A 49,568-nucleotide genomic window follows, 5' to 3' on the forward strand; every position below is an offset into this window, starting at 1 on the left:
GAGGCCGAGCTCGGGCTGTGACGCACCGAGCGCCTGGGGTTTTTCTCACCACCGGCCGGGTACGCCTCCCGGCGTGGCAGTAGACCGCATCGCCGACCCCTGGGGAACGCGGACGCCGTACGAGCCGGGCACCCGGTGGCCCGAGCGGGTCGACACCTACCTGGCCGACGGGATCACCCCGGACTCGGTGGACCGGTGGGTGCAGTCGGCGGCGGTGTTGCACTCCAACGGCGACGGCCTGGACATCGCCGTCAAGGACGGGCGGATCGTGGGGGTCCGGGGGCGGGCCGTCGACCGGGTCAACCACGGCCGGCTCGACCCCAAGGATCTGTTCGGGTGGCAGGCCAACGCATCCCCGGACCGGCTGACGACCCCGCTGGTCCGCGTGGGAGGCGAACTGCGGCCGTGCGACTGGGACACCGCCATGGACCGCATCGTGTCGCATAGCCGACGGCTGCTCGACGACTTCGGCCCCAGCTCGATCGGCTTCTACACCTCCGGTCAGCTTTTCCTCGAGGAGTACTACACGCAGGGTGCCATCGCGCACGGGGCGATCGGCACCGACCACGTGGACGGCAACACCCGGCTCTGCACCGCCACCGCGGCCGAGGCGCTGAAGGAATCGTTCGGCTGCGACGGGCAGCCGGGGTCCTACACCGACGTCGACCACGCCGACGTCATCGCCTTGTTCGGCCACAACGTCGCCGAGACGCAGACGGTGCTGTGGACGAGGATGCTGGACCGGCTGGCCGGTAGCGCGCCGCCCGCGATCGTGTGCGTCGACCCCCGGCTCACCCCGGTGGCCAGCCATGCCACCGTGCACCTGGCGCCGCTGCCGGGAACCAACGTGGCGCTGATGAACGGCCTGCTGCACGAGATCATCGCCCACGACTGGATCGACCACGACTACATCGACGCGCACACGGTCGGTTTCGACGAGCTGCGCCGCCGGGTCGAGGAGTTTGTGCCCGAGCGGGTCGCCGAGATCTGCGGCGTCGCCGCCGAGGACGTCCGGCACGCGGCGCGGCTGCTGGGTACCGCGGAGCGGTTGCTTTCGACCGTGCTGCAGGGCTTCTATCAGTCGCACCAGGCCACCGCGGCGGCAGTGCAGGTCAACAACGTTCACCTGCTGCGCGGGATGCTGGGCAAGCCCGGCTGCGGTGTGCTGCAGATGAACGGCCAGCCGACCGCCCAGAACACCCGCGAGTGCGGCGCCGACGGCGACCTGGCCGGGTTCCGTAATTGGGCCAACGACGCCCACATCACCGAGCTCGCGAAGCTGTGGAACCTTGAGCCCCTGCAGATTCCGCACTACGCACCGCCCACCCACGCGATGCAGATGTTCCGCTTCGCCGAGGAGGGCACGCTGCGGATGCTGTGGGTGACCGCCACCAATCCCGCGGTGTCCCTGCCGGAGTTGCCGCGGATCCGCGAGATCCTGTCCCAGGACCGGCTGTTTTTGGTCGTGCAGGACATCTTCATGACCGAGACCGCCGCGCTGGCCGACGTGGTGTTGCCCGCCGCGGCGTGGGGTGAGAAGACCGGCGCGTTCACCAACGCCGATCGCACGGTGCACCTGTCCGAAAAGGCGGTGGAGCCACCGGGTTCCGCGCGTTCGGATCTCGAGATCTTCCTCGACTATGCGCGGCGGATGGACTTCCACGACAAGGACGGACACCCGTTTCCACCGTGGACCGATCCCGAGTCGGCGTTCGAGGCGTGGAAACAGTGCAGCGCGGGCCGCCCGTGCGATTACACCGGTTTGACGTACGCGAAGCTGCGCGGCGGCAGCGGCGTCCAATGGCCCTGCAACGCAGAGCATCCCGACGGGACCGAGCGCCTCTACGCCGATGCGAAGTTCTGGGCGGCGCCGGACTACTGCGAGGCCTACGGCAAGGACCTGATCACCGGCGCCCCGCTGGAGCCGACCGAATACCGCGCGATGAACCCCTACGGCAAGGCCGTCATCAAGGCCGCCGAATACGTTCCCGCGCACGAGCGGCCCGACGTCGAGTATCCCTTCGCGTTGATCACCGGCCGCACTGTGTACCACTTCCACACGCGCACGAAAACTGCCCGCGCACCACAACTTCAGCGAGCCGCACCCGAGGTGTGGGTGGAGGTCTCGCCGGGCGACGCCCAGCGTCTCCGCATCGAACAGGGCGACATCGTCGAGGTGAGCACGCCGCGCGGGTGCGTCCGGTGTGTAGCGCGGATCTGCGGCATCCGCGACGGGGTGCTGTTCGTTCCGTTCCACTACGGCTACTGGGACACCGACGGCCCGCACGGCCATCACCGCGCGGGCAACGAGCTCACGCTGACCGACTGGGATCCGGTGTCCAAGCAGCCAATCTATAAAACGGCGGCCGCCCGGCTGCGCAAAGCCCCGGCGCGGCAGGCCGACGGAAACGGCGCCACGCGCGCGGCCGATGCCCTACCGGCGGGGGCGTGGCGATGAAGCTCAAACTGGCCATCCGCGAGCTGCACCGCTCCGAACGCAAGCTGGCCCACGCCCTCAACGTGGTGGCCGCGCGGCACCGCAGCGATCAGGACATCTATCACCTGGCCCACGACATGGCCGGCTGGTCGGCGCAGCACCTCAGCGCGCTGGCCGAGCACGGCCGCCACTACGGCCTGCGCCTGTCCGCCGAGCCGCGCACCGGCGCGATCCTGGGTCCCATCCAGTCGCGGGTGAGCGGGCTGCTGCGGCGCCGGCCCGAACCCGGGCTGCTGCTCCTCGCCGACCTGCGGCGGGTCCACCGGCTGGCGGCGGGAACGTCGCTGGACTGGGAGCTGTTGGCCCAGGGCGCGCAGGCCGCCAAGGATTCCGAACTGGTGGGCCTGACGTCGCGCTGTCATCCCGAGACGCTGCGCCAGATGCGCTGGGCCAACGCCATGCTCAAAGAACTCTCACCGCAGGTGCTGATGAGCTGAGAGCGCGAACGCGGTGGCCGGGAAAGACCTGGCCACCGCGTTGCTCGCCTCCTCGCGGCCAGTGTGGCACGGACGCCACGCGCCGTCACTTCACCCTTCCGCCGAGACCCACTGGTAGGGCAGGAACTTCCCGTCGAACGTCACCACGACCCGGTCGCCCGACGAATGCGGCTTCTTTTCCACGTCGACGCTGAAGTTGATCGCGCTCATGATGCCGTCGCCGAACTGCTCGTGGATCACTTCCTTGATCGCGCCGCCGTACACCTGCAGCGCTTCGTAGAAGCGGTAGATGGTCGGGTCGGTCGGAACGGCGGTGGGCAGTCCGCCGCGCATCGGCGGCGCGGCCAGCACGGGCACCGCCGACTCGTCGAGGCCGAGCAGCTCCACCAGAACCTTGCCGAGCTCGGCGGGTATCGGGTGCTGGCCCAGTAGGGCCGACGTGGTCCACACCACCGGTCTGCCGATCGCGTCGGCCAGCTCCCCCCAGGTCAGCCCCTTCGCCAGCCGCGCGACGACGATCTGTTCGGTGAGTTCGTTTCTCGTCATGCGTATCAGCATTGCACCGCGCGACGGTGGGCGCTCGGCGTGCGCGTCACCCCGGTTTCGTCGCGGTGACCAGGCGCGTCGAAAACCACGGACCGCCGTACCACATGCGCCATCCGACGTTGCGGCGCTGCACCTTTCGCCAACCCAACTCCCGCAGGCGCGCGGCATGCCGGCGGGTCTCCCAGAGGTCGGCGATGGCGAGCCGACCACCCGGCCGCAACACGCGAACCGCTTCGTCCAGCGCCTGCCGCCGGCCGGCGCGTGTCGGGATGTTGTGGATCGCCAAGTTGCTCACGACGACGTCCACGCTGTCGTCGGGCAGCGGCAGGGCCGTCAGGTCGGCGGTGCGCACCTCGACGCGGTCGGTGACGCCCTCCAGAGCCGCATTGGCCAGCGTGGCCTCCCGCGAGTTGTCGGTCTGGTCCGCATGCCAGAGGTCGACGCCCGTCGCTCGACCGCGCGGCAGCCGCTTGGCCACCGCGAGCAACACCGCGCCGCGCCCACAGCCGAGGTCGAGCACCGTTTCGTCGCCGCGCAGCCGCAGCCCGTCGAGCACCCGGTCCCACACCACGAACTTGCCCGAGCGCGTCGCGTAGACGTACGACGCCATCGCCGCGAGCAGCGCGACGGCCCAGCCCCCGACCAGCGCCGCCGTCCCCCGCCGGCCGCGCGCCCAGCTGATGCCGGCCCACACCGCCAGGCCTGCGGCCTGGGCGACGACGCCTATCGCCTGCCCGCGGGCCGAGATCGTCTTGAACGAGCCGTCGATTCCGTAGTCGCCGCGGTGGTCATGCACCCCTCACCACCGCCCGCGATGCACGACCTCGGAAAACGGCCGGCGATCCGGCTTGCGGATCGGGGCGAGCGGACGGTCGGCGGGATAGCCGATGCCCAGCAGGAACGCCACCTGGTGATCCTCGGGCACCCCGAGGATGGCGCGCGCCTTGTCCTGGTCCCCCACCGACGAATGACCCGTCCCGACGCCCAGGTCGGTCGCCGCGATCATCATCGCCATCGTGGCCTGCCCGACGTCGTAGTTGTCGGTGACGAGCCGGCGCTCATCCGGCGGCACCGGCACCACGATCGCGATCGCGGCCGCGGCGCCGGCGATGTGGCCGGCGCCCCGCCAGACCGTGGCCAACTCCTGCAGCTGGGCCGGATCGGTGACGATCACGAAATCCCACGGCTGCCGGTTTTTCGCCGACGGCGCCCGCCAGCCGGCCTCGGCGATGCGGTCCAGGTCGGCCTCCGACACCGGCTCCGACTTGTATTGCCGCACATTGCGCCGCGCGCAGATCGCGTCCCAAGCTTCCATCTCGCGTCCTTCCAGTCCTTGCCCATGCTGCCACCACCGACGAACGGCATGTCGCCGCGCAATCATCCCCGGACGTCGGTGCGGCGTTCTATGGTGGCAGCGCAATGGCCCTCCATCTCCACCGTGCCGAACGCACCGACTCACTCGCCGACGGTCTGGGCGCCCTGTTGGCCGTCCCGCCGGCTGACCCGTTCGCCGAGGAGCTGGTGCTGGTCCCGGCGCGCGGCGTGGAACGCTGGCTCAGCCAGCGGCTCTCGCACGCGCTGGGGTGTCGGCCCGGCGCCGGCGACGGGGTGTGCGCCGGGGTCGCGTTCCGCAGCCCGGCCTCGTTGATCGCTGAGATCACCGGCACGGCCGACGACGATCCCTGGTCACCCGAGGCCATGACGTGGCCGCTGCTGGAGGCCATCGACTGCAGCCTGGACGAGCCGTGGTGTGCAACCCTCGCAACGCATTTGGGCCACTTCGACACGGGCGAGGAGGCGGAGCTGCGCCGGGCCCGCCGCTATGCGACCGCGCGCCGGCTGGCGGGGCTGTTCGCCTCCTACGCGCGGCAGCGCCCGCAACTGCTCAGCGACTGGTTGGACGGCGACGCGGGGCAACTCGACTCCGACCTGCGCTGGCAGCCGGAGCTGTGGCGGGCGCTGGTCGAGCGCGTCGACGCCGACCCCCCGCACGTCCGGCACCACAAGACGGTCGCCCGGCTGCGGGAGGGGCCCAGCGACCTGCCGGCGCGGCTGTCGCTGTTCGGGCATACCCGGCTGGCCTCCACCGACGTTCAGCTGCTCGATGCGCTGGCCACCCACCACGATCTGCACCTGTGGCTGCCGCACCCCAGCGACGATCTGTGGCGGGCGCTGGCCGGCGGCCACGGCGCCATCCCCCGCCGCACCGACGTCAGCCACCGGGACGTCTTGCACCCGTTGCTGGCGACGCTGGGGCGGGACCTTCGCGAGCTAGAGCGAAGCCTCCCCGCGGATCCGCTAACCGACGAATACCTTCCCGGCCGGCCGCGCCCCGACACGCTGCTCGGCTGGCTGCAGTCCGACATCGCCGCGAATGCCGTTCGGCCGCAGGGGCGCGAGCTCGCCGCGAAGGACCGCTCCGTCCAGATACACAGTTGTCACGGCCCGGCCCGGCAGGTCGACGTGCTGCGCGAGGTGCTGCTCGGCCTCCTGCAGGACGACCCGACCCTGGAGCCGCGCGACATCCTGGTGATGTGTCCCGACATCGAGACCTACGCGCCGCTGATCGTCGCGGACTTCGGGCTCGGCGACGTGGTGCACGGTGCGCATCCCGCCCACCGCTTGCGGGTGCGGCTCGCGGACCGCTCGCCGACCCAGACCAATCCCCTGCTCGGCCTGGCCGCGCAGTTGCTGGCGCTGGCCGGCAGCAGGGTCACCGCCAGCGAGGTGCTCAACTTCGCCGAGGCGGCGCCGGTGCGCGCCTGCTTCGGCTTCACCGATGACGACCTGGAGGCCGTCACCCGCTGGGTCCGGCAGGCGAACATCCGCTGGGGTTTCGACCAGGAGCATCGGCGCCCGTACCACGTCGACTTCGTGCACAACACTTGGCGTTTCGGCATCGACCGCGTGCTGGCCGGCGTCGCGATGTCCGGCGATTCGCATGCCTGGATCGATTCCACCCTGCCCCTCGACGATGTCAGCAGCAACCGCGTCCAATTGGCGGGCCGGTTCGCCGAATTCGTCGACCGCTTGCGGCGCGTGATCGACTCCCTCAGCGGGGCGCGGCCGCTACGGGAGTGGCTGGCGGCCCTGACCGACGGCCTCGCGCTGCTGGCGCGCATCGACGATTCGGACCTGTGGCAAACCAGCCAGCTGCACCGTGAATTCGCGCGGGTGCTGACCGACGCCGGCCCGCGGGCCGACACCACCCTGCAGCTGCCCGACGTCCGGGCGCTGCTTGACCGGCAGCTCGCCGGGCGCCCGACGAGGGCCAACTTCCGCACCGGCACCCTGACGGTGTGCACCATGGTGCCGATGCGCTCGGTGCCGCATCGGGTGGTCTGCCTCGTCGGGCTGGACGACGGCGTGTTTCCCCGCCTCGGTGTCATCGACGGTGACGACGTGCTGGCCCGCGATCCGATGACCGGCGAACGCGATATCCGTTCGGAGGACCGGCAATTGCTGTTGGACGCGATCGGCGCGGCCACCGAGCACCTGGTGATCACCTACACCGGCGCCAACGAGTATTCCGGCCAGCCGCGCCCGCCGGCGGTGCCGCTGGCCGAGCTGCTGGACACCCTGGACATGACCGTGCCGGACGACCAGCCGGACCAGATCCGCCGGCGCGTGGTCGTTCAGCATCCGTTGCAGCCGTTCGACATTCGCAACGTCATCCCCGGCAGGCTGGTACCCGAGGTTCCGTTCAGCTTCGACACGACGGTGCTGCGTGCCGCGCGGGCCGCAGCGGGGGAACGCGGCGAACCGCCCCCGTTCATCTCCGGCCCGCTGCCGCCCCCGCCCGCCGACGACGTGATCCTCGCCGACCTCGTCGCCTTCTTCAAGGACCCGGTGAAGGGCTTCTTCCGCGCGCTGGACTTCACGCTGCCGCGCGACGTAGACGGCGTGCAAGACGCCATGCCAGTCGACATCAACAGCCTCGAGGAGTGGACGGTCGGTGACCGCATGCTCGGCGACATCCTGCTCGGGATGACGCCGGATGACGCTCGTCAGGCCGAGTGGCGCCGGGGCACGCTGCCGCCGGGCCAACTGGGTTGGCGCAAGGCGGCGGAGGTTCGCGACCAGGCCGCGCTGCTGGCGGGCGCCGCGCAACAGCATCGCCGAGCGGGCGCACGGGCGTATGACGTCGACATCGACCTCGGCTCCGGGCGACGGCTCACCGGTACGGTGTCGCCGGTGTACGGGGAGCGGCTCGTGTCGGTGACCTATTCCAAGCTCGACGGCAAGCACCTGCTCGAGTCGTGGATTCCGTTGCTGGCGTTGATCGCTCATGATTCTTCCCGCGACTGGTCGGCGGTGTGCATCGGCCGTCGCAAGAGGGGGGTCGGCCCGCGGGTGGAGGGCCTGGGTCGGCCAAACGACGACGCCGCCGGGATACTTCGCGATCTGGTGGCGATCTACGACGCGGGGCGCCGGGAGCCGATTCCGTTGCCCATCAAGACGTCCTACGCCTACGCGGCCGCACGCCACTGCGGCGACGACCCGGTGCGCGAGGCGGAATATCGGTGGAAGTACGAGGACGAGGAGCCGGCGCACCTGCGGGCCTGGGGCAAGAAGGTGCGGCTGGCCGACCTCATGCAGCCGCTGCGACCCGGCGAGGAATGCGGCGGCGAGGACAACCGGCTCGGCGCCTACGCCGCCCGCCTGTGGCTGCCGATGCTGCGCGCGGAGCGGAAGCCTTAGATGGACAAGGCGACGGAGCGCTTTGACCTGCTCGGCCCACTGCCGGCCCGGCGTTCCACCACCGTGCTGGAGGCCAGCGCCGGCACGGGCAAGACGTTCGCACTGGCCGGCCTGGTGACCCGCTACCTCGCCGAGGGCGAGGCGACCCTGGACCAGATGCTGCTCATCACCTTCGGGCGGGCCGCCAGCCAGGAGCTGCGCGAGCGCGTCCGCTGCCAAATCGTCGAAGCCGTAGCCGCTTTCGGTGACCCATCGAGCGCCGGCGACAACGAGTTGATCACACATCTGCTCGACGGCAGCGACACGCAGCGCGCGGAACGCAGGCAGCGGCTTCGCGACGCGCTGGCCGGCTTCGACGCGGCAACGATCGCCACCACGCACCAGTTCTGCCAACTGGTGTTGCGCTCGCTGGGCGTGGCCGGCGACACGGCGGGCAGTGTGACACTCCTGGAGAGCCTCGACGAGCTGGTCGTCGAGATCGTCGACGATCTGTACCTCGCCCACTTCGGGCAGGAGCGCGAAGACCCGGTGTTGCAGTACCGCGATGCGCTGCGGCTGGCGCGCGAGGTGGCCAACAACCCGTCCACGCAGCTGCGCCCCCGCGACCCCGAACCCGGCTCGCGGGCCGCCGTCTGCGTCGGCTTCGCGGAACAGGTTCTCGCCGAGCTGAACACGCGGAAGCGCCGGCTGGGCGTCCTGGGCTACGACGACCTGCTGATCCGACTCGCCGACGCGCTGGCCACCGATGACTCCCCCGCCCGGATCCGCATGCACCAGCGCTGGCCCATCGTCATGGTCGACGAGTTCCAGGACACCGACCCGGTGCAATGGAAGGTCATCGACCGCGCGTTCGGCGGGCGCTCCACCGTCGTCCTGATCGGCGATCCCAAGCAGGCGATCTACGCGTTCCGCGGCGGCGACATCGTGACGTACCTGCAGGCGGCCGAGGCGGCAGGGAAGAAGAAGACGTTGGGCATCAACTGGCGCAGCGATTCCGCGCTCGTCGAGCGGCTGCAGGTGGTCTTGCGCGGCGCCCAACTCGGTGACCCCACGATCGTGGTCAACGACGTCGAGGCGTACCACCGGGGCCATCGGCTGGCCGGGGCGCCGCGCAACGATCCCTTCCGGTTACGCGTGGTGCCCCGAAAGTCCTTGGGGCGCAGGGGCCTGGCGAACATGCCGATCGATGAGTTGCGCGAGCATATCGGCGCCGACCTCGCCGCGGACATCCGCGCCCTGTTGGCCGGCGGCGCGACGTTCGGCGGCGAGCCGCTGCGGGCCCGCGACATCGCGGTCATCGTGGAGCGGCACGAGGACGCAAGCGCTTGCTTCAGGGCACTGTGCGCGGCCGGCGTTCCGGCGGTGTACACCGGCAACACCGACGTGTTCGCGTCGGACGCCGCGGCGGATTGGCTGTGTCTGTTGGAGGCATTCGACCAGCCCCATCGTCCCGGCATGGTGCGCGCCGCGGCGGCGACGATGTTCTTCGGCGAGACGGCGGCATCGCTGGCCGCCGGCGGCGATGCGCTGACCGACCGGGTCGCGGAAACGTTGCGGGAATGGGCGGGCCACGCGCGGGAACGCGGGGTCGCCGCCATTTTCGAGGCAGCGCAATTGCGGGGTATGGGTGACCGCCTGCTCTCCGCCCTGGGCGGCGAGCGCCACATGACGGACCTGGCGCACGTCACGCAGCTGCTGCAGGACGTCGCGCACCGCGACCGCTACAGTTTGCCGGCACTTCGCGACTGGCTGCGCAGGCAGCGCGACGAGCGCAGCGGCGCACCCGAACGCAACCGGAGGCTGGACAGCGACGCGGCCGCGGTGCAGATCATGACGGTCTATGTGAGTAAGGGCCTGCAGTACCCGATCGTGTACCTGCCGTTCGCATTCAACCGCAGCGTCGCAAAGCGCGACATCGTGTTGTTCCATGACGGGCAGGCGCGCTGCCTACATGTCGGCGGGAAGGACAGCCCCGACTTCGCCAGAGTTGAAGCGCTGGGCCGCAAGGAGGATGCCGGCGATGCCAGCCGGTTGACGTACGTCGCGCTGACCAGGGCGCAGACGCAGGTGGTGGCGTGGTGGTCGCCGGCCTACTACGAACCCAATGGCGGCCTGTCCCGGCTGCTGCGCGGCCGCGGGCCCGGCGAGTCCGTGGTGCCCGACGAATGCGAACCGGCGAAGATCTCCGACGACGACGCGATGGCCCGGTTCCGCGAGTGGGAGGCCGCGGGCGGTCCGGTGATCGAGGAGTCGGTGGTGGTCGAGGCCCCGGCGCTGACGCCGGCACCGGTGCCGTCGGACATCGACAGCCGACACTTTCACCGCGGCATCGACACCGGCTGGCGGCGCACCTCCTACTCCGGCCTCGTCCGGGAGGCGGAGACCTCCGAGGCCGCCGGGGTGACCAGCGAGCCCGAAGTCACCGAACTGGACGACGAGGCCGGCGATATCGCGTTGAGCCAGGCCGCATCCGGGCCCGACGTACCCTCCCCGATGGCGGACCTGCCCATGGGTGCGAAGTTCGGCACGCTGGTACACGCCGTGCTGGAGACCACCGACCCGTTCGCCCCCGACCTGGCCGGCGAGCTTGCGGCGCAGATTCGGCAGCACTCGGTGTGGTGGCCCGTCGCCGTGGATCCGGAGGTGCTCGCCGCCGCGATGGTGCCGATGCACGACACCCCGCTGGGGCCGCTGGCCGGCGGCCTGACGCTGCGACAGATCGGGCTGCCGGATCGGCTGCGGGAACTCGACTTTGAGTTTCCGCTGGCCGGCGGCGACCTTCGCTCGGCCGCGCCCGAGCTCCGCCTTGCGGACGTGGGGGCGCTGCTGCGCCGGCACCTGCCGGCCGATGACGCGCTGGCGTCGTACGCCGACCGGCTGGCGGGACGCGCGCTCGGCGGGCAACCGTTGCGCGGATACCTCACCGGCTCGGTCGACGCCGTCCTGCGCGTCCCCGACGGTGCGGGACACCGCTACGTGGTGGTGGACTACAAGACCAACTGGCTCGGCGATCACGACCGGGCACTGACGTCCGCCGACTACGATCGGGCGCGGCTGGTCGAGGCGATGCTGCACTCGGACTATCCCCTGCAGGCCCTGTTGTACAGCGTTGTGCTGCACCGGTTCTTGCGGTGGCGTGTGCCCGGCTACGATCCCGCCCGCCAGCTCGGCGGTGTCCTCTACCTGTTCGTGCGCGGGATGTGCGGCGCCGACACACCGGTGATCGACGGGCACCCGTCGGGGGTGTTCAGCTGGCGGCCGCCCGCGTCGCTGGTGGCGGCGTTGTCGGACCTGCTCGACGACGGGAGGGCCGTCGCGTGACGGTCGAGGCGATCGGCGCCGCCGGGAGGCTGCGGGCGTTCAGCGAAGCGGGCGTGTTCGAGGCCGCGGATATTCATGTGGCGCAGCGACTTACGGCACTCGCCGGCGAGCCAGATGAGCGGGTGGCGCTGGCGATCGCCTTGGTGGTGCGCGCGCTGCGCGGCGGTTCGGTGTGCGTGGACCTGCGGGTGGTGCAGGCCCAGATCGGCATCGCCGAGCTGCCGTGGCCCGAGGCCGACGGATGGCTGGCGGCCGTGCGGGCGAGCCGCTTGCTCGGGTCGCCGCCGGTGCTGCGGCTGTTCGGTGACCTGTTGTACCTGGACCGCTATTGGCTCGAGGAAGAACAGGTGTGCGCGGACCTGCTCGCGCTGTCCGTGCCGGGGGCGACGGGCCAGACGCCGCCATTGGAGCGACTTTTCCCTCCCGGCTATGAGGAACAACGCGCCGCCGCCGAAATCGCGCTGTCGCAAGCCGTTACGGTGCTCACCGGTGGACCGGGCACCGGAAAGACCACGACCGTGGCGCGGCTGCTGGGGCTGCTGGCCGAGCGGGCGGAGCTCACCGGCGCTCCGCGGCCGCGAATCGCCCTGGCCGCACCGACCGGCAAGGCCGCGGCGCGGCTGGCCGAGGCGGTCGCCGCCGAGGTCGAGAACCTGGACGCGGTGGACCGGGCGCGGCTGGCCGGCCTGCGAGCGACGACGCTGCACCGGCTGCTGGGCTCGAGGCCGGATACCTCCGTGCGGTTCCGGCACAATCGCGGCAACCGGCTGCCGCACGACGTCATCGTCGTCGACGAGACGTCGATGGTGTCGCTGACGATGATGGCGCGGCTGCTGGAAGCGGTGCGCCCGGACACCCGGCTGATCCTGGTGGGCGATCCCGACCAGCTGGCCTCGGTGGAGGCCGGCGCCGTGCTGGCGGACTTGGTGGAGGGGTTGACCGCTCGTCGCGACGTGCGGGTGGCCGCCCTGCGCACGCCGCATCGGTTCGGCGAATCGATTGGGGCACTGGCGGAAGCGATCCGGATCGGCGACGCCGACCGCGTGGTGGCCTTGCTGCGCGCCGGCGGCGAGCATATCGAGTGGTTGGACTCGGACGGCCCCACCGACCGGCTGCGTGCGGTATTGGTCGGTCACGCGTTGCGGGTGCGGGAGGCCGCGGTGCTCGGCGCCGCCGAGGCGGCCCTGGCGACCCTCGACGAGCACCGCCTGCTGTGCGCGCACCGGCGGGGACCGTACGGGGTGGCGCAGTGGAACCGGCAGGTGGAGCGCTGGCTCTCCGAGGAGACGGGCCAGCCGGTGTTCTCGGATTGGTACGTCGGCCGGCCGTTGTTGGTGACGGCCAACGACTATGGGCTCAAGGTCTACAACGGTGACACCGGGGTGGTCATCGCAGGCGACGAAGGTTTGCGGGCTGTCATCGCCGGTGCTGCAGGGCCGCTGGACTTTTCGACGAGCCGGCTGTCCGACGTCGAGACGATGCACGCGATGACGATCCACAAGAGCCAGGGCAGTCAGGCGACCGAGGTGACGGTCCTCATGCCGCCGGAGGATTCCCGGTTGCTGACCCGCGAGCTGTTCTACACCGCGGTGACCCGGGCCAAGGTGAAGGTGCGGGTGGTCGGCGCGGAGGCGTCGGTGCGGGCCGCGATCGAGCGGCGGGCGGTGCGGGCGAGCGGGCTGCGGCAGCGGTTGCAGACTGCGGCGCCTGTCGCGTGAGTGGCCCGGGGCGCGCCGTCAACTCCGCGTTGGGATGAGAACCCACGTCGCCAACTGATCGCCGTGGCCTCACGAACAATGCGATGAGCACATTCGCGTCGAGCGCCGTGACTACTGATCCTCAATTGAGCGCACGTCCTCGGAGGTCGCGACTCTCCCGATGCTAACCAGCGGCAGCCCAGTGTCGAGATCCTTGGAAATCACCGCGGTACCGGCGGATCCCAAACCGCGGCGGATGAGATCGGCAACGGTCTGACTCAGTGTGCATGGGTGTCTCGAGCAATTGCCAGTGCCCGTCTGTGCAGGTCGTCGGGTGGATCAATGGTGGTTCGCCCAACTAATTCTGGCATAAATGCGTCACGATGCGGCGGTACGGAAGCGCAGGCCGATTCGGCCAGGTTCGGTATACGGAAGAATCGCGGTCACCATGACCGACAACGACGGCTCTGCACCGATCTCCCGGCGGCGCCACATCGCGCGGCTCGCGGTCTTCGCCGCGTTCCTGGCCGTGATGTTCTACCTGGTGGCCGTGGCGCGGGTCATCGACATCGACGCGATACGGCGCGCGGTCTCCGCGACCGGGCCGGCGGCGCCGCTGACCTACGTCGCGGTGTCGGCCGTCCTGGGCACGCTGTTCGTCCCGGGCTCGATCCTGGCCGCCGGCAGCGGGATGCTGTTCGGTCCGCTGCTGGGCGTGTTCGTGACGCTGGGCGCGACGGTCGGCACCGCGATGGTTGCCAGCCGCATCGGGCGCCGGGCCGGCCGGGACAGCGCGCGGGCCCTGCTGGGGTCCCAGCGCGCCGACCGCATCGACGGGCTGATCGAACGGCGCGGACTGTGGGCCGTCGTGGGTCAGCGGTTCGTCCCCGGCATCTCCGATGCGCTGGCCTCCTATGCGTTTGGGGCGTTCGGAGTCCCGTTGTGGCAGATGGCGATTGGTTCTCTCATCGGTTCGGCGCCGCGCGCGTTCGCCTACACCGCGCTGGGCGCCTCGATCAGGCAGCTGTCGTCGCCGTTGGCGTATGCCGCGATCGCGGTGTGGTGCGTGAGCGCCGTCGTCGGCGCGTTCGCGGCGCGGCGCGGCTACCGGAACTGGCGCGAGCACGCCCGCGGCCAGCGCTGACGATTCACCCCGCCGGCGCCAGCATCCCCTTCCACCCCTCGTCGCCGGTGTTCGTCGAATTCGCAACGGAATACACCACACCGTCGGGCCCCACGACCTTGCCGCTCCGGACGTCGTAGAGCGCGGTCGGCAGCGCGCTGGGGGTGTAGACGCACGGGTTGGGCTGCTGCCCGTTGCACTGGACGGTGCCCGACCCCGGCCGCTGCAGCGGATCGCTGAGCGGCGGCGGTGTGCCCGCCAGCCGATCGGCGGGCGCCGGGTTGAGGCCGTTGTCGACCGTCGGCGCCGGGATCACCTGACCCGGCTTCACCGGTTGGTCGCAACGGGCGCCCGGCGCCGGGCAGGTGAGCAGCTGATCCGGGGCGCCGTACCACGGGTTGGTTCCCAGCGGCACGTAGGGCTCGGTGCTACGGCACTCCCGGGGGGTGGCGGCCCGCTTGCCGGGCACGTCGACGCACGGGTAATTGCGGGCTCCCCGAACCACATTCGTGGCGTCCATGGGGATCTTGCAATAGGTGCCGGCCGGCAGCGGCGCGGGGCCGGTGTCGGCCGGGGCGCGCCACTCCGATGCCGACAGGAAGCCGGTCAGGCACGGCGGCGGTTGGTTGAGCGCCAAGGCGCCGACGCCGAGCGCCGCCTGGCCGGGCGAATTCGCGGTCACCGACTGGGCGATCGCGGCCGACTGTGGGATGAAGACCAGTGCCTGCTCGACGCCGCTGTGATAGCGCTTGAGCATGTCGATGACGACCTCGAGGTTGGCCAGCGCCTGCGGCAGCGCCTCGCGCACGTCGCCGAAGGTGGCGTTGATCTGCTCGGCGGTGGGGGCCCCGTTGGCCAGGATGCTGCGCACCGCCTGATCGCGTTCGGCGGCCTGCGCGGCCAAACTGTTCAGGTTGGCGGCCCAAAGCCGGATCCTGTCACCGGAATTCGCCTGGCTGTCGATGATGGGCGCCGCGCGCGCGATGATGTCGTCGACGTCGTCGATGCTGCCGCGGAAATCGTGGGCGATGGCCTGGGTGGAATCGACCAGGCGCTGCAGCGCCGGCCCGAGGCCGCCCAGGGCCTGTGACGCCTCGTATAGCAGCGAGCCGACCTTGTCTTTCGGCAGCACCGCCAATCCCCGGTTGGCGGCGTCCAGGGCCGGGCCGATCTGGCTGGGGACCGTGCTTTTGCTGATCGTCTGGCCGTTGTGCAGGTATGGGCCGCGGTTGACGGTCGAGACGAGGTCGATGTACTGCTCGCCGACCGCGGAGACCGAATGCACGTTCGCCGACGCGTCGGCCGGTATCTGGTAGCGGTTGTCGATGCTCATCGTCGCGCGTGCGCCACGCTCGGTGGGCTGCACGGCGGTGACCTTGCCGATGGTGATGCCCCGGTACGCGACGTTGGCCGTGCGATACAGGCCACCGGATTGCGGCAGTTCGGCGTAGAGCGTGTAGCGACCGACGCCGGCCAGGCTGGGCAGCCGCAGGTAATACCAGCCGAGGACCACCACCGCGGCCACCGCCACCCCGGCCAACAAGACCAGCTGGGTTTTGATCAGGCGGGTCAACATCTTTCACTCGCCCCTTTCCACCAGCGGCCCTCCCGGGGCGTCGTTGGGGTTGGGCGTGTAGCGGACGTCCGGGATCATGGTGCGCGGGTCCCGGCCCCACGACTGCTCGAGGGCCCGCAACGCCCCGGAGAATCCGGTTCCGCTGAGCATCGCGTTGTCGAGGCTGGACAGGGTCAGGTCGAGGACTGGAGACAGGTTGACGTAGTCGCCGCGGATCACCTGATTGACGTCGTCGATGTTGAACGGCGCCGTGAGGCCCAACTTCAGCGCACCGACCACGTACGGGGCGGCGAGGCCGAGTTGGCCCAACGGTCGCTGCAGCGACTGCAGGCTGCGCTGCAGGTTGGGCCGGGTGTCCGCCAGCGCCCCGTTGGCGACGTCGCTGAACCGTCCCAGGGCCTCGGTGGCGTCGGCGAACAGGGTGCGGGTGTCGGCGAAATGCTGGATCAACGGCGGTAGGTCGGTGAGCAGGCGGTCCAGCGTGTCGTTGTGATTGGCGACGACGGTCAGCAGCCGGTTGGTCGAATCGATCGCGCGGGTGAGGTCGTCGCGTTGGCGGTTCAGCTCGGCGGTGAATGTGTCGAGGCGCCTGAGGAATTCGCGGATCTGGTCGGCGTGGCCGTCGAGGATGTTGACGACCTCGGTCTGGATTGCGTCCAGGTTCGCGATGCCGCCGCCGTTGAGGATCACCGCGACGCTGGCCAGCGTCCGCTCCACGGTCGGATAGGCCGACGAGTTCCGCAGGCCGATGGTGTCGCCGCTCCGCAACACCTGCGGCGACGGGTCTTTCGGCGCGGCGAGCTCGACGTGCTGGGTGCCCAGCAGGCTGGTCTGGCCGATCTTGGCGGTCGCATTCGCCGGTAGTCGCACGCCCGGATCGAGGTCCAGTGTCAGCGTGGCGATCCAGTTCTTCAGGGCGATGGCCCGTACCGTGCCGACCCACACGTCGGCGACGCGCACCCGGCTGTTGGTGTTGAGCGCCAGCGTGTCCGGCATCTGCACGTAGATCGTCAGGTGGTCGGCACCAGTGCCGTGGCCCACGGGGAGCGGTACGTTGGCGATGCCCCGCCAACCGCACGACGTGAGCATCGTCGCGGTCAACGCGGCGGCCAGGCCGCGCCTCACGCGCCTCACTGGGCCGGCCCCGGGCGCGCCGGCTGCGGATACCACGGCGGCGGAAGCGGATTCGACTCGTCATAGGAGTCCGGAGACCCCGGCAGGTTGGTCGCCGGCGGCGGTGGCGCGATGTCCGGCCCACCCATCAGCTCGGCCAGCGAGTCCGGGGTCAGCATGTTGGCCGTGAACGCCTGGACTTCGGTGCCCTGCATCCCCGGCGCGACGACCCAGCCCGGCTCGTGGTTGCCGTGCGAAAAGGGTGTGTCGCGCGAAAAGATCCCCGGGACGGTGGTGTCCTTGTATCCCGGCGGCGGGCGCAGCCGCTCCTCGGAGTAGGCCACCTCCTTGGGCAGGGCGGCCGCCGAGTTGAACGGGTTCAGGCCCGCCGGAATGTAATTGAACTTGATGGCGTCCAGTACCGGCGCCAGGTACTGCGCGCACAGCTCGGCCGAGTCCTGATAGCCCAGCCTGCTGCCGGCCTGGATCGCGCTGCAGATGAAATGCATGGGGTTGGCGAAGTTCGGGAACGCGAACAAGCCCACCAGCGAGCTGTGCAGGGGGTGGTACAGGTTGTTGAAGTTGCCCGCGAAGGTGGGCAGCACGTGCAGCGCGGTTTCCAGGCCGTCCCGCGTCTCGGGTTGCAGGAGCGTGGTGGTCGCGTCGGCGAGGTTGCCCACGTCGTGGGTCAGCGCGGACCGGTTGTCCTCGAGGAACTTTCGGGCCGTCGCGAGCACGTCGTCGAGGCGGGTGACCGTGTCGGCCACGTCATGGTCGGACCTGGTGAACCAGCCGGTGAACTCGGCCAGGTTGTCGTTGAGCGCGACGAACTGCTGATCGTTCTGATAGAGCGCGCTGACGAACTGGGCCAGGCTTCGCGTGATCGCGACGAAGTCGCCGCGGCCCTCGTTGAGCGCGGTCAGCGCTTTGGACAGGTTGGTCAGGGTTTCGTTGACCTGCTTGCCTTTTCCGGCCAGGTTGTCCGCGGCCGATTCGATGACGTCGCCGAACGGCCCCCTCGGCTGCTGGGGTGTCGGGCCGAGCTGGCGCAGGATCCCGTTGATGGAGTCGCGCAGCTGGTCCCATTCGACGGGCACCTGGGTGCGCTCGATCGGGATGACCGCGCCGTCGCTCAGCACCGGCCCGCCGGTGTAGGGCGGTGACAGCTGGATCGTGCGCGAGGCCACCAGGCTGGGGTTGAGAATGGACGCGGTCGCCGTGGCGGGTACTTTGTAGGAGTTGTTGTAGTGCAAAGTGACTCGCATCTTGTCGCCCGCCGGCTCGATCTTGTCGATCGAGCCGACGCGTACGCCCATGATCTGAACTTTGTCCCCCGGGTACAGCGCCAGGGTCTCGGAGAAATAGGCGACGACGGTCGTGGTGGTCAGCTTGCGGTACAGCTGCGCCCCGGCGGCAAGGCCGGTGAGGACGAACACCGCCGACAGCGCCGCGACGAGCACCGCCCTGCCGGACACTTTCGGCAGCCGGAGGTTGCGGATGTCGAAGATCGTGCTCATCGGGTGCTCCCGCCTGTCCCGTCGGGCGTGACGAATGGGGCCGGCAGTTGCGGACCGGGTCCCGGTGGCGCCGCCGGCCCGGCGGGCAGACCCGGCGCCAACGTCGACGGTGGCGGGGTCGGGCCGGCCGGCTGCAGGTTCTCGGTGCGCGCGCCGGGCGGCGCGTGCGCCGGCAACGGCACCGGGGTGCCGGGAAGGCTCGGCGGCGCCTCGCCGGGCCGGCCCGCGCTCGGCACCCCCGGTGTCGGCGGCGGCCCCTGGGGATTGGGTGGCGACGTCTGCACGTCGAGGGGCGCGGGGAAGCCACCGGGCACCGGGCCGAACGGTCCCTGCCCGGAAAGCGCGCACGGCAACGGATTCGCGGGCCGCGGCGGGCTGTCCGCGGCGGGGGTGTAGGAGCACGGCGTTCCCGGCGGCACGGCCGGCTGCGGGTGATCGGGGGTGCCCTCCCGCACCGGCGGCGCCGGCGGCGGCGCGCCGTTGGGAAGCCGGGTGCCGTTGGGGTCGGGCCACCGGAACGCCGGCAAGCCCGCGCTGCGCCAGAAGTTCTCCGGGTCGATGCCGCGCTTCTTGAACGCGGCGTCGACCCACGGCTGGAGCATCTGGGGCGGCAGGAGATTCGCGACCATCGCCTTGAAGTACGGCCCGGAGGCGACGGCCTCGGTCAGCGACGCGGTGTACCGGCTGAGCAGGACCAGCACATCGGCCAGTTCCTTTTTGCGCTTGACCAATTCGTCGCTGACCGTGCCTAACTGCTGCAGCACATGGTGGGCGTTGGGGTTTTCCTTGATCAGGGCGGACACCTCAGCGGACACCGAGGACACGTTGCTCAGCAGCACGCTCAGCGCCTGGCTGCGCTGCCGGAACGCGCCCAGCAGCGTGTTGGCATTGACCAGCAACCCGTCGACCTGTTCGCTGCGGTCGCCCAGCACCCGGGCGACCTTGTCCGCGTTGGCCAGTAGCTGCTTGATCTGGTCGTCGCGATGGCCGATGGTCTGGGAGAATTTGGCGACCCCGTCGAGGGCGGCGCTCAGGTGCGGGGCGGTCTGATCGAACGTCTCGGACAAGACGTTCAGCGACCGCTTGACGACATCGATGTTCCAGTCCGTCGCCGCCTTCGTGACGTCGACGAACGCGTCGTAGATCTGGTAGGGCGTGGTGGTCTGGCCGGACGGGAGAATGCCGTTGGGCCGCAGGGCATCCGCGCCACGGTTGTCGATCGCCATGTTCTTGCGGCCGAGGAAGGTGTCGGTGCGGATCGCCGCGCGGCTGGCCGTCCCGATCGTCCGACCGGGCAGCGAGAAGCCGATCAGGACCTTGTCGCCGCGGATGGCCAGCGAACGGACCAGGCCGATGTTCACCCCCGCGATCTCCACCTTGTCGCCCGCGCTGATGCCGCCGGAGTCGGTGAATTGCGCGTAGTAGGTGGGCGTGGCGAACAGCATCGGCACGCTGGTGAAGCTCTGCCCCACGCCGACCGCGAGCGTGGTGACCAGCGCGCCCATCAGGCCGACGCGGGTGCGGTTGAACTCGGTCAGCGTTCTCATTGCGGCGTGCACCTTCCGGTCGGCTGCCCGAGGAGCTTGATGGTGCGCACCGGGCCGCCGGGCTGTAGTCCGTCGACCTTGATGGAGATGTCGCACAGGTAGAAGTTGTAGAAGTCGCCGTAGATGCCACCGGCGCGGCCGATGACGCGGAACGCGCCCGGCAGTTTGGCCAGCACGTCGTCGAGCGTCGGCAGGTCGTCGATGAGCGACTGCGAGATGACCTCGAGGTGCCCAAAGGTGGTGTGCAGCAACGGCCGGTCCTCGGCCAGCAGGTCGGCCAGGGTGCCGGCGGCGTCGCTGATGTGTGCCGCCGCCGCGGCCAGCGGATCGGCCCGGTTCTTCAGCCCGGTGATCAGCAGCTCCAGGTTGTCGACCGTCCGGTCGAACTCCTTCTGGTGCTTGGCGGTCGTCGCCAGCACGGTGTTCAGGTTGGTGATCACCTCGCCGATCGCCCGGTCGCGGTCGGCCAGCGAGGCGGTCAGGGCCGCGGTCTGGTCGAGGATGTCGTTGATCGTGGCGCCCTGCCCCTGGAAGACGGTGATGATCGACTGGGCGATGCTGTTGACCTTGTCCGGATCCAGCGCCTTGAAAAGGGGCCGGAATCCGCCGATCAGGGCGTCGAGATCGAGCGCCGGCCGGGTGTGCTCGAGCGGAATCATGCCACCGGGCGCCAGCCGCTGGCCGCTGTCGCCGCGGGTGAGCTCCAGGTAGCGGTCGCCGATCAGGTTCAGGTAACGGATCGACGCGGTCGTCGCCCGGTCCAATGGGAGCGAGCGATCCACGTTGAAGTCGACCAACACTCGCGCGTCACCGTCGATCAGCGTCACCTTGGCGACCTTGCCGACCTCCACGCCCGACGCGCGGACGAACTGGCCCGCCCGCAGCCCGCTCACATCGGTGAACACCGCGGAGTACCCGGTGGTGCGTTCGAATCGCACCTGGCCGAACACGACGATGATCATCACGGTGAACGTGGCCAGCACCAACCAGAAGATGCCGAGTTTGATGGCGGTGCCGGTGGTTCTCATGGGTTGATCGTGTTCTCCCCGTATTGGCGCCCCCAGACGTATTCGACCGCCAGCGGCTGGCCGAGTTCCAGGTGGTTGTACGGCGCGAGGCTGGCACCGGTGTCCATCACCAGATACGGCGCCGGCCACAAGTCGTGGGTGATCTTCTGCCAGCAGCCCGGCCGCCCGCCGGGGCCGCCGCGCGCGTTCACCCGCGGCAGGTTGTCGGGATAGACGTAGGGATTGGGCGCCCCGATGAGCGATCCGGCGGCCGACAGCGAATAGCCGTTGCCGCCGGCCGCTTTCGCGACTTCCGGCGCGGCGTCGTGAAAGTTGCGGATCGTGCAGAGAATCTCGGGGCTATAGGTGTCGAGCAGTTCGGCGGTGGGCACCAGATCGGCTGCACCGCGCGCCAGGTACGGCCCGCCCCTGGCGAAGACGTCTTCGCCGGTGCGGGCCACACTCACCGCCGCCAACAGCGCGGCGTCCAGGTCGCGCTGTTGGCGGGTCAGCGTGCGCGCGACGGTCAGCGCGTTGCGCAGAAAGTCCCACAGATCGGGCGAGGCGCCGGTGTATACGTCGGCCAGGTCCGCCAGGCGTCGCACGTCGTACCGGATCTGCGGCATCCGCGGATTCAACCGCGCCAGAATCTCGTTGCCGTTGACGATCGACTGACCGAACTTGCCCCCGAGCCCGTTCAGCGCCTGCGCCAGCGCCGACAACGTCGAGTTGAGCTCGATCGGATCCACCTTCTCGGAGATCGAGGTGACGGTCTCGAAAAGCGTGTTGAACTCGGTGGTCACCGAGCGCACGTCGATCACGTCGTGCGGCGAGATGCGCCGCGGCGCTGGATTTTCCGGCGAGACCAGCGAAACGTACTTGTTGCCGAATAGGGTGGCCGCCTCGATGTTGGCCACCACGTTGGCCGGAATCAGGCTCAGGTAGCTCGGATTCACGTCCAGCGTCAGCCTGGCCGCCGGCCTGCCGTCGCGCTCCATCTCCGAGATGCCGGCGACCCGGCCGATCACCACCCCGTTGAAGGTGACCTTCGAACCGGGCTCCATCACCAGCCCCGCCCGCGACGCCACCATGGTCAGCTCCGTCTTCGGCGTGAAGTCGCCCCGAAACTGCTTGTACACCAGCACCAGCACCAGCCCGCAGACCAACAGCAGTGCGGCGCCCTCGACGTACACCCACGCGCGTCGGTTCTTCCGGGTCGCCATGGCCGTTACACCGTGAGGTTGAAGTTGGGGTCCACGCCGTAGAGCGCCAACTGGGCCAGCAGGACGACGACGACCACCGAAACCAGCGAGAAGCGCATCGATCGACCGACCGCCTGGCCGACGCCGACCGGGCCGCCGCTGGCGGTGTAGCCGTAGTAGCAATGCGTGATCATCACCACGACCGCGATGATGACGACCTCGACCACCGACCAGCCCACGTCCTCGGGGCGCAGGAAGGTGCGGAAGTAGTGCTCGTACGTGCCGTTGGACTGCCCGTAGAACACCGTCGTGACGACCTGGCCCGACGTGAATGCCATGTCGAGCGCCAGCGCGTACAGCGGCACGATCACCGCCAGCCCGCCGAGGATCCGAGTGGAGACCAGAAACGAGATCGACTTGATGCCCATGACTTCCAGCGCGTCGATCTCCTCGCTGATCCGCATGGCGCCCAGCTGGGCGGTCGCGCCGGCGCCGACCGTGGCGGCGAGCGTGACGCCGGCGACGATCGGCGCGGCGACGCGCGTGTTGGCCAGCGCGGCAAAGAATCCCGTGAACGCCTCGACACCGATGTTGCCCAGCGACGCGAAGCCCTGGATCGCGATCAGCGAGCCGCCGGACAGCGTCACAAAGCCGATGATCGCGACCGTGCCGCCGACGACGGCCATCGCGCCGGTGCCCATGCCGATCTCGGCGATGAGCCGCAGCGTCTCCCGCCGGTACCGGCGCAACGCCCACCCGATCTCCCCGATGCTGAGCCGGGTGAACCTGGCGAAAACCCCGACCTGCCAGAGCCTTCGGGCGGTGCCGCCGCCGTAGCGGGTGAGGCCGGCGACCGTTCGCGGGTAGCGGGCGCGCAGGATGGTTCCCGTCGACATGTCAGCGGCCCGTCCCGAACCGCACGCCGATCGTGGTCAGCACCACGTTGACGGCGAACAGCGCGATCACGCACAACACCAGCGTCTCGTTGACGGCGATGCCCACACCCTTGGGACCGCCCTTGGTGGTCAGCCCGCGGTAGCAGCCGACCAGGCCGGCGATCGTTCCGAACGTGGCCGACTTGACCACCGAGATGATCACCTCGGGCAGGCCGGTGACCAGGGTCAGGGTGCTGACGTAGGCGCCGGCCGAAATGTGTTGGATGTAAACGCCGAAAACGAACCCGCCGACCAGCCCGATGGTGATCACCGCGCCGTTGAGCAGGGTGGCGACGATGGTCGCCGCGACGACGCGGGGCACCACCAGCCGGTGGATCGGGTCGATGCCGAGCACCTCCAGCGCGTCGATCTCCTCGCGGATCGTGCGGGCGCCCAGGTCGGCGCAGATCGCGGTGGATCCGGCCCCGGCGATCACCAGCACGGTGGTCAGCGGCCCCAACTGGGTGACCGCGCCCAGCGCCGCGCCCGCGCCGGAGATGTCGGCGGCGCCGAACTCGGCCAGCAGGATGTTGAGCGTGAAGATGATGAGCACGGTCAGCGGGATCGCGACCGCGAGCGTGGGCAACAACGAGACGTTCGTGATGAACCAGCCCTGCTCGATCGTCTCGCGCCACTGGAAGGGGCTCCGGAACAACGCCTTTCCGGTCAGCACGCAGGTGCGGAAGAACCCGCCGATCGCGTCGATCCCGGGCTGGACCTGGCCGCGCAGATAGTTGGTGATCACGGTGTGGGCGCTCATCGCCGGCCGCCCCGGCGGTCGAGGGCGGCGGCAAGCACGGTGTTGGTGGCTTCGAGCACGTCGTGGGCGGCCTTCCTCGCCCGGGCGGGATCGCCGGCGCGGATCGCCTCGGCCAATTTGCGGTACGCACCCGGCCGCCTGCCCTCGGCGGTGATGGCCGCACCCAGCGCGGCCAATGCGGGCTCGTACGCGGCCCGAAACGCGTTGTACATCAACCTGAATACGATCGAGCCGGCGCCGTCGACCACCTGCTCCCAGAAGGCGAGCGTCTCGCGTTGCCATTGCAGCGGGTCATCCTCGGTCTCGAGGATGCGCAGAGAATCCTCGAGCGATGCCGCCAGCTCGGGCCCTTGGCGTTCGGCCGCCAGCTCCGCGACCTTCGGCCCGATGCGCAGCCGGGCTTCGAGGATGCTGCGGAAGACGGCGGGGTCGAGCTCACCGCTGGCGAACAGCAAGTGCGGCAGCAGATCAAGGCCGGCGTGGCGCCGGAAATCACGCACGGTGGTGACGCCGCCCTGGCGCACGTCGACCAGGCTGACCGCCGACAGCCTTTTGAGCGCCTCGCGGACCGCGGGCCGCGACACCCCGAACACCTCCGCCAGCCGGCGCTCGCTGGGGAGCGCCTCACCGGGCTGCATCTCACCGCTCAGCACGCCCGTGGCGATCTGCTCGAAGACCTCTTCGGGCACAGATCGGCGGATGACCGGCTGCAGCGCCATGCGGTGAGTGTGATTGGCCTGAGGTCTGACGTCAAGTGGTCAGACCAGCGTGTCGTGCCGCCGAGCGTGAAACTGTTGCGAGTTTCCGGCCGACTTTTCGCAGCAGCTGCACGCTCGGCGAAGCGGCGGCTAGCTTCCGCTCCGCTGCGCGGCCACGAAGAGATTCCCCGGGACCTGGTCCGCGACCTCTTTCGGGGCCTTGCGACCGTAGCCGGCCATCAGCTCGTCGGACGGCGTCACCGTCACGTCCCAGCCGTGGCGGCGGAACCAGGCACCGACGTCCTCGCGCTCCTCGAAGTACCACAGCTCGTCGGTGCGCGGGATCTCGCGGCCCGGGTCCACCTCGGCCATCAGCGCGCGGATCCGCTCCATCCGCTCGCGGCGCCTGGCGCGAAACTCGGGGTCGAGGAACTTCGGACCCAGCGCCTCCACCGCGACCCGGCTGCCAGCGGCGGTGAGCTGCTGGATGCGCTCGAACAGCAACTCCTGGGCCGCGGCGGGCAGGTAGGGCATCAGCCCCTCCGCCGACCAGACGCTGGGCGCGGACGGGTCAAATCCCGCCTGCCGCAACGCCTCCGGCCAGTCTTGGCGCAGATCGACCGCGACGGCGACCCGGTTGCAGGCGGGCCGGGCGCCGTGTTCGGTCAGCGTCGCCAGCTTGAACTCGAGCACCCTGGGCTGGTCGAGCTCGTACACCGTGGTGCCGTCGGGCCAGGGCAGCCGCCAGGAGCGCGCGTCCAGCCCCGCCGCCAGGATCACCGCCTGGCGGATGCCGGCCTGGGTCGCGTCGAGGAAGAACTGGTCGAAAAACGCCGTCCGCGAAGCCATGTAGCCGACCATCGATTGCATCTGCAGCGCCACCGTGGGTTCGGCCTCGATGAGCTCGGCAGGCAACTCGGGGGCGGAGTGCCAATTCCACACCCCGTCGCCGACCGCGTCGAGGAAGACCTGGGCGAACGGGTCGGAGATCAACGGGTTCTCGCTGCGGGTTTCGGCCGCCCGCGCCGAGGCGACGCCCAACGCCGTCGCGCCCACGCTTTCGGTGATCTCCCAGGTGTCGTCGTCGGTGCGAGCCACGGTCACTCCTTCTCGGCGGCCACGAAAAGCGTCTTGGGAGCGGCGTCCTCGACGCCCTGCGGGGGCCTGCGATCGTAGCCGGCCATCAGCTCCTCGGCGGGCGTCACCGTCGCCGCCCACCCGTGCCGGCGCAACCAGTGCCCGACGTCCTCGCGCTCCTCGAAGTACCACAGGTCGTGGACGTCGGGGATGTCGCGTTCCGGCTGGAGCTTGGCCATCAGGTCGCGCACCCGCTGCATGTCCGCGCGCCGCTTCTCGATGGCGGCCTCGTCGAGGAAGTCGGGGCCGGGGGCCTCCACCGCGATCCGGCTGCCCGCGACCCCGAGCGCATCGACGCGCTCGAACAGCAACTCCTGGGCGGCCGCCGGCAGGAACGGCAGCAGGCCCTCGGCCGACCAGGCGCTCGGCAGCGAGGCGTCAAAACCGGCCTGGCGCAGCGCGGCCGGCCAGTCGTGGCGCAGGTCGACCGGGACGTGCACCAGGTTGCACGTCGGCAACGCGCCGTTTTCGCGCAGCGTCGAGGACTTGAATTCCAGCACCCGCGGCTGGTCGAGTTCGTACACCGTCGTGCCGTCGGGCCAGGGCAGCCGCCACGCCCGCGAGTCCAGGCCGGCCGCGAGGATCACCACCTGCGGCACGCCCGCGCGCGTCGCGTCGAGAAAGAACCGATCGAAAAACGACGTCCGGGCGGCCATGTAGTTGACCATCGACTGCATCCGCGGCTTCAGGTCGGGTTCGGCCTCGGCGATCTCGGCGGGCAGGTCCGGCGCCGCGAACCAGTTCCACATGCCCTCGCCCGCGGCGTCGAGGAAGATCCGCGCGAAAGGATCTCTGATCAGCGGATTTTCGCTCTCGGTCTCCGCCGCGCGGGCCGCCGCGACGCCCAGCGCCGTGGCGCCCACACTCTCGGTGATCTCCCAGGTGTCGTTGTCGGTTCTGGCCACCTCGTGTCCTCCAATTCGCTAGCACGACTACCTACCCGACCGTACGCGCGCCGCATGTGAACGGCCTGTCCGTCAAGTTCATCCACCCTGGCCCGGAGGTATCCGGTTAAGGTCTCGACATGCGGGTTGACGGGCGCGACATCAGCGTTTCGGGCAACTTGCTGCAACCGCTGACCCGCCGTACCAACGACATCCTGCGGCTCGCCGCGTCGGTGGTCTTCTTCGCGATCGTGATCGCCGGTTCGCTGATCACCCGGCCGCAATGGCTCGCGCTGGAGCGATCGATCTCGGAGATCGTCGGGGTGCTGACCCCCACCCAGTCGGATCTCGTGTACCTGGCCTACGGTATCGCGATCCTGGCGCTGCCGTTCGCCATCCTCATCGGTCTGGTCGCGGGGCGGCAATGGAAGCTGCTCGGCGCCTACGCGGCCGCCGGACTCATCGCGGTCCTTTCGCTCTCGATCGGCGGCAACGGCATCTCGGCACCCCGCTGGCATTTCGACCTGTCGGACCGGCCGCAGACCGCGCTGGCCCAGATCCTCGACGACCCACGGTGGATCGCGATGCTCGCCGCGGTCCTGACCGTGTCGGGCCCCTGGCTGCCCGCGCGGTGGCGGCACTGGTGGTGGACGCTGCTGCTGGCCTTCGTGCCGATCCACCTGTTCGTCAGCGCGATCGTCCCGGCCCGCTCCTTGCTCGGGCTGGCGGTCGGCTGGTTCGTCGGCGCGCTGGTGGTCCTGGTGGTCGGCACTCCCGCCCTCGAGGTGCCGCTGGAGGGCACGGTGCGCGCCCTGGCCAAGCGCGGATGCGTGGTCTCGCGGCTGCAAGTGGTGCGGCCCGCCGGACCCGGCCCGCTGGTCCTGTCGGCGACGTGTGAGGACTCCGGTGCGGCCCTGATCGAGTTGTACGGCCCGCATCAGCGCAGCGGGGGCGCCTTACTTCAGCTTTGGCGGAAGCTGCGGCTACGGGCCAGGGAAACCGCGCCGCTGGTGGCATCGATGCGCCGCGTGGTCGAGCACCGCGCGCTGCTGGCCATCGCCGTCGGCGAGGTGGGCCTCGCCAACACGTCGACGATCGCGGTCGCCAGCCTCGACCGGGGCTGGATGCTGTACGCGCACAGGCCCGTTCGAGGCATTCCGCTCGACCAATGCGCGAAGACGACTCCCGTCGACCGCGCGTGGAAGTCGCTGCGAGAGCTCAACGACCACCAGATTTCCCATGGCGACCTGCGCGCCCGGGAGATCACGGTCGACGACGGCACGGTGCTGTTCGGCGGGTTCGGCAGCGCCGAGTACGGGGCCACGGAGACCCAGCTCCAGTCCGACATCGCCCAACTGCTGGTAACGACGTCGGCGCTGTACGACGCGAAGTCGGCGGTGGCCGCGGCCATCGATGCGTTCGGCGAGGACACCGTCCTGAGCGCGTCGCGACGGCTCACCAAATCCGCCGTGCCCAAATCCATCCGGCGGTCGGTCGCCGATGCCGGGGCCGTGATCTCCGGCGCCCGTGCGGAGGTGAAGCGGCAAACCGGTGCGGACCAGATCAAGAGCGAAACGATCACGCGGTTCACCCGGCGGCAGGTCATTCAGTTGGTGCTGCTCGTCGCGCTGGTCTATGTCGCCTACCCGTTCATCAGCACCATGCCGACGTTCGTTTCCCAGGTGAGCAAGGCGAACTGGTGGTGGGCGCTGCTGGGCTTGCTGATCTCGGCGCTGACGTATGTGGGCGCCGCCGCCGCGCTGTGGGCGAGCGCCGACGAATCCGTGGTCTTCTGGAAGCTGTCAATCGCTCAGGTGGCCAACACCTTTGCCGCAACCACGACGCCGGCCGGTGTCGGAGGGCTCGCGCTCAGCACGCGCTACCTGCAGAAGGGCGGCGGGCTGTCGGCGGTGCGCGCCACGACCGCGGTGGCGCTGCAGCAAGCGGTGCAGGTGATCATGCACCTCGTGCTGCTGATCTTGTTCAGCCTGGTGGCGGGTGCGTCGATGGACCTTTCGCACTACGTTCCGAGCGCCACGGTGCTGTACCTGATCGCGGGTGTGGCGCTGGGCATCGTCGGCACCTTCCTGCTGGTGCCGAGGCTGCGCCGGTGGCTGGCGACGGATCTGCGCCCCAGGCTGAAGGAGGTGACCGGCGACCTGGTCGAGGTTGCCCGGGAACCGAAACGACTGGGTCTGATCGTACTGGGTTGCGCCGGAACGACTCTCGGTGCCGCACTCGCGCTGTGGACCAGCGTGGAAGCATTCGGCGGCGGCGCGACATTCGTCACGTGCACCGTGGTGACGATGGTCGGCGGGACGCTGGCGTCGGCGGCCCCGACGCCCGGCGGTGTCGGCGCCGTGGAGGCGGCGCTGATCGGTGGCCTGGCCGCGTTCGGCATACCCGCGGCCACCGGCGTGCCGTCGGTACTGCTCTATCGCGTGCTCACCTGCTGGCTGCCCGTCTTCGTCGGCTGGCCGGTGATGCGGTGGTTGACCGACAACGAGATGATCTGACAACGGTCAGGGTTCGTCGGGCTCGGGCGCAGCGACGACGAAAACGATTGACTTGCGCGCGGTTTCGCCGACCGTCGTGGTGAGGAACACCACGTAATACTCCCCGGGCACCGACTGTGTCGCGGTGATCGCGACGTCGACCGAGGCCGATCCGTCGGCGCCGAACTGCCCGGAGGCCGGCGCGACGGTGATCCCGGGATCAGAGGAGGTGCCGGTGATCCTGTAATCCCCTGCGCCGTCGATCATCCGTTGCAGGTCGACCTTCACGATGCCGGTGCGCCCCGGCCGGATCCGGAGGATGGGTTGCGGCGCGTTGACGGTCACCGCCGAGGCGCCCGCGGCGAACGACAGCGGCGCGGACGACTCGGCGGTGCCCCAGCTCTTGTTGGGATAGGCGGCGAGGGAGAACGCGACGTCGCCGCCGGTGCGGATGATCGGCTCCGGCAGCCAGGTGCGATCGGTGGTCCGGCCGTCGACGCTCAGGCCGTCGATGAACTTCAGGTGATGGGGCCCCGACGCGCCCGGGGCGGAGATCCGAATGGATTTTCCTGCGGGAAGCGCGATGACGATCCGGTCGAACAGCGGCGCCGCCACCGTCAGGATCGGCGTTCCCGGCGTGCTCGGGTACAGGCCGAGGGCGGCCCAGACGTACCAGCTGGACATCGCCCCGAGGTCGTCGTTGCCGGGCGCGCCGTCGGGCTTCGGCCCGAACAGGCCGCGCACCCGATCGACGGCGAGCTGTGTCTTCCACGGTTGTCCGATGTAGTTGTACAGCCATGGCACCCCGAACCCCGGCTCGTTGCCGGCCCACAGGTAGGGAGCGTTGGGGCCGACGTTGAGCTTCGTGGTGAACCGGTCGAGCCGGTCGGCCACCGCCGCGCGGCCGCCGAGCGCGGTCACCAGGCCGGCGACGTTGTGCGGCACCCACCAGACGTACTGCTCGGCATTGCCCTCGTCGTACCCGTCCTGGCCGAAAGCCCTGGGGGAATCGACGTAGCCGGGGCCCTGTTGGAAAAATCCCATCGTGCCGCGGGGCGAGACGTATCGGGTGCTGGGATTGAACAGGTTCTGCCAATACTGCGCCCGCACCTGGAATTTGGCCGCGGTCGCGGCGTCGCCGAGCGCGTCGGCGAATCGGGAAATCGCGAAGTCGTCGACCGACCACTCCAGCGTGATCGACGCATCGGCGATCCATCCGCCGTTGCCGAACTCGACGGTGTGCGGCGCGTAGCCCAACCCCAGGTAGGTGGCGATGCCCGGCCGCTCCACGTAGCCGCCGAGGCCGGCCCCGCCCTTGGTAGCCCCGTCGACCATGTAGCGCAGCGCGGTCTGGACGTCAAAGTCCTTGCCCCCGTAGGCGTAGAGGTTCACGATGAGCGGGACCACGCTGTCGCCGCTCATCTCGCCGGTCGCCGAATTCGCCAAAGCCCAACGGGGCAACGAACCGCTCTGCTCGGCATCGTTCACCAGCGATTGCGCCATGTCGCCGGCCCGCTTGGGAAAGAGCAGTCCCTGCAGGGCGGCCAGGCTCCGGTAGGTGTCCCAGTCCGAGAAGTTCGCGTACTGGGTCCGCCCGTTTTGCACCCTGTGGATCGCGCCGTCGAATCCGATGTAACGCCCGTCGACGTCGTTGAAGGTGTTGGGGTGCAGCAGCGAGTGGTACAGCGACGTGTAGAAGGTGTCGACGTTGCCGGCGTTGCGGCCCGCCACCGAGATACGCGACAGCGTGGCATTCCACTCGGATACCGCGGCTTCGCGCACGGCGTCGAAGCTCATCCCGCCCTCGGCCTCCAGGTTGGCCCGCGCGCCGTCGATGCCGACGTAGGAGATCGCGGTGCGCACCTCGAGCGCCGAGCCGGCCGGGAACTCTACGTACCCCCCGCTGTAGCGCGACGCCGCGCCGCGGGCACCGGGGTACACGGCATAGCCGTCCCACGACCCGTAGGCGGTGAACGGCCGGCTGAACTTCATCGCGAAGTACACCGTGTAGGTGTTCGGCTTGTCGCAAAACCCCCCGCTGGTCGCCCATCCGGTGATCGTGGTGTTGTCCTCGCCGATCTGGATGGCCGCGCGCGAATTGCCCGCCAGCGACGCGCCGGAACGGACGTGCAGCAGGGCGGGCCGACCGTTGTGCGGGTAGTGGAACCGGCCGACACCGGTGCGGGTGGTGGCGGTGAGTTCGGCGGTCACGCCGGTGCGCGGGAAGCGCACGGTGTAATAGCCCGGCGCGCCCTGCTCGCTGTCGTCGTGCGCGATCCCTTCCCAGGCGTTCCACGGCTGCGCGCCGATCGGCGTGGTGGTCGGCAGCATCGAGATGTCGCCGAACGCGGCGCAGCCGACCGAGGCGTGGGTCATGCTGAACCCGGTGGAGCGCGGGTTGTCGTAGTTGTAGCCGGCGTAGTTGCCGACGGTGTCCGGCGAGTACTGCACCATCCCGAACGGCACGGTGGCGCCGGGGAAGTTGTTGATCTCCCCCACCGTCTCGCCGCCCGTCCCGGTCCCGATGAGGGTGTCGACGTGGTCGACGGGATTGGTCACCAGCTGCGGCTCGCCGTCGTAGGCGATCGGCGGTGCCGCGGCGATGAAGGTCAGCAAGACGGCGGTCGCAGCGAGCAACGCGATGAGGGCCCTGCGAAACCCACGTGACCGCATGACTGTCTCTTACTGCATCACCGCCTCGTTGCGGTGCGTTTCGCGCGCGCCGGCAGGCCCCAATTTTTCCTAGCAACTTTTTCCGCCCAGTTCGGCTAGTCTCATTCCGCGTGGCTGGCGCTGGTACCGGCCCAAAATTCGGGAGATTTGATCGATGAAACAGTTGACCGCAGCAACCATTGCCGTGGCGCTGAGTGTGGCGCTCGTGGCATGCGGCTCTAGCAACAAGTCATCGCCGTCGACGTCGACATCGACGTCGACATCCACGTCGACCTCGACCACAACTTCGAAAACCTCCGCGACGGCGAGCGCGCAGGGCGGCCCGACGATCGCCGACTACGTCCGCGACAACCACATCACCGAAACCCCCATCCACCACGGCGATCCCGGCCCTAACGTCGATCTGCCGGTGCCCGCCGGTTGGCAGATCACCCAGAACACCGGTACGTCCTATGGCGGCATAGTCCAGTTGCAGCCGGCGAACCCAGCCGATCCACCCACCGTCTCGGCGCTGTACTCGAAGCTCACCGGTGATGTCGACCCCGCGAAGATCCTCCAGTACGCCCCCAATGAGCTGCTCGGCCTCCCCGGCTACCAGGGCGGCAGCGGCAACGGCAAGGCGTCCACGCTGGCCGGATTCCAGGCCTGGCAGCTGGGCGGCACCTACCAGCGGGACGGCAAGACGCGCGCCGTCGCCCAGAAGACGGTGGTGATTCCCAGCCAGGGAGCGGTGTACGTGCTGCAACTCAACGCCGATGCGCTCGAAAGCGACCAGGGACCGTTGATGGACGCCACCAACATCATCGACGAGCAGACGACCATCACCCCCTGACCACCGACCGCCCTTCGGGACGCCGCGGCCGGAAATCCCTACGCCGCGGCGTCCCGTTGGCTTTACGGTGTTGGCATGACAGAACAGTCGCATGCGATAGACGTCGGGCACCCACCGTCGGCACTACTGCGTCTCGTCAACCCCGTCCTGGGTTTCCTGCTGCGCACCCCGCTTGCCGGGCCCGCGCGCAAGCAGCTGATGGTGTTGAGCTTCACCGGCCGAAAGACGGGGCGGCCGTACACGATTCCCCTGAGCGCCCACGTGATCGATCACGAGCTCTACGCGCTGACCGGCGCCCCGTGGAAGCAGAACTTCCGCAACGGCGCGCCCGCGCAGGTCGTCTACGACGGCAAGACGACGGCCATGCGCGGCGAGCTCATCCGCGACCGCGAAATCGTGTCCGACCTGTACCACCGCTGCGCCGAGTCCTATGGGCTGCGACGCGCACAGCGGATGATCGGACTGAAATTCCGCGACCCGCGCATCCCGACCCGCGAGGAGTTCGCGGAGGCCGTCGACCGGATGCACCTGGCGGCGGTCCGGTTGACTCCGGCCGGCTAGCGCTCCGGCGCGCGTGTGTGTGCGGTGAGCAAGCGCTGATCGAACCGTGAGCGCGAGGTGATCGCCTCCCCGCCCAACGCGGCGAAGTCCCTGGCGATCTGCTGGGCGAGCGGCCATAGCTTCATATTGCGCACTTGGGACAGCGATTTGAGCATGTTGAAGGCGGCGTCCTCGTCGACGCCGTACACCAGCATCAACATGCCTTTCGCCTGGTCGATCACGCCGCGACGCTGCGCGATTGCGGCGACTCTCGCCGTGATCGCGTCCTCGGAATTGCCGGTGGCCGCCGGCGTGACGTCGATGTAGAAGCCGTGGGTGCCGATCACCTCGTCGTTGTCGTCGCAGAATTGGTCGCCCACCACGACCACATGGTGGATGTCGCCATTGGGGTCGACGATGCGATGCCGCGTGCTGAAAGCCCCACGACGTTCGACCATGTCGTTGATGGTCGCGGCCACCTGGCCGCGATCGTCGGGATGCTTGTGGGACAACACGAGCTCGGTGGTCGGTGTCACCGTCCCCGGCTCGTAGCCGTGCAGGCGCTGGACTTCCTCGGACCATTCCCAGCGTTGGTCTTCGAAATAGAAACGGAACCAGCCCGCGCGCTGCGGGGTGCCGCCCGCGAGCGCCCGCTCGACGGCTTCCGTCTGGCCGTCTAATTCCCAAGCCACGGTGCGCGCCTCCGCAGGATCGCGTCGCTTTCCCGCAGCCGACGCTCCGAATCGCGACACAGTTCACGGGACCGATCGACCTGCTCCCGCGCGCGCTGCACGGACGTCGCGACGGAAAGCCGCAGCGCGGTCGCCTCGGCGGAATCGGCCGGAGCGGGTCCGAAGCCTCGCCTGAGGGACTCGCGGAGCACGGCCGTCCGCTGAGCGGTCCGGGCCCGATGGGCCTTCTGGCGGCATGCCGGCGAGCAGTAAATCGCGTCCGACCGGGCCGAGAAGTTGGCGCCGCACATCAAGCACATGGTGGTGGCCATACCCGTTACGTTACAGCTATACACAATCGTTACGGCTAACCTCGGCAAACGGCGTCGCTACCTCACCCGCCGGGGCCGGCGCCGGCGGCGGCGGCGGTTCGGGTGACGACCGGCCGCGGATGACCCGCGCTGAGCAAGGTCCGTCGCAGCGTCTGCGCGACGGCGTCCGCCCGGGTGCTCGGCACCAGCGCGATGACGCAGCCGCCGAAGCCGCCGCCGGTCATCCGGGCGCCGAAAGCCCCCGCCCGTACCGCGGTGTCGGCGATCAGATCGATGTGTTCGGTGGTGATGGCGAAGTCGTCGCGCATCGAGACGTGCGAGGCCGTCATGATCCGGCCGGCTTCGACGAAGTCCGAATCCCCCGCTGCCGCAACGAAATCCAATACTCTGCCGTTCTCGTTGAGAACATGGCGGGCGCGGCGGGCGTCGATCGGGTTGTTGATCGCGTCCAACTCCGCCCGCCCGCGATCCCAGACCTCCCGCAACGACGACGCCCCCAGCGCGGCGGCCGCCCGCTCGCACGACGCGCGCCGGGCCGCATACTCGCCGCCGACGTGACGGTGGCGCGCCCGGGAGTCGATCAGCAGCAACACCACACCGTGCGGGTCGGGATCGAAGGCCACCGGCGCGACCGTGACGTCGCGGAAGTCGATCAGCAGGGCGGTCGACGCCTCGCCGAAAAGCGAGGCCAGCTGGTCAAGCAATCCCGTTGGCGCGCCGACATACTCGTTCTCGGCGCGCTGGGCCAGCCGCGCCTGCTCGATGCGGTCGATATCGATGCCGGCGGCCGACGCGATCGCGCCCAGCACCGCGCATTCCAGCGCCGCCGAGGACGACAGCCCGGACCCCATCTCCACGTCGCTGGTGATCCACATCGAGCCGCCCGGCACCGGGTGACCCGCCTGGCGCAGCGCCCACACCACCCCGGCCACATAGGCGGCCCAGTCGGTCACCTGACCGGGAGCGGTGGCCAGTGGAAAGCGCACCGCGCCGTCCGCGCGCTGGCTGCCCACGGTGATGGCGTCGCCGCCGTCCGGGGTGAACGTCACCACCGTGCGCTGCGGCAGCGCGATCGGGAGGGCGAACCCGAGGTTGTAGTCGGTGTGCTCACCGATCAGGTTGACCCGCCCGGGGGCGGCGTAGCGGACCGTCATGCCAGTTCCCGCAACCGCCGCGCCACGGCTTCGGGTGTGACGTCGCTGATGAACGCGTCCATCGCCGATTCGGAGGCCGCCAGGTACTTGAGCTTGGTTGCGCTGCGCCGGATCGACATCAACTCGATGTGGAAGTAGCCGTCGTCCTGGGCTTGCGTGTCGGCGAACTGGTGCAGCGCGGAAATGTAGGGCAGCGGAGCCGAATACATCCGGTCGAAACGCCCCAGCACGTCGAGGTAGACGCACGCCAACCCGTCCAGCTCGTCGTCGTCGAGTTCAACCAGGTTGTGCACGAACCTGTTCGGGTAGATGTGCACCTCGACCGGCCAGCGCGCCGCGAACGGCACGAACGCCGTGAACAGCTCGGTGCGCGCGACGATCCGAGCGCCGTCGGCGACCTCGGCCGCCAGCAGATCGGCAAACAGGTTGCCGCCGTGGCGTATTCGGTGTTCGCGAGCCTGGGCCAGCATGGCGGCGGCGCGCGGCGTCAGGAAGGGATAGCCGTAGATCTGACCGTGCGGATGGGTCAACGTCACCCCGATCTCCTCGCCGCGGTTCTCGAAGCAGAACACCTGCTCGACGCCCGGGGTGGCCATCAGGTCGGCGGTGCGGTGCCGCCAGGCCTCGACGACCAGCCGGGCATGCGCCGGTTGCAGCGCCGCGAACGACCCGGCGTGGTCGCTGGAGAAACAGATCACCTCGCAGCGGCCGTGTCCGGGCGCGGTGACGAACCCGGCGTCGGCGGGCACCGACACCGGCCGACCCGCACCCGCCAGGCTCGGGAAGCGGTTCTCGAACACGACGACGTCGTAGTCCGCGGCCGGCACCTCGCTGGTCAGACCGGTCGGGCCCGGGCACAGCGGGCACTGATCGGCGGGGGGCTTGTAGGTGCGGTCCTGGCGCAGCGCCGCGACGATCACCCACTGCCCCGTCGAGAAGTCGAAACGCAATTGCGACTGGTCCGGGTCACGCCGCGGCAGCGGCCTGCGATCTTCGACCGGCGCCGGGCGGTGGCCCGGCAGCGCGAAAAACAGGAGGTCACGGCCGTCGGCCAGCTTTGCCCGCGTCGGCGTCGTCACGAGGTCGAAGACTAGCTTGGCCCGCGCGGCGCGGTTCGGGTAACCATGGGGTGTCCCCCGAGAGGTCAGGAGATCACCGTTCTCTACGAAAGAGCCCGAAATTGGTGGATCGGGTCGGATCCCGGCCTGCTGCGGCTGCGGATGGCGACGCGAACGACGGCCGCGCTGGGCTGTTCGCTGCTGATCATGTACCTGGTGACGACGGCGACGGGACAGCCCCTGACGGTCGCCCTGCTCGGCGTCGTCATCACGATGGTCGCGTCGCGATCCGTCAACGAGCCGGACCTTCGCCGGCAGCGCATCACCATGGCAATGCTGCCGTTGCCCGCCGCAGCGTCCATCACCGCCGCCGCGCTGCTGGCTCCCTACACCATCGCCAGCGACGCCGTCTTCGTCGCCGTCGTCTTCACCGCCGTCTACATCCGCCGCTTCGGCGCGCGCGGCAGGGCGCTGGGCATGGTCGCGTTCATGTCCTATTTCTTCACTTTGTATCTGCGCGCGAGGATTTCGGAGTTGCCCTGGCTGATCGGGGCGGTGGTGGTCGGAACGCTGTGCACGTTCGTCATGAGCACCTACGTCCTGCCCGACCGGCCGGAACGCGTGCTGCGCGCTACCGTCCGGGCGTTGCGGGCCCGGATGGCCATCGTCGTCGACACCACCGCCGAGGCGGTGTCCACCGGCCGCCTCGACGAGCGACGTCGGCGCCGCATGCGCGCCCGCACCATCCGGCTCAACGAGACCGCCCTGATGGTGCAGGGTCAGATCGAGGACAAGGCCGATCCGGCCATGCTGTGGCCCGGCGTCAGCAGCGAACAGCTGGCCCCCTGGCTGTTCGACGCCGAGTTGGCCATCGAATGGGTCGCCACCGCGGGCCGGCGAGCGGCCGCGCTGTCCGCCGGCTTGCCGCCGGCCACCCGCGCCGAACTGGTCGCGGCGCTCAACCAGCTGGCGCGGGCGATCCGCACGGCGCAGGCCGGCGGCCTCAGCCGAGCCGCCGAACGCGCGCAACGGATCCTGGACCGGCAGGCTCCCACGGCCGCACCGGACGACGATCCCGGGGAGGCCGCCGTGCGCCGCCTTTCCCTGGCGATCATCAACGCGGCGACGGCGACCGCGGAGGTCCGCGCGATCGTCGAGGGCGCGGCCGCCGGCAAAGCCGGTGCCCTGCGGCCCGACGAGGGCGCGCCGCCGCCCGCGCCGGAAGCTGCGGCCACGGACGAGCCCGCCGACGAAGGCCTGCGGCCCACCACCCGACAGGCAATCCAGGTGACCGTCGCCGCGTCGCTGGCCATCGTCACCGGTGAGTTGGTGTCGCCGGCGCGCTGGTATTGGGCGGTGATCGCGGCGTTCGTGATCTTCGCGGGCACCAACTCCTGGGGCGAAACCCTGACCAAGGGGTGGCAGCGGCTGCTGGGCACCATTCTGGGCGTGCCCTGCGGCGTGCTGGTGGCCACGCTGTTCGCCGGGGACACCCGCGCCGCGCTGGTCGCGATCTTCGTGTGCCTGTTCTGCGCCTTCTATTTCATGACCGTCACCTACAGCCTGATGACCTTCTGGATCACCACGATGCTGGCGCTGCTGTACGGCCTGCTGGGCCAATTCTCGTTCGGTGTGCTGATGCTGCGGATCGAAGAAACCGCGATCGGTGCCGTCATCGGCGTGGCCGTGGCAATCCTGGTGTTGCCCACCAACACTCGGACCACCATCCGCAACGACACCCGCGCCTTCCTGACGGCCTTGTCGGCGCTGATCGAGATCTCCACGGCCACCATGTTCGGCACCGAGCAGACGGGGAGCCCGACCGAACAGGCTCGCGAGCTCGACCGGGCGCTGCAGCAGTTCCGGATCAGCGCCAAGCCGCTGTTGGCCGGGGTGGCCGGGCTCGCCGGCCGGCGAAACATCCGGCGCGGTCTGCGAATATTCGCGGCCTGCGATCGTTACGGACGAAGCTTGGCCCGCAGCGCCGAGCAATACCGGGGCGCCGCCGGCTGCTCGCCGGCGCTGGCCGACGCGTTCACGTCGGCCGCCGCGCAGACGCAGCGGAACATCGAGGCGCTGAAGGCGGCCATCGGCGGCGCCCACGCACCGACGATCGTGTCGGTGACCGACGACCTCGACTCCGCCGAAACCCTGGCCCGACAGCAGGACGGCCAAGACGGACCGCGCCCCGACACCCGACGGTTCCTCACCGCGGTGCACTCGCTTCGCCAGATCGAGCGGGCCATCACCACGGCCGCCACCAACCTCGGTGCCCGCGACAGCCCGAGGGTGCCCAGCCCGGTCGCGAGCTGAATCTCACGCATCGCCGACGTGCCCCTGGCCCAGCGCCCGGCGAGCCGAGTCTCGAGTGCGCTCGGCGTTGGCCAGCACCCGGTCCCGCGCTCGTGGCCACCACCAGATTTCGACGGCAAAGAGCGCGACGATCACCCACGACACGGCGGCGACCCGGGACGTCGCAACGAAGCTGTCAAGCACGGCAAGTACCAGCGCGGCCACTGCGCCTATCAGCACAATCCGCTGATAGCGGCGAGAAAGGGCCGCGGCGTCCCGCAGCGCGCCGGCGTACTCGATGGCGGCCGGCGCGAGTCGGACCTCGGCGACAGCGTGGCCCCGGCGGGCCGCGGAACTTACCGCGACACGCTCGTCGGCGCTGAGATCGGTTGCTGCGGGCCACGCCTTGCCCATCCGCCGCGCCATCATGACTCCGTTGAAGAGGCTGATGACCACGAATACCACCGGTGCGCTCAGCGGCACTCCCGACTCCGCAAATGCCAAGGCCGCCAGGAGAACACCGGCCGGGACCCCCAGGCACACCGCACGGAACACGGGACCACCGCGCCACACCCATGCCGGGATCAGAAGCACGTTGCGATTATCGCGCCACTTCCGGGGTGCTCACGACGCCGCCCGCATTTTCCCGAGGATGTCGGCCAACCGGATAACGGCCAGCATCAGCATCCCTTGCACCTCGGGCTTTTGGTCGGGCGGAAGGTTGTTGACGTCGTTTTGGACGGTGGTGGCCTGCTGCTGCAGGGCCGCTAGCCGCCGATTGCGCTCCGCCGGGGCGAGACCGTTCCATTGGTCGTCCAGCTCGGAGGTCTGCCGCAGCAATTCCTGTACCTGCGACCGGGCGTCGGTGGGCGGGGCCGGCGGTGGCTGCAGCGGATGGAACTGGCTCGGCGCGGATCGGACCGTCACCTCGGCGTGGGCGGGAATCCCGATCAGGACCGCGGCGCCCAACAGGGCTGCCTCGATAATGGCCGTGATTCTTGTTGGGCCGAATCGCATTTGGTCTTCTCCGTGCTAGGGCGCGAACGCGCAGATGAACCCGAGCGCTCGCTCGCATTCCTCCCGCGTCCGGAAGATGGGCGGTGGTGGCGGCGGCGGAGGTCCCTCGACGATGTTGTCGGGGCAACCGCCGTAATACCCGGGCGGGCACTGCTCGTGGTAGACGTGGCACACATTCAGGTCCCACCCCGTCGCCCTCAACCCGGGCCACACGTAATCGCCGGGGCACCAGCGCATTCCGGGGCCGTGGTAGCACCCCGTCCGCGACGAGCAGTGGTCGTCGTCGGCGCGGGCGGTCGCAGCGGCCGGCCCCGCGCCAACCGCCGCGACCCCGCCCGCGAGCACGGCGCTCGCGACCACCCACTTCAGGGCGTCGGTGGCGTACATGCCCCCAGGGTGACGCAGACCGCTTGCCGGATCTTCGCCGAATCCTTGCGAAATTCTTGCGTTCGTCGGATCACCGCGACATCGGCGCGTGCGCGGCTACCATCTGCCCATGGGCATCCCGAACCTCCCGCCGGGGTTCGACTTCACCGACCCCGACATCTACGCCCACCGGCTGCCGGTGCGGGAGCTGGCCGAGCTGCGCGCGACGGCCCCGATCTGGTGGAACGAGCAGCCCCCCGGCCAGGGCGGGTTCGGCGACGGCGGCTACTGGGTGGTGAGCAAGCACCGCGACGTCCGCGAGGTGTCGCTGCGCAGCGATGTCTTCTCGTCGGCCAAGAAGTCCATCGTGCCGCGCTATCGGGAAGACGTGGCCGCCGGGCAGATCGAGGCGGGCCGCGCGTCGATGATCATGATGGACGATCCCGAACACAGCCGGCTGCGCAAGATCGTCTCGCGAGCCTTCACGCCGCGCGCGGTCGAGCGACTGCGCGCCGACCTCGGCGAGCGCGCGGCGCGCATCGCCGCCGAGGCCGCCACCGCGGGGTCGGGCGACTTCGTCCGGCAGGTGGCCTGCGAGCTCCCGCTGCAGGCCGTCGCGCGCCTGCTCGGGGTGCCCGAGGAGGACCACGAGAAGCTGTTCGACTGGTCCAACAAGATGATCGGTAGCGACGACCCGGAGTTCGCCGAATACGACTCGCTGACGGCCGCGGGCGAGTTGATGTGGTACGCCATGCAATTGGCGGCCCGCAAGGCCGAAGATCCCGGTGATGACATCGTCACCGCGCTCGTCCAGGCCGACGCCGAGGGCCAGCGCCTCTCCGATGCCGAATTCGGCATGTTCGTGGTGACGCTGGGCATTGCGGGGAACGAGACGACGCGCAATTCGATCACCCAGGGGATGATGGCCTTCGCGGAACACCCCGAGCAATGGGAGCTGTTCAAGGCGCGGCGACCCAAGACCGCGGCGGACGAGATCATCCGCTGGGCCACCCCGATCACCGCGTTCCAGCGCACCGCGCTGCAAGACACCGAGCTCGGCGGCGTATCGATCGGGAAGGGCCAGCGGGTGGTGATGTTCTACCGCTCGGCCAACTTCGACGAAGAGGTCTTCGACGACCCGCACGCCTTCGACATCTTGCGCAGCCCGAACCCACATCTCGGGTTCGGCGGCACCGGCGCGCATTACTGCATCGGCGCCAACTTGGCGCGCATGACGATCGACGTGATGTTCAACGCGATCGCCGACCACCTCCCCGACCTGGCGTCGAGGGGAGAGCCCGAGCGGCTGCGGTCGTCGTTCATCAACGGCATCAAGCACTGGCAGGTCGAGTACCGGGGCGCCGCCGGGTAGCTCACTGATCCCCGCTCGTCGCCAGGCGTATCGGACCACATATGTATATCTGCGCATATATGCATTAGGGTTGGGTATACGAAACCCAATGACGAAAGGTGGAGGTGAGGAATTGTTCGATTTCAGCGAATCGGTAGTGATAGCGGCGCCGCACGAGCAGGTGTGGAGCGTGCTCAGCGACATCGACGGCTGGTGGTTGGCTTCCAACCACGAGCACGAGGGCCTCGAGCACTTGGATTCGTTGCCGCCGACGCAGGTGGGTGCGCGGCTGCGGATACGGGAGAAGATCGGCGGGATCCCCGGGGTCGCCGAGGGGACGATCACGGCCGTGGACCCGGGCACCGCTGTGACCTGGGAAGCCGACGCTTTGTATCGCTGGTTCGGCATCCCGCTGCGCGTCGGCGAGGGTGTCACGTGGCGGGCCGAGCCAGCCGGCGAGGCGAAAACGCGGGTCAGCGCCCGGGTGTGGGCCAGATTCCCGGAACACCTGGTGGGCCGCGTCGCCGCCTTCGCGTTCGTGCATCTACTCAACGGCATCGAAAAGGATCGCGAACACGCCAGAACCGAGCTGCGTTACCTGAAAAGCGTCATCGAAGACCCGCCGACGGCCTAGCCGGGGCACCGAAGCCGTTCCAGCACAGCGCATTCCGATCCGGGGCCGCCGGAACAGTCGTCCTTCGCGGCCTCGATCAGCCCGGCGATGCTGGTTTCGAGTGCACGCAGCTCCGCCAGTTTCGCGTGCACCGCCGCCAGGTGGGTCTCGGCCAAGTCACGCGCCTCCAGGCAGGAGCGGTCGTCGTCCCGGGCCAGCTCGACGAGGCTTCGGACCTGCTCGACGGGGAAGCCGAAGTCACGGCAGCGCCGGATGAAGGTCAGCCGTCGCACGTCGTCGCCGTCGTAGCGACGCTGACCGCCCACCCGCCTCGGGTGTGGCAGCAGACCGATCTGTTCGTAGTAGCGGATCGTGGGGGCGGTCGTTCCCGTTCTGTCGGCGAGCTCGCTGATTTTGAGAGCCATATCCCCATGGTCGCGCTCGCGCGCTTGACCCTCAACCCGCTTGAAGTACCACGCTGGAGTCATGAATGCAGATGACGAACCAGTCGAGCTCGCCTGCACGCTCTCGTCGGACGAACACGCCGCCCGCATCGCGTGGATCCGAGAACTCAATGAGGCCGCGCTGAGCGGCTACGACCGCGACGGCCACCGGATGCGATTGCGCTACCGCCCGGCGGCGGCGGCCCAGGCACGCGAACTCGTCCGTCGCGAACGGCGGTGTTGCCCCTTCCTGCGCTTCGCCACCGAGGAGCAACCGGACGCGTTCATCGTCATCATCGACGCCCCAACAGGACTCGACTCCGACGCGGACGCGCTGTTCGCGCCCTATGTTCCGGGAATGAAGCGATGATCGAAGTGATGCGCGAAAGCGGCGGGAACGTGCTGGGCCTGCGCGCGACGGGAAAATTGACCGTCGGCGACTACCGCGATGTGCTGGAGCCGGCGGTGCGAACGTTGCTCGACCGGTCTCGGACGCTCAAAGTGCTGTTCCTGCTCGATGAACCCTTCGGGGGCTGGGACCTGCGCGCCGCGTGGGTCAACACGGTCTTCGACGTCAAGCATCGCAACGACTTCGACAAGGTCGCGGTAGTGGGCGCGCCACGGTGGGAACAATGGTGCGTCAATGTCGCCGCGTCGCTGCTGATGCGCGGAGAGTTGCGGACCTATGACCGCGAACGGCTGGACGCCGCATGGCAGTGGGTGCGGCTGTAGGGATCAGACGCTTTGCTGGGGGCTGCCCACGTCGCGGCGGTCGCTGGTCGCGATGAAGTCCTCGATCAGCTCCACCACCTGGTTCGGCGCCTCCACCTGCGCGAAGTGGCCGACGTCGGGCAGGATTTCGAGCCTGGCGTCGGTGCGGGCCTCGTGGGCGGCGTACGCGTGATCGACGGGGATGATGCCGTCCCGCTCCCCCCAGATCGCCATCACCGGTAGCTGCTCGCGCAGCCGCAGCCTGCTGAGCGCGCTGACCGCCTGCCCGCGGTAGTCGACCACCGATCGCAGCGTCCGCAGGAACGACTGGCGCGTCTCGGAATCCGACAGCGACGAGTAGGCACTCCACAATTCGGCGCCCCGCGGCGAGTGAATCCCGGCGGTCCTCAACCAGGACCTCAGCCGGTTGCCGACGGACAGCACCGGCTTCGGCGCGATGACCGGCAGCACCAGCTCCGCCCCGGGCGCCGACAGCAACCGCAGCACCCACCCGACGTCGGGGCCCAGGCCGCCGCTGCTGATCAGGATCAACCGCTTGGCGTAGTCGGGGTGCTGGTACACGAACTGCATCGCGACCCCACCGCCGAGCGACTGACCGACCAGGGTGGCCTGGCTGACGCCGAGTTCGTCGAGCAGATCGCGAAGCCAGACCGCGAAGGCGCCCAACGAATAGTCCGTGCGGGGCTTCGCCGATTCGCCGTGACCGAGCAGGTCGGGGGCGATGACCCGGAACTTCTTCGACAGCGGCGGTATCACCGACCGCCACGTCTCCGAGCTGCCGGCCATGCCGTGGATGAGCAGCAGCACCTCGCCTTCGCCCTCGTCGCGGTAGGCGACCCGATCGCCGTGCAGCTCGAGAAACTTCACCTCGCTCATCGGCCCTGTGTACCCGCTCCACCCGGTTTTAGGGACGCGCGGCGTTGGAATCGTGACGAGAAACGCATCCGGGCGGCAAAGTGCCCGGGGCCTCAGCGATGATTTAGTCCATGACCGAGCCAGGCGCGGCCCGCGTGGCGGTCTACCTCGACTTCGACAACATCGTGATCTCGCGGTACGACCAGGTGAACGGGCGCAACTCGTTTCAGCGGGACAAGGCCGGCGGACTCGAGAAGTATCCCGAGCGCCAGTCCCGGGCCACCGTCGACGTCGGCGCGATCATCGATTTCGCGTCGTCGTTCGGGACGCTGGTGCTCACCCGCGCCTACGCGGACTGGTCGGCCGACGTCAACGCCAAGTATCGCGGGCAGCTGGTGGCCCGCGCGGTCGATCTGGTGCAACTGTTCCCGGCGGCGGCCTACGGCAAGAACGGCGCCGACATCCGGCTGGCCGTCGACGCGGTCGAGGACATGTTCCGGCTGCCCGATTTGACCCACGTGGTGGTGGTCGCGGGCGATTCGGACTACATCCCGCTGGCGCAGCGCTGCAAGCGGCTCGGCCGCTACGTGGTGGGGATCGGGGTGGCGGGCTCGTCGAGCCGGGCGCTGGCGGCCGCCTGCGACGACTTCGTCATCTACGACGCGCTGCCGGGGGTTCCGGTGCTCGAGCCCGAACCGGCGTCCGCCGACGCCGACACCGCCAAGCCGAAGAAGCGGACCGGACGATCCAAATCGGAGAAGCGCGACGAGCCGGACGAGCCGCCCGACCCGCAGGTCACCGCGACCGCGCTCCTGACGCGCGCGCTGCAGATCGGTCTGGAAAAGGACGACGTCGACTGGCTGCACAACTCGGCGGTGAAGGCCCAGATGAAGCGGATGGACCCCTCGTTCAGCGAGAAGTCCCTGGGATTCAAGTCATTCAGCGACTTCCTGCGGTCGCGTTCCGACGTCGTCGAGTTGGACGAAAGCTCGACGACCCGGATGGTGCGGCTGCGCGTCGAGGACTGAGCGTCTCCCCTACGCTGACCACCGTGACGCAGGACGTGGTTCGGCCCGGGCACTGGCTCACCCGCAACGTTCGCGTGCTGTCCGCGGTGTCGTTCCTGCAGGACACCGCCAGCGAACTGCTGTATCCGCTGCTGCCGATCTACCTCACGGCCGTGCTGGGCGCGCCGCCTTCGGTGGTGGGAGCGGTCGAGGGTCTGGGCGAGGGCGCGGCCTCGCTGACAAAACTCGCGTCGGGCCCGCTGGGCGACAGATTCGCCCGGCGCCCGTTGATCGCCACCGGTTACGGCATGGCGGCGCTCGGCAAGGTGATCGTCGCCGCGGCCGCGGCGTGGCCGGGCGTGCTCGCGGGCCGCGTCGTCGACCGGCTCGGCAAGGGCATCCGGGGCGCGCCGCGGGACGCGCTGCTGGTCGACGACGTGGCCGAGGCGGCGCGGGGCCGGGTCTTCGGCTTCCACCGCACGATGGACACCCTGGGCGCCGTCGTCGGCCCGTTGCTCGGGCTGGTGGGCTACGAGCTGCTCGACCACCGGATCCGGCCGTTGCTCTTTGTCGCGATCGTGCCCGCCGTCCTCAGCGTGGCCCTCGTCTTCCTCGCGAAGGAGCGCGGCCGCCGCGGCCCCCGACCGCAGCGGCAGTCCATGTGGGCCGGTGTTCGGTCGCTGCCACGACCGTACTGGCGGGTGACCGCACTCCTAGTCGCGTTCAGCGTCGTGAATTTTCCCGACGCCCTGCTGTTGTTGCGGCTCAACGAGGTCGGCTTCTCGGTGGTGGAGGTGATTCTCGCGTACGTCGGGTACAACGCGGTGTATGCCCTGGCCAGCTACCCGGCCGGGTCGCTCGCGGACCGCGTCGGCCGCCCGGCGCTGTTCGCGCTCGGTCTGGCGTTCTTCGCGATCGGCTACATCGGGCTGGGGCTGACCACCGACATCGTGACGGCATGGCTGCTGATCGGCGCGTACGGGTTGTTCACCGGGTGCACCGACGGCGTGGGCAAGGCCTGGATCTCGGGGCTGGTCGGCCCGGAGCATCAGGCCAGCGCGCAGGGCGTGTTCCAGGGCGGCACCGGACTGGGCGTGCTGGTCGCGGGGCTGTGGGCGGGCTTCCTGTGGGGTCCCAACGGCCAACTGCCCCTGCTCATTTCGGGTATCACGGGCGGCGTGTTCGCCGCGGCGCTGATCGGCGGGCACCTGACCCGCGGTGCGCGGCACGGGTAGCCGCCCGCACTGGCTAGACATTTTCCTTCCGGTGTATGGCGATGCTCGGCGCCGAGCCCGATATCGTTGACAGTCGGCCGGCCTGGCCATACGGTGTGGGAAAGTTGTCGCGAGGAGACCGTCATGACCGTCGGTGCCGCTCCCACAAGCATTTTCGCTGCCGACCTACCGACGTTGGAGTACGCCGCCGAGGAAACCCCTGCCGAGGTCTATCCCCGGCTGCAAGCGGCGCAACGCCGGGCTCCCGTCGCCATGGGGCCGTTCGGGCCCGAAGTGCTCTCCTACCGCCTGGTGCGTTCCGTGCTGCGCGACCCCCGGTTCCAGATCCCGCCCGGGCTGAACCTGCTCAGCCAGGGCATCAGCTCGGGCCCGCTGTGGGACAAGGTGGTCAACAGCCTCCTGGGCATGGAGGGCGACACCCACCAGCGGGTGCGCAGCCTGGCCTCGAAGGCCTTCACGCCACGGGCGACGCTGCGCCTGCACGACACGATGGTCGCCGTGATGAGCGAACTGGTCGACCGGGTCGCCGACACGGGCTGCTGCGACGTCGTCACCGACCTGGCCCGCCCCTACCCGGTCCCGATCATCTGCGCGTTGCTGGGCGCGCCGCGCGAGGATTGGCAACGGTTTTCCGCGTGGGCGGACGACATCTTCAAGGCCTTCAGCTTCACCGTCGACCTCCGCGACGTCGAGCCGGTCGTCATGCGCGCCTGGGGCGAGCTCGACGAGTACGTCGACGACATGGTGGCCCGCCGCCGGCACAGCCTCACCGACGACCTGCTGTCGGACCTGATCCGCGCCGAGGAGGACGGCGACCGGCTCAGCGCCGCCGAGCTGCGGATGATGGCCGGCGGCCTGCTGCTGGCCGGGACGGACACCACCCGCAACCAGGTGGCCGCGTCGGTGCATGTCCTCTGCGAGCACCCGGGGCAATGGGGATTGCTCAAGGAGCAGCCCGAGCTGGCGATGCGTGCGGTCGAGGAGACCATGCGCCACTCGCCGATCGCGTGCGGGACCCTGCGCCTGGTGACGCAGGACGCCGAACTCGACGGCTACCTTTTCCCCGCCGGTACCACGGTGCTGGTGAATACCGCTGCGGCCAACCGTGATCCGTCGGTCTACGCCGACCCGGACCGCGTCGACATCACCCGCGACGGGGCGCCCCCGATCCTGACCTTCGGCGGCGGCGTGCACTACTGCCTGGGCGCCAACCTGGCCCGCCGCGAGATCGCCGAGGCTCTGAACGTCATCGCGAGCCGGCTGCTGAACCCGCGCACCGCTGGGCCGGTTCCCTGGAAGCCGATGGTGAGCCTGAGCGGCCCGACGAGCCTGCCCATCGAGTTCGACGCGGACCGGTAGGCCCGGCGTATCGTCCCAACGGTGAACGCGCGCACGAACGCCGACGGCGCGGTGCTGGTGTCGGCGGACAACTTCATCCGGGCCGAAACCGACTTGTATTTCGGCAATGTCGTCAAGGGCGGCGGGTTCGGGAAGTTTATCCATTTCCGTCAGCCCACGCCGCTGGACCAGCAGCTGGTGGTGCGGTCGAACCGGGACACGCTGTATTCCCCGGGTATTTTCGACCTCGACGCCGGGCCGGCAACGATTTCACTACCCGATCCCGGCCGCCGGTTCATGTCGACGCAGGTGATCACCGAGGACCACTACGTTCCGGCGGTGTTCTATGGGCACGGCGAACACACCCTCACCCGTGACGGCATCGGCACGCGCTATGTGATGGTCGCCATCCGCACCCTGGTCGATCCGAACGACGCCGCCGATCTCGACGCGGTCCATGCGCTCCAAGACGCCATTGCGGTGCGGCAGGACGACGCCGGCAGCTTCGAAATTCCCGACTGGGATCCCGTCAGCCAGAACGCGGTGCGCGACGCGCTCCTCCAACTCTCGACCACGTTGCCCGACTCCAAGGGGATGTTCGGCACCAAGCAGGACACCGACCCGGTGCGACGGCTGATCGGCTCGGCGTCGGCCTGGGGCGGAAACCCGGAAAAAGACGCCATCTATTTCAGCGTCCGCCCGGCCGCCAACGACGGGGCGACCGCGTACCGGCTGGTCGTGGACGAGGTGCCCGTCGACGGGTTCTGGTCAGTGAGCGTCTACAACAAAGACGGCTACTTCTCCCCCAACCCGCAGAACGGTTACTCGCTCAACAACCTCACGGCACAACGCGCTGCCGACGGCAGCATCACGATTCAGTTCGGCGGCTGCGGCGCCGCGACGGCCAACTGCTTGCCGATCACGCCGGGATGGAATTACTTGGTGCGCCTCTACCGACCGCACGAGAAGATTCTCAGTGGCGAGTGGGATTTCCCTGCGGCCGAACCGCTTTCGTGATCCTCGCCGTCGACCTCGGCAAGACGTCCTGCCGGGCCGCGGCGGGCGGCCGGCGGGCCGAGGGCGCGGGGGCGCCGGGGCTGGCGGCGCCCGGCGGCGTACGGGCCGCGCAGGCGGCGATCCTGGCCTTGGCCAATGATTTAGCGCGCGAGGTCGGCCCCGTCGGCGAGGTGATCGTGGGCGCAGCCGGGGCGCTGGCGGCGCCCGGCGCGGCGCGCGAGCTGGGCATCGCGCTCTTGGCCGCGCTGCGCGCCGAGCGCGTCGCGGTGACCAGCGACGCCGTCATCGCCCACGCGGGCGCCCTCGACGGGAAGCCGGGCGTCGTGCTGGTAGTCGGCACCGGCGTCGTCGCGCTCGCGATCGGCCCCGACGGCGCGCTGCGGACCGCCGACGGCTGGGGGCCGTGGCTCGGCGACGAGGGCGGCGGGGCGTGGATGGGCGCCGCGGGCCTGCGGGCGGCGCTGCGCGCCCACGACGGCCGCGGCCCGTCCACCGCACTACTCGACGCCGCCCGCGCCCGCTTCGGTCCGCCGGAAACCTGGCCCGCGCGATTCGGGTCCGCCGCCGCGCTCGCCTCCTTCGCGCCCGACGTGCTCGCCGCGACGGGCGATGCCGCGGCCGGGGCGATCGTGGATGCCGCCGCCGCCGCGCTCGCCGCGACGGCCCGCGCGGCCGGGGACGGCCCGGTGGCGATGGTCGGCGGGCTGGCCGGCGTCGAGGCGCTGCGCGAGCGGCTCGACCTCGTCCCGGCCGCCGGCGACCCACTCGACGGCGCGCTGCGGCTGGGGGCGATCCACGAGCCGCACGTGATCCGCGTGTCCGCCGGCTCGGCCCCGCGCGGCCGCGACG

General features: G+C 69.7%; 44 protein-coding genes (1 of these 44 running past the window's edge). 20 read left to right on the forward strand and 24 right to left on the reverse strand.

Annotated elements, in window-relative coordinates; all coding sequences use genetic code 11:
- The 3 genes in view from A5673_RS10050 to A5673_RS10060 are tightly spaced (at most 52 nt apart) and all read left to right on the forward strand, a layout consistent with a single transcriptional unit that may run on beyond the window.
- Positions 1–21, forward strand: partial view of a crotonase/enoyl-CoA hydratase family protein gene (locus A5673_RS10050; protein WP_068230730.1) — the 3' portion only. Its footprint begins 675 nt before the window's first position; the window shows 21 of its 696 coding nt (coding positions 676–696); the start codon falls outside the window, past its left edge; its stop codon occupies positions 19–21.
- Positions 22–73: 52 nt separating this feature from the next.
- Positions 74–2,458 (forward strand): molybdopterin oxidoreductase family protein, encoded by a 2,385-nt coding sequence (locus tag A5673_RS10055; protein ID WP_068230732.1) that lies wholly within the window; start codon positions 74–76, stop codon positions 2,456–2,458.
- Positions 2,455–2,934: a hypothetical protein gene (locus A5673_RS10060; RefSeq protein ID WP_068230867.1), complete on the forward strand. Its 480-nt coding sequence runs from the start codon at positions 2,455–2,457 to the stop codon at positions 2,932–2,934. The genes A5673_RS10055 and A5673_RS10060 overlap by 4 nt, the downstream gene beginning before the upstream one ends.
- 90 nt (positions 2,935–3,024) lie before the next feature.
- Here the strand turns inward: A5673_RS10060 and cynS are convergent, their stop codons facing one another.
- From cynS to A5673_RS10075, 3 genes are read right to left on the reverse strand one after another with little or no spacing between them, the layout of a single operon-like run.
- Complete coding sequence (gene cynS / locus A5673_RS10065) at positions 3,025–3,492, reverse strand: cyanase (RefSeq protein WP_068230735.1); 468 nt, start codon at positions 3,490–3,492, stop codon at positions 3,025–3,027.
- A 34-nt stretch (positions 3,493–3,526) separates the two neighbouring features.
- Positions 3,527–4,276: a class I SAM-dependent methyltransferase gene (locus tag A5673_RS10070; RefSeq protein WP_068230738.1), complete on the reverse strand. Its 750-nt coding sequence runs from the start codon at positions 4,274–4,276 to the stop codon at positions 3,527–3,529.
- A gap of 3 nt (positions 4,277–4,279) precedes the next feature.
- On the reverse strand, positions 4,280–4,795 hold the full coding sequence (locus A5673_RS10075) for a nitroreductase family protein (RefSeq protein WP_068230741.1): 516 nt from the start codon (positions 4,793–4,795) through the stop codon (positions 4,280–4,282).
- Positions 4,796–4,899: 104 nt separating this feature from the next.
- On the opposite strand from A5673_RS10075, the gene recC reads away from it, so the two are divergent.
- From recC to A5673_RS10095, 4 genes are all read left to right on the forward strand, one after another.
- On the forward strand, positions 4,900–8,181 hold the full coding sequence (gene recC, locus A5673_RS10080; RefSeq protein WP_068230745.1) for an exodeoxyribonuclease V subunit gamma: 3,282 nt from the start codon (positions 4,900–4,902) through the stop codon (positions 8,179–8,181).
- Positions 8,182–11,502, forward strand: coding sequence for an exodeoxyribonuclease V subunit beta (recB, locus tag A5673_RS10085; protein WP_068230748.1), 3,321 nt, complete (start codon positions 8,182–8,184; stop codon positions 11,500–11,502).
- Entirely contained in the window at positions 11,499–13,220 is a 1,722-nt protein-coding gene (gene recD / locus A5673_RS10090) for an exodeoxyribonuclease V subunit alpha (RefSeq protein ID WP_068230751.1), read from the forward strand. Before recB ends, recD begins: the two co-directional genes overlap by 4 nt.
- Before the next feature lie 427 nt (positions 13,221–13,647).
- Positions 13,648–14,343, forward strand: a complete 696-nt coding sequence (locus A5673_RS10095) for a TVP38/TMEM64 family protein (RefSeq protein ID WP_068230755.1) — start codon at positions 13,648–13,650, stop codon at positions 14,341–14,343.
- A 4-nt stretch (positions 14,344–14,347) separates the two neighbouring features.
- Here A5673_RS10095 and A5673_RS10100 read toward each other — a convergent pair whose 3' ends face one another.
- The 11 genes from A5673_RS10100 to A5673_RS10150 all read right to left on the reverse strand — a co-directional run bounded on the left by A5673_RS10100 (position 14,348) and on the right by A5673_RS10150 (position 26,719).
- On the reverse strand, positions 14,348–15,898 hold the full coding sequence (locus A5673_RS10100; protein ID WP_068230758.1) for an MCE family protein: 1,551 nt from the start codon (positions 15,896–15,898) through the stop codon (positions 14,348–14,350).
- Positions 15,899–15,901: 3 nt separating this feature from the next.
- A complete protein-coding gene (locus tag A5673_RS10105; protein ID WP_255396639.1) occupies positions 15,902–17,032 on the reverse strand; it encodes a virulence factor Mce family protein in 1,131 nt (376 codons plus the stop codon).
- A complete protein-coding gene (locus tag A5673_RS10110; protein ID WP_068230763.1) occupies positions 17,029–18,528 on the reverse strand; it encodes a virulence factor Mce family protein in 1,500 nt (499 codons plus the stop codon). Before A5673_RS10110 ends, A5673_RS10105 begins: the two co-directional genes overlap by 4 nt.
- Positions 18,525–20,075 carry a virulence factor Mce family protein gene (locus tag A5673_RS10115; protein WP_068230766.1) on the reverse strand — a complete coding sequence of 517 codons (1,551 nt, stop codon included), beginning with the start codon at positions 20,073–20,075 and terminating at the stop codon, positions 18,525–18,527. The genes A5673_RS10110 and A5673_RS10115 overlap by 4 nt, the downstream gene beginning before the upstream one ends.
- Positions 20,072–21,103: an MCE family protein gene (locus A5673_RS10120; RefSeq protein ID WP_068230769.1), complete on the reverse strand. Its 1,032-nt coding sequence runs from the start codon at positions 21,101–21,103 to the stop codon at positions 20,072–20,074. The genes A5673_RS10115 and A5673_RS10120 overlap by 4 nt, the downstream gene beginning before the upstream one ends.
- Complete coding sequence (locus tag A5673_RS10125; RefSeq protein WP_068230773.1) at positions 21,100–22,305, reverse strand: MCE family protein; 1,206 nt, start codon at positions 22,303–22,305, stop codon at positions 21,100–21,102. Before A5673_RS10125 ends, A5673_RS10120 begins: the two co-directional genes overlap by 4 nt.
- A gap of 5 nt (positions 22,306–22,310) precedes the next feature.
- Complete coding sequence (locus tag A5673_RS10130; protein ID WP_068230776.1) at positions 22,311–23,180, reverse strand: ABC transporter permease; 870 nt, start codon at positions 23,178–23,180, stop codon at positions 22,311–22,313.
- 1 nt (position 23,181) lies between these two features.
- Entirely contained in the window at positions 23,182–23,979 is a 798-nt protein-coding gene (locus tag A5673_RS10135) for an ABC transporter permease (RefSeq protein WP_068230779.1), read from the reverse strand.
- Entirely contained in the window at positions 23,976–24,698 is a 723-nt protein-coding gene (locus A5673_RS10140) for a FadR/GntR family transcriptional regulator (protein ID WP_068230781.1), read from the reverse strand. Before A5673_RS10140 ends, A5673_RS10135 begins: the two co-directional genes overlap by 4 nt.
- A gap of 129 nt (positions 24,699–24,827) precedes the next feature.
- Positions 24,828–25,775 carry a class I SAM-dependent methyltransferase gene (locus tag A5673_RS10145; protein WP_068230870.1) on the reverse strand — a complete coding sequence of 316 codons (948 nt, stop codon included), beginning with the start codon at positions 25,773–25,775 and terminating at the stop codon, positions 24,828–24,830.
- Between the two features lie 2 nt (positions 25,776–25,777).
- Positions 25,778–26,719 carry a class I SAM-dependent methyltransferase gene (locus A5673_RS10150; protein ID WP_068230784.1) on the reverse strand — a complete coding sequence of 314 codons (942 nt, stop codon included), beginning with the start codon at positions 26,717–26,719 and terminating at the stop codon, positions 25,778–25,780.
- Positions 26,720–26,838: 119 nt separating this feature from the next.
- Between A5673_RS10150 and A5673_RS10155 the strand changes: the two genes are divergently transcribed.
- The gene (locus tag A5673_RS10155) at positions 26,839–29,214 is read left to right on the forward strand and encodes a lysylphosphatidylglycerol synthase transmembrane domain-containing protein (protein WP_068230787.1); all 2,376 of its coding nucleotides are present in this window, start codon (positions 26,839–26,841) and stop codon (positions 29,212–29,214) included.
- 6 nt (positions 29,215–29,220) lie between these two features.
- Here A5673_RS10155 and A5673_RS10160 read toward each other — a convergent pair whose 3' ends face one another.
- A complete protein-coding gene (locus tag A5673_RS10160; RefSeq protein WP_068230790.1) occupies positions 29,221–31,866 on the reverse strand; it encodes a GH92 family glycosyl hydrolase in 2,646 nt (881 codons plus the stop codon).
- Between the two features lie 154 nt (positions 31,867–32,020).
- Here A5673_RS10160 and A5673_RS10165 point away from each other — a divergent pair, with 154 nt between their 5' ends.
- Both A5673_RS10165 and A5673_RS10170 read left to right on the forward strand, forming a co-directional pair.
- Positions 32,021–32,698 carry an LpqN/LpqT family lipoprotein gene (locus tag A5673_RS10165; RefSeq protein WP_068230793.1) on the forward strand — a complete coding sequence of 226 codons (678 nt, stop codon included), beginning with the start codon at positions 32,021–32,023 and terminating at the stop codon, positions 32,696–32,698.
- Between the two features lie 75 nt (positions 32,699–32,773).
- Positions 32,774–33,259, forward strand: a complete 486-nt coding sequence (locus A5673_RS10170) for a hypothetical protein (protein WP_068230797.1) — start codon at positions 32,774–32,776, stop codon at positions 33,257–33,259.
- On the opposite strand, the gene A5673_RS10175 is transcribed toward A5673_RS10170, so the two are convergent.
- The 4 genes from A5673_RS10175 to galT all read right to left on the reverse strand — a co-directional run bounded on the left by A5673_RS10175 (position 33,256) and on the right by galT (position 36,474).
- A complete protein-coding gene (locus A5673_RS10175; protein WP_068230800.1) occupies positions 33,256–33,930 on the reverse strand; it encodes a PAS and ANTAR domain-containing protein in 675 nt (224 codons plus the stop codon). The two genes, A5673_RS10170 and A5673_RS10175, sit on opposite strands and share 4 nt — an antisense overlap.
- Positions 33,915–34,241, reverse strand: coding sequence for a hypothetical protein (locus A5673_RS10180; protein ID WP_068230803.1), 327 nt, complete (start codon positions 34,239–34,241; stop codon positions 33,915–33,917). The genes A5673_RS10175 and A5673_RS10180 overlap by 16 nt, the downstream gene beginning before the upstream one ends.
- Positions 34,242–34,303: 62 nt before the next feature.
- Positions 34,304–35,395, reverse strand: a complete 1,092-nt coding sequence (locus tag A5673_RS10185) for a galactokinase (protein ID WP_068230806.1) — start codon at positions 35,393–35,395, stop codon at positions 34,304–34,306.
- Complete coding sequence (gene galT, locus A5673_RS10190) at positions 35,392–36,474, reverse strand: galactose-1-phosphate uridylyltransferase (RefSeq protein ID WP_068230809.1); 1,083 nt, start codon at positions 36,472–36,474, stop codon at positions 35,392–35,394. The genes A5673_RS10185 and galT overlap by 4 nt, the downstream gene beginning before the upstream one ends.
- A gap of 141 nt (positions 36,475–36,615) precedes the next feature.
- Here galT and A5673_RS10195 point away from each other — a divergent pair, with 141 nt between their 5' ends.
- Entirely contained in the window at positions 36,616–38,766 is a 2,151-nt protein-coding gene (locus A5673_RS10195) for an FUSC family protein (RefSeq protein ID WP_068230812.1), read from the forward strand.
- A 3-nt stretch (positions 38,767–38,769) separates the two neighbouring features.
- On the opposite strand, the gene A5673_RS10200 is transcribed toward A5673_RS10195, so the two are convergent.
- From A5673_RS10200 to A5673_RS10210, 3 genes are all read right to left on the reverse strand, one after another.
- Positions 38,770–39,339 carry a hypothetical protein gene (locus A5673_RS10200; RefSeq protein ID WP_068230815.1) on the reverse strand — a complete coding sequence of 190 codons (570 nt, stop codon included), beginning with the start codon at positions 39,337–39,339 and terminating at the stop codon, positions 38,770–38,772.
- 30 nt (positions 39,340–39,369) lie between these two features.
- Positions 39,370–39,714 carry a hypothetical protein gene (locus tag A5673_RS10205; protein WP_068230819.1) on the reverse strand — a complete coding sequence of 115 codons (345 nt, stop codon included), beginning with the start codon at positions 39,712–39,714 and terminating at the stop codon, positions 39,370–39,372.
- Between the two features lie 63 nt (positions 39,715–39,777).
- Complete coding sequence (locus tag A5673_RS10210) at positions 39,778–40,149, reverse strand: hypothetical protein (protein WP_068230822.1); 372 nt, start codon at positions 40,147–40,149, stop codon at positions 39,778–39,780.
- Between the two features lie 109 nt (positions 40,150–40,258).
- On the opposite strand from A5673_RS10210, the gene A5673_RS10215 reads away from it, so the two are divergent.
- Positions 40,259–41,500 carry a cytochrome P450 gene (locus A5673_RS10215; RefSeq protein WP_068230874.1) on the forward strand — a complete coding sequence of 414 codons (1,242 nt, stop codon included), beginning with the start codon at positions 40,259–40,261 and terminating at the stop codon, positions 41,498–41,500.
- A gap of 88 nt (positions 41,501–41,588) precedes the next feature.
- Complete coding sequence (locus A5673_RS10220; RefSeq protein ID WP_082958653.1) at positions 41,589–42,113, forward strand: SRPBCC family protein; 525 nt, start codon at positions 41,589–41,591, stop codon at positions 42,111–42,113.
- Here A5673_RS10220 and A5673_RS10225 read toward each other — a convergent pair.
- The gene (locus A5673_RS10225) at positions 42,110–42,517 is read right to left on the reverse strand and encodes a helix-turn-helix domain-containing protein (RefSeq protein ID WP_068230828.1); all 408 of its coding nucleotides are present in this window, start codon (positions 42,515–42,517) and stop codon (positions 42,110–42,112) included. The two genes, A5673_RS10220 and A5673_RS10225, sit on opposite strands and share 4 nt — an antisense overlap.
- A gap of 61 nt (positions 42,518–42,578) precedes the next feature.
- Here A5673_RS10225 and A5673_RS10230 point away from each other — a divergent pair, with 61 nt between their 5' ends.
- Together A5673_RS10230 and A5673_RS10235 are read left to right on the forward strand one after the other, a co-directional pair.
- The gene (locus A5673_RS10230) at positions 42,579–42,905 is read left to right on the forward strand and encodes a hypothetical protein (RefSeq protein ID WP_068230833.1); all 327 of its coding nucleotides are present in this window, start codon (positions 42,579–42,581) and stop codon (positions 42,903–42,905) included.
- Positions 42,902–43,267 (forward strand): STAS/SEC14 domain-containing protein, encoded by a 366-nt coding sequence (locus A5673_RS10235; RefSeq protein WP_068230837.1) that lies wholly within the window; start codon positions 42,902–42,904, stop codon positions 43,265–43,267. The genes A5673_RS10230 and A5673_RS10235 overlap by 4 nt, the downstream gene beginning before the upstream one ends.
- A gap of 3 nt (positions 43,268–43,270) precedes the next feature.
- Here the strand turns inward: A5673_RS10235 and A5673_RS10240 are convergent, their stop codons facing one another.
- On the reverse strand, positions 43,271–44,143 hold the full coding sequence (locus A5673_RS10240) for an alpha/beta fold hydrolase (protein ID WP_068230840.1): 873 nt from the start codon (positions 44,141–44,143) through the stop codon (positions 43,271–43,273).
- 110 nt (positions 44,144–44,253) lie between these two features.
- Here A5673_RS10240 and A5673_RS10245 point away from each other — a divergent pair, with 110 nt between their 5' ends.
- From A5673_RS10245 to A5673_RS10265, 5 genes are all read left to right on the forward strand, one after another.
- Complete coding sequence (locus tag A5673_RS10245) at positions 44,254–45,150, forward strand: NYN domain-containing protein (RefSeq protein WP_068230843.1); 897 nt, start codon at positions 44,254–44,256, stop codon at positions 45,148–45,150.
- A 23-nt stretch (positions 45,151–45,173) separates the two neighbouring features.
- Complete coding sequence (locus A5673_RS10250; protein WP_068230846.1) at positions 45,174–46,364, forward strand: MFS transporter; 1,191 nt, start codon at positions 45,174–45,176, stop codon at positions 46,362–46,364.
- Between the two features lie 123 nt (positions 46,365–46,487).
- Positions 46,488–47,723, forward strand: coding sequence for a cytochrome P450 (locus A5673_RS10255; protein ID WP_068230850.1), 1,236 nt, complete (start codon positions 46,488–46,490; stop codon positions 47,721–47,723).
- Between the two features lie 57 nt (positions 47,724–47,780).
- Complete coding sequence (locus tag A5673_RS10260) at positions 47,781–48,719, forward strand: DUF1214 domain-containing protein (RefSeq protein ID WP_068230877.1); 939 nt, start codon at positions 47,781–47,783, stop codon at positions 48,717–48,719.
- On the forward strand, positions 48,686–49,568 hold an 883-nt coding region (locus tag A5673_RS10265), incomplete at its 3' end, for a BadF/BadG/BcrA/BcrD ATPase family protein (protein WP_231970988.1). The genes A5673_RS10260 and A5673_RS10265, both read left to right, overlap by 34 nt.

Origin of the sequence: Mycobacterium sp. E3198 (assembly GCF_001667015.1) — a bacterium.
Classification (GTDB): Bacteria; Actinomycetota; Actinomycetes; order Mycobacteriales; family Mycobacteriaceae; genus Mycobacterium.

What these genes read in the sequence shown, in the direction of transcription:
- A5673_RS10060 (WP_068230867.1), top strand. Translation starts at nt 2,455, where the DNA reads ATGAAGCTCAAACTGGCCATCCGCGAGCTGCACCGCTCCGAACGCAAG.
- cynS (WP_068230735.1), bottom strand. Translation starts at nt 3,492, where the DNA reads ATGCTGATACGCATGACGAGAAACGAACTCACCGAACAGATCGTCGTC.
- A5673_RS10075 (WP_068230741.1), bottom strand. Translation starts at nt 4,795, where the DNA reads ATGGAAGCTTGGGACGCGATCTGCGCGCGGCGCAATGTGCGGCAATAC.
- recC (WP_068230745.1), top strand. Translation starts at nt 4,900, where the DNA reads ATGGCCCTCCATCTCCACCGTGCCGAACGCACCGACTCACTCGCCGAC.
- recB (WP_068230748.1), top strand. Translation starts at nt 8,182, where the DNA reads ATGGACAAGGCGACGGAGCGCTTTGACCTGCTCGGCCCACTGCCGGCC.
- A5673_RS10095 (WP_068230755.1), top strand. Translation starts at nt 13,648, where the DNA reads ATGACCGACAACGACGGCTCTGCACCGATCTCCCGGCGGCGCCACATC.
- A5673_RS10100 (WP_068230758.1), bottom strand. Translation starts at nt 15,898, where the DNA reads ATGTTGACCCGCCTGATCAAAACCCAGCTGGTCTTGTTGGCCGGGGTG.
- A5673_RS10110 (WP_068230763.1), bottom strand. Translation starts at nt 18,528, where the DNA reads ATGAGCACGATCTTCGACATCCGCAACCTCCGGCTGCCGAAAGTGTCC.
- A5673_RS10115 (WP_068230766.1), bottom strand. Translation starts at nt 20,075, where the DNA reads ATGAGAACGCTGACCGAGTTCAACCGCACCCGCGTCGGCCTGATGGGC.
- A5673_RS10120 (WP_068230769.1), bottom strand. Translation starts at nt 21,103, where the DNA reads ATGAGAACCACCGGCACCGCCATCAAACTCGGCATCTTCTGGTTGGTG.
- A5673_RS10125 (WP_068230773.1), bottom strand. Translation starts at nt 22,305, where the DNA reads ATGGCGACCCGGAAGAACCGACGCGCGTGGGTGTACGTCGAGGGCGCC.
- A5673_RS10130 (WP_068230776.1), bottom strand. Translation starts at nt 23,180, where the DNA reads ATGTCGACGGGAACCATCCTGCGCGCCCGCTACCCGCGAACGGTCGCC.
- A5673_RS10135 (WP_068230779.1), bottom strand. Translation starts at nt 23,979, where the DNA reads ATGAGCGCCCACACCGTGATCACCAACTATCTGCGCGGCCAGGTCCAG.
- A5673_RS10140 (WP_068230781.1), bottom strand. Translation starts at nt 24,698, where the DNA reads ATGGCGCTGCAGCCGGTCATCCGCCGATCTGTGCCCGAAGAGGTCTTC.
- A5673_RS10155 (WP_068230787.1), top strand. Translation starts at nt 26,839, where the DNA reads ATGCGGGTTGACGGGCGCGACATCAGCGTTTCGGGCAACTTGCTGCAA.
- A5673_RS10160 (WP_068230790.1), bottom strand. Translation starts at nt 31,866, where the DNA reads ATGCGGTCACGTGGGTTTCGCAGGGCCCTCATCGCGTTGCTCGCTGCG.
- A5673_RS10165 (WP_068230793.1), top strand. Translation starts at nt 32,021, where the DNA reads ATGAAACAGTTGACCGCAGCAACCATTGCCGTGGCGCTGAGTGTGGCG.
- A5673_RS10170 (WP_068230797.1), top strand. Translation starts at nt 32,774, where the DNA reads ATGACAGAACAGTCGCATGCGATAGACGTCGGGCACCCACCGTCGGCA.
- A5673_RS10180 (WP_068230803.1), bottom strand. Translation starts at nt 34,241, where the DNA reads ATGGCCACCACCATGTGCTTGATGTGCGGCGCCAACTTCTCGGCCCGG.
- A5673_RS10185 (WP_068230806.1), bottom strand. Translation starts at nt 35,395, where the DNA reads ATGACGGTCCGCTACGCCGCCCCCGGGCGGGTCAACCTGATCGGTGAG.
- A5673_RS10195 (WP_068230812.1), top strand. Translation starts at nt 36,616, where the DNA reads ATGGCGACGCGAACGACGGCCGCGCTGGGCTGTTCGCTGCTGATCATG.
- A5673_RS10210 (WP_068230822.1), bottom strand. Translation starts at nt 40,149, where the DNA reads ATGTACGCCACCGACGCCCTGAAGTGGGTGGTCGCGAGCGCCGTGCTC.
- A5673_RS10215 (WP_068230874.1), top strand. Translation starts at nt 40,259, where the DNA reads ATGGGCATCCCGAACCTCCCGCCGGGGTTCGACTTCACCGACCCCGAC.
- A5673_RS10220 (WP_082958653.1), top strand. Translation starts at nt 41,589, where the DNA reads ATGACGAAAGGTGGAGGTGAGGAATTGTTCGATTTCAGCGAATCGGTA.
- A5673_RS10225 (WP_068230828.1), bottom strand. Translation starts at nt 42,517, where the DNA reads ATGGCTCTCAAAATCAGCGAGCTCGCCGACAGAACGGGAACGACCGCC.
- A5673_RS10230 (WP_068230833.1), top strand. Translation starts at nt 42,579, where the DNA reads ATGAATGCAGATGACGAACCAGTCGAGCTCGCCTGCACGCTCTCGTCG.
- A5673_RS10235 (WP_068230837.1), top strand. Translation starts at nt 42,902, where the DNA reads ATGATCGAAGTGATGCGCGAAAGCGGCGGGAACGTGCTGGGCCTGCGC.
- A5673_RS10240 (WP_068230840.1), bottom strand. Translation starts at nt 44,143, where the DNA reads ATGAGCGAGGTGAAGTTTCTCGAGCTGCACGGCGATCGGGTCGCCTAC.
- A5673_RS10245 (WP_068230843.1), top strand. Translation starts at nt 44,254, where the DNA reads ATGACCGAGCCAGGCGCGGCCCGCGTGGCGGTCTACCTCGACTTCGAC.
- A5673_RS10255 (WP_068230850.1), top strand. Translation starts at nt 46,488, where the DNA reads ATGACCGTCGGTGCCGCTCCCACAAGCATTTTCGCTGCCGACCTACCG.